This window comes from Rhodospirillaceae bacterium (genome assembly GCA_018662005.1).
Lineage (GTDB): Bacteria > Pseudomonadota > Alphaproteobacteria > Rhodospirillales > JABHCV01 > JACNJU01.
In genome coordinates, this window is record JABJHA010000039.1 from 1 (window position 1) to 55,041 (window position 55,041).

Here is a 55,041-nt window from a genome sequence, read left to right on the forward strand (position 1 = left end):
CTCAGCCTGCTTCAAAATAGCGATGATCTGGCTGTCAGAATAACGTGATTGTTTCATGTTGAATCTCCTCAAAAAACATTACGAGAAAATTCTACTCATTTGTACCGCTAAAAATTGGGAGCATTACCCATCACCGAACGCAAACAAGCGGAATATGAATTGGAGAGAATTTTTGATCTTTCTCCCGATATGATCGGTTCCGGTAATTTGGAGGGTTACTTCACAAAGATAAATTCCTCTTTTGAGAGGACACTAGGCTATGGAAATGATGAATTCTGCACAAAGTCTTTCCTTGAGTATGTCCACGAAGAAGACATTGAGAAAACAACCAAAGCGTTAACAGATGCTGCCAATGGAACAGCAACAGATAGATTTGTCGTTACGAACAGGTATAGGAAGAAAAACGGCTCGTACATCTGGATTGAGTGGCATGTACAGGCGTATGTGAAAGAGAACTCATTTTATGCCGTTGGATGGGATATTACAGAGGGCAAACAGGCTGCGGACGACCTCCGAAAACTGTCCCGTGCCGTCGAGCAAAGCTCTAATGCTGTTTTTATCACGGACACAGATGGCACCATCGAATATATCAATTCCAAATTCACCGCATTAACTGGTTACAAACGCGAAGAAGTGATTGGCCAGAACCCGCGCATCCTTAAATCCGGCGATACGCCTGAGAACGTATATGTCGAATTTTGGGATACGATTAAAAACAACGGGGAATGGAAGGGAGAAATGAAAGACAGGCACAAAAACGGTGAACTTTTTTGGGTCTACGAAACCGTCTCCCCGGTGATGAATGATAATAATAAAATTACCCACTATGTCGCAACACATGAGGATATTTCTGAACGTAAAGCTGCAGAGCTTGCCACTCAGAACGCATTGGAACAAGCGGAGGAAGCCAACCGTGCAAAATCCGACCTGATGGCCAATATGAGTCACGAATTACGCACCCCTCTAAACGCCATCATTGGATTTTCAAGGACAATTAAAGAGGAAATTTTCGGCCCCCTCAATAATGATAAATATCAAGAATATCTGAATGACATCCATAACTCCGGGCAGCACCTTTTGGGGCTCATTGATGACATTCTTGACGCTTCCGCAATTGAGGCCCGTGCTTTGGAATTACAGGAAGAAAGTGTCAACATCGTTGCTATTATTGAATCCACAATTCGCCTGATCGAACTTCGGGCGAAAGAGGGACTGGTGACAATAAAATTCTCCTTTGACCCCGAAATTCCACTTATTTACGTGGATTCCCGGAGGACAACGCAGATCATGCTCAATCTTCTTAGTAATGCGATCAAGTTCACACCTGAGGGAGGGGAAGTTTCCGTGCATTTGCGACTGAATGACGATGGCTCAGTTGCTATTTCCGTGAGCGATACGGGTGCTGGAATGAACGATAGGGAGATGGAAATCGCTTTAAGCAGATTTGGACAAGTTGACAGTGGCCTGGACCGAATGCACGAAGGCACCGGTTTGGGCCTGCCTCTAACCAAAGGTTTGATGGAACTTCACGGTGGCACTCTGGAAATAGAAAGTGAGAAGGGTAAAGGAACCCTGATAACGGCCACTTTCCCCAAAGAGCGCGTGGTCCAGAATATCCGTTAACGGTGGTGGTCTCAATTGATCGACGCAACACTTCAAAGCCTGTAATACCGTCCCGCCTTTTTCTTGATTTTCGCCTTGTCTTAAGTACCATCACACCATGAACGATCCCGTATTACGCAAAGCCATTCCCGCTGACGCCTTGGCCCTTGCCGAACTGATGGATCAGGCGGGTGAGGGGATTCCTTCGTGGCTGTGGGCCCAGGACGCAGAAGACGGGGAAACAGCACTCGACGTGGGTATGGCCCGGGCAAGGCGCTCAGAAGGCTCTTTCAGCTACCCTAACGCCTCTGTACTGGAAGACGCAGGACAGGTCGCAGGAATGTTGCTGGGCTACCTGCAACCTGCCGTCATGAATGTTGAGGAAGAACTGCAAGGGGTTCCGGATTTTCTGGTGCCTCTGGTCGAACTGGAATGCCTGGCGCCGGGATCATTTTATATTAATGCCCTTGCCGTCTATCCCCACCATCGCTCAAAGGGATACGGATCATTGCTGATAGGCGAAGCAGAGCGGCGCGCCTGGGAATTAGGAACCCGGAGCCTTAGCATCATGGTTTTTGAGGGTAACGAGGGAGCGGTGCGGCTGTATAAACGATTGGGATTTGAATGTGCCGCCGAACGCCAGGTTATAAAACATGTCAGCACCGTCCATAGCGGGCGCGAACTATTGCTGAGACGGACAATCAGCTAAAACTCCCCAGACATGCAAAAGCGCACCGCGGTTTCCCAGGGTGCGCATTAGCAGAATCGTCACGAAATCGTGACGTTCTAGAAGCCTTCGCGTTCGATACGCTTGCGTTCCAGCTTGCGGCCGCGGCGGATGGCTTCAGCCTTCTCGCGGGCTCTACGCTCGGACGGTTTTTCAAAGGCGCGGCGCAGCTTCATTTCACGGAAGACGCCTTCACGCTGCAATTTCTTTTTCAGGACTTTAAGGGCCTGATCGACGTTGTTGTCGCGGACAGTGACTTGCACGGGTTATCTATCCTCTATCAAAAAATAATATGTTTCCGGGAGAACGGTTAAAAGACTTCCGTTCCGAAGGTGCGCCTTCTAACATATCCTTATCGCAATGGGAAGGCCTGCATGCGTGTGGGTTGTAACTTTTTTTGTCCATCAAAACAAAGGAGTTCCAGGTAAAATGTCGATTTTGAAGATTGCCCGCATGGGCCACCCAATTCTCGGCATGAAATCGGTTCCCGTCGAAGACCCCAGCGCCCCGGAAATCGGGTATTTTGTTGATGATATGATCGACACCCTTGATGATGCAGGCGGCGTCGGGTTGGCCGCCCCGCAGGTGCATCTGCCCATTCGTCTGGTTATCTTCAAGGTTCCCGACGCCAGCGCTGCTGCAGAGCGCTACCGGGCGGCAGGGCTTGAAGTCGGAACCGAGGAAGTCCCCCTGACCGTTCTGATGAACCCGGTTATAAAAGCCATCGGCAACGAAACCCACGCTGCCTACGAGGGTTGCCTGTCTATCCCTGACATGAGCGGCGAGGTGCATCGCCCGGTTCATATCCGTTACACCGGTATCGGGCTGGACGGCGAGACCATTGAGCGCGAGGCAACAGGTTTCCATGCCCGTGTCGTACAACACGAATGTGATCATCTGGACGGGATTCTTTATCCGCATCGCATATCGGATATGCGAACTTTCGGTTATAATGATGAATTAAGGAAATCACTCGTTCCAAAAGAAGAAGCAGAAGAAGATACCCCATGAACCACCAAAACCAGGAATTGCGAGATCTGATCTTGCTGGCGACTTTGCCTCATGTTGTTTTTGAGGGTTGGTCACAGGACGCTGTCGCCGCCGGTATTGAAGATTTGCAGGACTTGCCGGGAATCGAGGCCGAAGGCGCAATCAAGGATATGAGCGATCTGGCGGCTCATTTCTCCGATTGGACCGACCGTCGCATGGTTGCCGAGATGGCAAAAATTGATATGCCATCCTTGAAGATACGCCAACGAATCGCCAGTGGCGTGCGCTGCCGCCTGGAGATTATGGAACCCCACCGTGAAGCCGTACGTCGCTGTCTGACGTATATGACCTTGCCCCATAACGCCGGGCTTTCACTTAAAAGCACCTACAACACGGTCAACGAAATCTGGTATGCAACGGGTGACGAAAGCGCCGACTTCAGTTTCTATTCAAAGCGCGCCCTACTGGCCCCGGTTTTGGCTTCAACAATCCTCTACTGGCTTGCCGATGAAGGCGACGGCGAGGGGGATTACCCCGAAACCTGGGAATTTCTCGACCGCCGAATCGCCGATGTCCTTAAACTGATCCAGACCCGTATCAAGATAACCGATCGCCTGGCCGCGATGTCATCGCCTGTCGATGTCTGCAAGCGATTCGCCGCCACCGTTCAGGTGCGACGGTAAATTTCTAATCGTCCGTTGGGACTTCCGGAACAGCCGCGGTCTGTTCAGCCCGGAAGTTGTCCAAGGCCTTGGCCGCGTCGTCGTCGGACAGGGCGATAATAGCCGCTGCCAGTAAGGCTGCATTGATAGCCCCCGCTTTGCCTAACCCCAGGGTGCCGACGGGAACGCCGCCAGGCATTTGGGTCATTGCCAGCATCGCGTCAAGGCCGCCCATCATCTTGCCTTCCATGGGAACGCCAAGCACCGGTAAGGGCGTCAGTGCTGCTGCCGAACCGGGCAGGGCGGCTGCCATGCCGGCACCGGCAATGATCACTTTAAGGCCGTTCGCGCGGGCGCCACGGGCATAGGCCTCAAGTCGTTCAGGCGTCCTGTGGGCGGACATGATCTTGCTTTCGTGGGCAATGCCCAGTGCTTCAAGCTTCTCGGCTGCAAATTTCATGACTTTCCAGTCGGATTGGCTGCCCATGATGATACCGACGGCGGGGGTTGAGGCGTTCATTAACTGACTCCATAGCGGATGGATTTTAGAAAGCCGCGCATTATAAGGGTTGAATTATCTTTATCAACGGGCAACCGGGATGTTAGCATTTTTAAAGCTGTAACGGGGGTACCCACCATGGCCGAAATTCCGGTTTCTTCGCCGATCAGAGCGCTTCTTCCTGCCGATAAACATGCGAAGGATCAGCCACGCAAACGCGACCAGACCAGTACTGATCACGATCAAGCCACCAACACGCCTGTTGATGTCGAACGGGACATCTTCACAGTGATGGACATTCCGGCAGAAGAGGTCACACCAAAAGTACAACAGACCCTAAGCCAGATCATGGCGGAATTTGACAAACTGCGCGATGAACTAAGCCATGCCCGCTCTCACATTCTGTATCTTGAAGAACTTTCCGAAACCCATACCTACCTTCCGCTGATCAACCGCCGTGGCTTGCATCGGGAGTTGTCCCGGGTGCTGGCGCTGGGTGAGCGGGCCGGGGTGGTTAACACGTTCGTTTGCTTCCATGTGCGAAATATTGAGAGCATTCGCCGCAAGTTTGGCCATGCAGCCGCCGAGGCTGGCCTGACCTGGGCTGCCGATTGTCTAAGCGCTGCCTGCAGGGATACAGATATCGTCGGCTCAATGGGTGGCCATGATTTTGGCCTTATACTGACCATGGCCGACAGTGAAAATGCCACCGAAAAGGCCGCAGCCATCGCTTTCGACCTTGAGGGCGGCTCGTTTCCTTGGGATGGGGAAAGACTTTCATTAAAGACCGCTTTCGGCCTGCATACCTTCATCCCTGGCGATAACGCCGAATCCGTTATGGGTAATGCCGATGAGGACTTGCTTGCCAAAGAACGCGAAATTGATGCCGGTTAAGCGATAATATCGGGCAGAATCTGGTTTTCCAGGCTGGAAATTTGGTCTTTGATCGACAGTTTACGCTTTTTCAGTCGCTGCACCTGAACTTGATTAAAGCCGCCATCTTCGGTTAGCCGGTCAATAACATCATCAAGATCGCGATGTTCGGTGCGCAATTCGGCCAATTTGCTGATTATGCCTTCGATATCATCCATTGCCGTTCATAATACCAGATATAGCCGGGCAAATCGCCAGTCAAAATTGCTTGCCGGGAGTGGCAGCGCTGGATTTGTCCTTTCAAATGTTATATCATGGATCCCATGTTAAATTTGAAGTCGGGAGGAAAGATGCCATGAGCCTTGACGACAGGTTGGATACCCTTAAGTCCAAGCACGAAACATTAGAACACGAAATTGAAAATGAAGAACGGCGGCCTTACCCGGACGAAATTCATTTACATGAACTTAAAAAACAGAAGCTCCTTCTCAAGGACGAGATCGTAGGAATAAGTAGCTAAGCAGCCCTTGACGGCTGCTTTTTTAATGCGCACCCCCGAACGAAAGAAAACGTTCGGGGTGGTTGCGTGTGTTCAGGTCTGTCCTTCATCCAGTTGCTTGCGCAATTTGAACTTCTGAATTTTGCCGGTCGATGTTTTGGGTATATCGCAGAAGATGACTGACTTCGGACATTTGTAGTGGGCCAGATTGTCGCGGCAGAAGGCGATCACGTCGGCCTCGCTGACTTGTTCCGCGCCTTCTTTTAGCTCAATAAACGCGCATGGCGTCTCGCCCCATTTTTCATCGGGCTTGGCGACGACAGCGCAAACCAGCACGGCCGGGTGCTTGTAAAGGGTGTCTTCGACCTCGATGGAGGAGATGTTTTCTCCGCCGGAGATAATCACGTCTTTTGAGCGATCCTGAATTTTAATGTAGCCGTCGGGTTGCATGACGGCCAGATCACCTGAATGGAACCAGCCACCAGCGAAGGCTTCATCGCTGGCGTCGGGGTTTTTCAGGTAGCCCTTCATGACGATGTTGCCACGGAACATAATCTCGCCCATGGTTTCGCCGTCCCGCGGCACCGGCTCCATGGTGTCGGGATTGATAACGTCAAGCCCCTCCAGAACATGATAACGGACCCCCTGGCGGCCCTTCAGACGGGTCTGTTCCTCGATTTCCAGGTCGTCCCAGTCCGGATCCCAAGCGCACATAACCGCAGGGCCATAGGTTTCGGTCAGGCCGTATACGTGGGTAACATCGAAGCCAATTTCCTGCATCCTTTGCAGGGTCGAGGCTGGCGGCGGCGCTGCCGCTGTCATCGCCTTGACGGTGTGTGGGAGGGGGCGGCGTTCATCTTCAGTGGCGTTAGCGATGAAGTTGAGGACGATAGGCGCACCGCAAAAATGCGTGACGCCGTGCTCGGCGATGGCGCTGTACATATTGGCTGCGTTGACCTGGCGCAGGCAGACCGAAGATCCGGCAACGGCGGCCAGGGTCCACGGAAAACACCAACCATTGCAATGGAACATCGGCAGCGTCCACAGATAGACCGGATGATGGCCCATATTCCAGCCGATGATATTGGATAGCGCGTTCAGGTAAGCGCCACGGTGATGGTAAACGACGCCCTTCGGGTTGCCGGTGGTGCCCGATGTGTAGTTCAGGGATATGGCGTTCCATTCATCATCTGGAAGTTGCCACTGATAGTCCGGATCGCCTTCACCCAGGAAACTCTCGTAATCGGTAAGCCCAAGCAATTCGCCATCGATTTCAGCTTCAGAATCGTCAATGTCGATGACCAGCAACGTGTCATCGCCGTATTCGTCAAGCGCCGCCCTGACGGTCTTTGAAAATTCCCTGTCAGTCAGTAAAACCCTGGCCTCGCCGTGGCCAAGACAAAAGGCGATGGCGGCGGCATCCAGGCGCACGTTCAGGGTGTTCAGAACAGCCCCGGTCATCGGCACACCGAAGGCGGCCTCGTACATTTCGGGTGTATTGGCGCCCATAATGGCGACGGTATCGCCGGTGCCAATGCCGCGCTTGCTTAAAGCCGATGCCAGCCTGCGACTGCGGGCGTATGTCTGCTCCCAGGTGAAGCGCTTGCTACCGTGGATCAGGGATATCTTGCCGGGGTAGACATCGGCGGCCCGGGCCAGCAAACTCAGCGGCGAAAGGGCTGCGTAGTTGGCCTGATGGGCATCCAGATGCTGCTCGTAAATATTAGCGGTCATGTATAGATGGTCCCCTGAAATCTGTGCAATGAAATGGTCACGCACAATGCCATAAAGGGCCCTGCCAAAAGAAGCGCTTTTACATTTTATCAAACCCGTCAGCTTGCATTAAGGCTACGCAGCTAATACTGGCTAAAGTTTTATGGTCTTTTGAACAAAAAGCTGATGAGTACGTAGCGGTATGAAAAAAAGAAATATTTTTGCGGCGACGATTATTTTTTTAACGATTGAAATGGCTTCTTTCGGGGCCCAGGCAACGTGCCAGAATTATCCTGAAGTGAGTTGGTGGGGCAGCTTGAGTCACGAGAGTATCAGACAATATGTGGCCGTCAGACACGACGGTGAATGGGAAAATTATAACAGCAAGTGGGAACAGCAATTAGGCCGGTTGAAAACTATCCATTTGCAAGGCGGCGCTGTTAAAACACCAGATGGAAACAAAATCAAAGGACCCCAACTGGAAACCTATATCGATAAAGTCCGTCTACGGATTGCAGTCAATTTATGCCTTGCCAAAGAACAGATAAATAAAGAAAAGGCGGGTCTGCGGATTGCCTTGGCCAAGCAAGCTGCAGAGCAAGAAGCAACTTTTGAAAACATCCGCACCGGCACACCTGTGGCAGGAAAGGCCGTGGCTCAAAAAGCCGGTTGCTTTAAGTGCCATGGCGTAACGGGACGCGCCACCCACCCCGATGCGCCCAATCTGGCCGGGCAGAAACCTAAATATCTGGTCAGGCAGCTCATTGCCTTTGCCGCAGCCGGTGAAGGCATGTTGCCGGTTGATGGAACGAATTTTCGCTTTCATTCGTTCATGTCGGAAATGGCTTTGGCCCTGAGTCGCACCCAAATGGAAGATATCGCCGCCTATTTTTCCGGTCTTTGATCTCTCTTATGTTTAAAGCCCCACCGCAGCGCCGTCGCTGCGCGGATCACTGGCGCCTTCAAAGGCGCCTGAATGGCTGACGCTGACGGCACCAGCATGGCCCATGGTGCTGGTGAAGGGTTCCATCAATTCCACATCATGGCCTGCCGCCATCAGTTTATCGACCAGCGCGCTATCGAAGCGGTTTTCAAGTTTCAGGCTCGCCGTGTCTTCTCCCCAGGTTCGTCCCAACAACCAGCGCGGTGCACTGATTGCTTCTTGCAAGGGAGCGCCAAACATCACGTGACGGCTGAATACGGCGGCCTGGGATTGCGGTTGGCCTTCCCCGCCCATGTTGCCATAGGCCATCGTGCGGCCATCCTTCAGACGTGCCAATGCCGGTATCAGGGTGTGGAAGGGGCGTTTGCCGGGCTCCAGGGCGTTGTGGTGGGACGGGTCGAGGGAGAAACTCATGCCCCGGTTTTGCCAGACAACACCGGTGTCGGGCACGACCACGCCCGATCCGTATTCCCAGTAGGTGCTTTGAATAAAGCTGACAACCCGGCCGCTTTTATCGGCAGCGCCCATCCAGATGGTGTCGCCCGGTTTTGCTACATGCGGCCAAGGCAAGGCATTGGCTTTGTCGATGTTGGCTGCCCGCCCGTCGAGAAAGTCCGCTTGCAGCCACGCAGCGGCATCGACGTTCATACAGGCTGGGTCAGTGACGTGGGCGTCACGCAGGATGAAGGCCTGCTTTGTCGCTTCGACCAGGCCGTGAATATGATCGAAGCTTTCTGCTTGCTTGACGCCCAGGCGTTCAAACAAGGCCAGGATCATCAGCGCTGAAACGCCCTGGGTTGGTGGCGGCATGTTGTAGATCTGCCCGCAATCAAGGCCCACCGATAATGGCGCGACGGGCAGGGCGTGATAACTTTCCAGATCGCTCAGCCGGAGAAAACTTCCGGTGTTTTCAAGGCCGCTGGCAAGCGCCCGGGCGACATCCCCGCGGTAGAAATCGTCCAGTCCGGCCTGACCAAGTCGCTCAAGGGTCGCCGCAAGCGCTGGTTGTTTAAGGATCGCGCCTTCTTCAAGGACTTTGCCTTCGTCAGAAAGGTAGGTTCGGGCAAAGCCGGGAACCGCTTTAACTTCAGCGAGTTTTTCTCCTGTCAGCTTTTCCTGACCCCGTGTCACCGACACACCGGCCCGGCCGTGGCCAACAGCATCCGCAAGAATGTCAGGTAGCGGTATCGCCGTTCCCCAACTGCTGGCGACGTCAAGGGCTGAAGCCCAACCGCTGAGGGTGCCGGCAACACTCAATGCGGCAAGCGGGCCACGCGCCGGTATGCTGTCGCAATTTGCGCGCTTGTAAGCATCCACAGTGGCCAAGGCAGCGGCTGGTCCACAGGCATCAATACCAATGGGCTCCTTGCCGGGTTCAGAAATGATCCAAAAGCCATCGCCACCGATAGAATTCATGTGGGGGTAGACCACGGCGATTGTTGCGGCAGCGGCAACCATCGCCTCGACCGCATTGCCACCGGCTCGCAAAATGTTGGCACCGGCTTCAGCCGCAAGGTGGTGAGGGGCGGACATCATGCCGCTTCGACCGTGTTTGGTGAAAATCATTTAAACAGGCTCCTATAGAATGATTTTTCAAACTATACTGTGGCTGATTTATTGAACAGTGTCAGGGGGGCGTTTTGCTTAAGGCCGTCGTTATTAAAATCGAAGATGTTTATGTGCCTGCCGAACGTCGCAAGGAACTGGATTCGTTAAAACTTGATCAGGTTGCCGAAGCGATCATGGAAGAGGCGGAGGAAGACCCCATCCAGGTGCGTCAGGGCAAGGGACGTTATGTCCTCGTCAAAGGCATTCACCGCCTGGAAGCCCGTAAGGCGCTCGGTGATGAAACCATTCAGGCATTTATCGTCGGGGCGCGTCTGCATTGACGTGGCAATGCCCTAAAGGGCACCATGGGGGCCGAAACTGTGTTGGCATTACAGTGGATTGTCCTTTAGCTTGTCGCTGGGGATAAGTACGAAGATGGAAAAACTCAGGATCTGTGTAGATGGATGATTATAATCTTGAGCGGCTGAATTTCCTGGTCGTAGATGACAACAGTCACATGTGTGCGTTGGTCAAGGGCATTTTGAATGCGCTTGGCGTTAAAAACGTTGTCGATGCGGCTGATGGCGCCGATGCGTTCAAGGAACTGCGTCACTATAACGCCGACATCATCATTTGCGACTGGAACATGGAACCCCTGGACGGCATCGACTTTACCAAGATGGTGCGCACCGCCAGTGACAGCCCCAATCCCTTTGTTCCGATCATCATGCTGACGGGACATACTGAAATGAACCGGGTTGTTGAAGCTCGCGACGCCGGTGTCCATGAATTTCTGGCCAAACCGATTTCGGTCAAGGGGCTTTATTCGCGCATTCGATCGATCATCGAACGTCCGCGTCCGTTTGTGCGTGCTGGTCTGTATTTTGGCCCCGACAGGCGTCGCCGGGATAACCCGGCCTATATGGGCGGTGAACGTCGCAAAGCTGTTGAGGGCGGCGAGGGTGGTGAAGATGCCGAACTGTCCCAGGAAGAGGTCGAAGCTCTCTTAAATGGCTGAATTGTCTTGACTTTGTCGCGCCCAGTAGGCATATCCGGGCCAGCGACACTCCTTTCCAGATCGAATTTCGATCCTCGCCGACTTAAAAATTCAAAGTTGGCTTAAAGTTTCTTTCCGATATCTCAAGTGGGCGTTTCGTTAGACAGACCTCTGTCACTGCATCAGCTTTGAACATGTCGTGTTCGTAATGCTTGCACTGTGCTTGCGCACCCGCCGTCCCTTAAACCAGGGAGAAGGGTATCTTGTTATATTGATTATTTAAGAAAGACAAAGAAACTATGACTGATTTTACGGGCTTCAACCTGGCCCAACCCATCCTTCGCGCTATTGCCGACGAAGGCTACACGACACCGAGTCCCATTCAGCAAAAGTCGATCCCGGCATTGCTTGAAGGACATGACCTTCTGGGCGTTGCCCAGACAGGCACTGGTAAAACCGCATCCTTTGCGTTGCCTCTTTTAAACCGCCTGGCTTCAAACGGAGCCAAGCCACAAAGCCGCAAACCGCGTGCCTTGATTATTGCCCCGACCCGCGAACTGGCCGGTCAGATCAATGACAGCATCAGGGCTTATGGCCGTCATATGCACTTACGCTCGACGGTGGTTTACGGCGGTGCTTCCATCCGTCCGCAAATCAAAACCCTGGCCCAGGGTGTACATATTCTGGTCGCAACGCCGGGTCGGTTGCTCGATCTTATGAACCAGCGTCACCTGTATCTTGATGAGGTGGAAGTCTTCATCCTTGATGAAGCCGATCGTATGCTCGATATGGGCTTCATTCCTGATGTTAAAAAAATCACCGCCGCCCTGCCAAATAAACGTCAGACGGTAATGTTCTCGGCAACCATGCCAAAAACCATTCAGGGGCTTGCGGATGGCCTGCTTCGTGATCCGGTTCAGGTGGAAGTGGCCCCGGCGGCCACCACTGTCGAGAAGATCGAGCAGAAGGTGATGTTTGTTCAAAAAGATAAGAAGCGCGCTTTGCTTGGCGAATTGCTGGATGACAGGGATATCGCCAGGGTGCTGATTTTTACCCGCACAAAACACGGAGCAGACCGGGTTTCAAGGCACTTGCATCAAAAAGGCATCCAGTCCGACGCCATTCATGGCAACAAGACCCAGAACGCCCGTCAGCGAGCCCTAAACAGTTTTCGTTCCGGTAAAATCCGGGCCCTTGTGGCAACCGATATCGCGGCCCGCGGCATTGATGTTGACGGCGTCACTCACGTTATCAACTTCGACCTGCCCAACGAGCCTGAAAGCTATGTCCACCGCATTGGCCGCACAGCCCGTGCAGGGGCGTCGGGTATTGCGATCTCGTTTTGTGACATCGAGGAGCGCGGCTATCTTCGGGACATTGAGAAAATCATCCGCCAAAGTGTGCCAATTTTCGAGGATCATTCCTTTCATGCGCCGGAAATTGCCAACCATAATGGCCCGTCCAAAGGCAGGCCACAGCGCAACAACCGTCCCCGTCAGCGTAATCGCAACCGACAGCGCTTCAACCGGTCAAATAAAAAAGCCGCTTAAAAGGCCCTTTCATATCGCCGTGATTTGCCTCACAATCTCCCCTGATCAAGACGTCAGGGGAGTGATATGACAGACAAATACAGCGAAGCCCATACCCGTTCACTCAACGACCCCGAGGGGTTTTGGGGCGAGGTCGCCGAAGGCATTTCCTGGAGCAAAAAGTGGGACAGGGTTCTCGACAGCTCAAATCCGCCGTTTTACCGCTGGTTTACGGGCGGTGAGCTGAACACCTGCTACAACGCCCTGGACCGTCATGTAGAAAGCGGCCGCGGCGATCAGGCGGCGCTGATTTATGACAGCCCGGTGACCGGCGGCGGCACGGTCAAAACCTACAGTTATTCCCAGTTGCGTGACGAAGTCGCGACCTTCGCAGGCATTCTTGCCGCCGCCGGAGTGAGCAAGGGCGACAGGGTTATCATCTATATGCCCATGGTCCCTGAAGCGGCCATCGCCATGCTTGCCTGCGCCCGCCTGGGTGCTGTTCATTCCGTCGTTTTTGGAGGCTTTGCCGCCAACGAGTTGGCGATCCGTATTGACGACGCCAAACCGAGGGCCATCGTCAGCGCCACCTGTGGTATCGAGATCAACCGGGTCATTGAATATTTGCCGCTTCTCAATGAAGCCATCGACCTGGCCAATCACAAGCCGGATGCCTGTATCATCCTGAAACGTCCCGAGGCCGATGGCAGCTTGAAGGAAGGGCGCGATATCGACTGGGCTGAGGCGATGAAAACCGCGACGCCCCACGACTGCGTCCCCGTTGCCGCCACCGACCCGCTGTATATTCTCTATACATCAGGCACAACCGGCGAGCCCAAGGGTGTGGTTCGCGACAATGGCGGCCATGCGGTTGCTCTGAACTGGACCATGAAGGCGGTCTACGGCATGGACCCCGGCGATGTTTTCTGGTCGGCCTCTGACGTGGGCTGGGTTGTTGGTCATTCCTATATCGTCTACGCGCCGCTTCTCAATGGCTGCACGACGATTTTGTATGAGGGTAAGCCCGTCGGGACGCCCGACCCGGGAGCCTTCTGGCGGGTTATCTCGCAACATAAAGTGCGGGCGATGTTTACCGCGCCGACGGCGTTTCGGGCCATCAAGCGTGACGATCCTGATGCCGAATTGCTCAAAAAATATGACCTGTCGGCCTTCGAGACACTGTTCCTGGCTGGCGAGCGCACCGACCCCGATACCTTGCACTGGGCCGAGGATCACCTGGGTGTTCCGGTTATCGATCACTGGTGGCAGACTGAAACCGGTTGGGCCATTGCATCGAACTGCATGGGGCTGACGCAATTCCCGATCAAACCGGGATCGCCAACCAAGGCGGTGCCGGGCTGGGATGTGCAGGTTCTTGATGATGGCTGCCATCCGGTTGCGGCCGGTGATATCGGCGCGATTTGTTGCAAGCTACCGCTGCCGCCGGGCACCCTGCCGACCCTGTGGAATGCCGATGAACGCTACAAGCAGGCGTACTTGGAGGAATACCCGGGCTTCTACAAAACCGCCGACGCCGGTTATATCGACGAAGACGGTTATCTGTACATCATGGCCCGCACCGACGACATCATCAATGTCGCCGGTCACAGGCTATCGACAGGCGGTATGGAAGAAGTGCTGGCGGCCCATCCGGATGTCGCCGAATGCGCCGTGCTTGGTGTTGCCGACCAGCTCAAGGGTCAACTGCCGGTTGGCTTTTTGGTCCTGAAGTCGGGTGTTGAACGCGATAACGCTGACATTGTCGGTGAGGTCGTCGCCATGGTGCGTGAAAAAATCGGCCCGGTCGCCGCCTTCAAGCTGGCCGCTGTTATCCAGCGTTTGCCGAAAACCCGCTCCGGTAAAATTCTCCGTGGCACCATACAGAAAATTGCCGACAACGAGGACTATAAGATGCCTGCGACCATCGACGATCCGACCATTCTGGCCGAGATCAAAGTGGCTTTGGAAAGCATTGGTTTGGCCAGCGCAAGAAAATAAGGAATAAAAAATGCGTCTGGAGGATAAAACCGCCATCATTACAGGCTCGGCTGGCGGTATCGGCCTTGCTTGCGCCAGGGCTTTCGCACATGAAGGGGCGCGGGTGGTTATTTCCGATATCAATGACGATCTTGGCGAAGCCGCAGCCGCCAGTATCCGCGAGGGCGGGGGACAGGCTCATTACCTGCACTGCGATGTGTCTGATAAATCCCAGGTCGATCAGTTGATTGCCGGTACGCTGGAACATTTCGGCGGCCTCGACATCATGCTGTCCAATGCCGCCGTGTTGTTTACCGGCGACTTCCTGGACATCAGCGAAGATGAACTTGACCAGACCCTGTCGATCAACCTGAAAGGTTTCTTCCTGACCGGACAGGCGGCGGCGCGCCATATGGCGGAAAATGGTGGCGGTGTGGTCATCAACATGTCCTCAATCAACGCCGTTACCGCCATCCCGAAAGCCTCGCCTTACGTAATCTGTAAGGGCGGGGTTAACCAGTTGACCAAGGTTATGGCTTTGTCACTGGCCGACAAGGGTATTCGCGTCAATGCGATTGGCCCGGGCACGATCCTCACGGACATGGCCAAAAAGGTGATGGCTGACGAGGCAGCGCGAAAAATGATCCTGTCACGCACCCCCATGGGACGATGCGGAGAGCCCGAAGAAATGGCCTCCGTTGCGGTTTTCCTGGCCAGCGACGAGTCAAGTTACATCACAGGCCAGACCATCTACGCCGATGGCGGCAGATTGGCGCTGGGCTATACGGTGCCTGTGGAGGAGTGAGGGTGTTCATTAAAGTTTAAGCCCCTCATTAGAGTTCAGGCCCCTCAAGCGCCGGGCGTTCGCTCCGCTCTCTTGGCTGGAGCCTCTGGAAGTCAAAATAAAAGTGGCAATAAGAGAATATCCTGTCGCCATTAATTCCTGGTTCCCCAAGCCCGCGTCTGCGGGCCGCCGCTTTTGCGGCGAGCCAAGGGTTCGGAGAACCCGCCCGGCGCTTGAGGGGCCTGAACACTTAAGCCCGCGTCTGCGGGCCGCCGCTTTTGCGGCGAGCCAAGGGTTCGGAGAACCCGCCCGGCGCTTGAGGGGCCTGAACACTTAAGCCCGTGACTGCGGGCCGCCGCCACTGCGGCGAGCCAAGGGTTCGGAGAACCCGCCCGGCAATTGAGGGGCTTAATTCATATTAAGCGTTATCTTTTTCCGGCGCGGGCATGGCGATGGGATCACTGTCCGTGTTCTGCTCGATGGCCAGAGTTTCTTCTTCCGGGGCCGGTAGCTGTTCGACGAATACGTTTTCCACGGTTGGCTCAGGCTTATTCTCGGGCTCAGGCTCAGGGGCCGGGGTGACCGGAATAGAAGGGGCCGGGCCGTCTTCTTTTGGTCCCCTGTTCGGGGCGTGGGTGGTGCCGGCGCGGGCCCGCGAAATGGCCACGGATTTTTCAAGATTATCAGCTGAACACAGGCCCAGGGCGACCGGATTTTGCGCCTTGATGTTAGCAATATTCCAATGCGTGCGCTCGCGAATCGAGTTGATCGTCGGCTTGGTCGTGCCGATCAGTTTGGAAATCTGCGCGTCGCTCATTTCCGGATAGTTCTTGATCAACCAGGAGATGGCGTCAGGGCGATCCTGGCGTTTTGATACCGGGGTGTAGCGGGCACCTTTTTTCTTGGCGACCGGGGTGCGGTTTTCGGCCGGGTTAAGGCGGGTTCCCGGATCAGCCTGGCAGCGCTCGATTTCTACCATCGTCAGCTCACCTGCGGTGATCGGGTCAAGGCCCTGCATACCGATGGCGACTTCGTCGTCGGCGATGGCCTGAACCTCTAGAGAATGCAGGCCACAAAAATCGGCAATCTGCTCAAATGAAAGAGCGGTGTTTTCAACCAGCCACACGGCAGTGGCTTTTGGCATCAGCGGATGCGTCATCGCTTGTTATCCTATTGTTGATGACTGGAATGAGCCTGTAAGGCAGGTGTTGGATGAACGTTTAGTGTATTTTTCCGGTCCCGTAAACCTTTCAAATTCATGTTAGCAGTACGATCTTGCCAATATGTTCGGAGCTTTCCATCAATGCGTGGGCTTCGGCGGCTTCATCCAGGGTAAATGTGGCGTGAATAAAGGGCTCGATCTCCCCGGATTCAATCAATGGCCAGACATGTTCCTTTAATTGTTCGGCAATGGCCGCCTTGAATTCAACGGAACGGGCGCGCAAGGTTGATCCGCTTAAGGTCAGGCGTTTTAACATCATTTGCATCAGATCAACCTCGACCTTGCTGCCATTAAGGAAAGCGATATTGACCAGCCGCCCATCTGCTGCCAGGGCCTTCAGGTTTCGCTGCACGTAGTCGCCGCCGACCATATCGAGAATGACATCGACACCCCGGCCATCGGTGAATTCCCTGACCGCTTCGAGGAAGTCCTGTTCCCGGTAGTTAATCGCCAAGTCCGCGCCGAGAACCTCGCAGGCGCCGCACTTTTCCTCGTTTCCGGCCGTCGCGATAACCGGTGATCCCAGCGCGTGGGCGATCTGGATGGCGGTGGTGCCGATGCCGCTGGAACCACCATGAACGAGAAAGGTCTCACCGGGTTTCAGGGCGGCGCGCTCGAAAACGTTCGACCAGACGGTGAAAAAGGTTTCCGGTATGGCTGCCGCGGCGTCCATTTCCAGATCGCCGGGGATATCGAGGCACTGGGGGACGGGGGCGGTGCAGTACTGGGCGTAGCCGCCACCCGTGACCAGCGCCAGAACATCATCACCAATAGCCCGGTCGCTAACCCCTTCGCCAAGGCCTATGACGGTTCCGGCAATCTCCAGGCCCGGAATATCCGATGCACCCGGTGGCGGCGGATAACCGCCCTGGCGTTGCAGGACATCGGGTCGATTGACACCGGCTGCGGCGACGTCGATAAGCACTTCACCGGCAGCCGGCCGGGGCAGGGCGCGACTGGCGGTAACCAGGCCACCTTCGGGGGTGATTTCGACACAGGTCATGGTATCGGGCAATTGCGAGCTCATTGATCGTCTCCGGCTTTTAAGGACGTGCACTATCCAGTAATATGTTGTTATCCAACTGACAAGAGACAAACGAAGGGAAGCGCCATGGATACGGATGATCTGGAGCCGGAAAAGAAAAAGGCCGAACAAAAGGACCTTGAGGTGATGTCGATTGAAGCGCTTGGCGAATACATCGAGGAACTGGAGGCGGAAATTAGCCGTGTCCGGGCTGCTATTGCTCTTAAAAACGACGCCAAAAGCGGCGCCGAAAGCGCCTTTAAAAGCTAATACCAAGTTGCACTAATAATGACTCATAGAGACGGCTTCACAAGACTTTTGGCTAGGAGCGCCCGGCGCGGCGATCCGGTGTATCGCAAGATGTGCGGGACGCCGTCCAAAAGTCTTGTGAAGACGCCTTCCGGTCGTGTATGCAGCCCGTCGGAGGGCGTCGAAAAGTCTTGATGATGCGAGGCATCGACGGCGACTTCTCTCCTACCCGACGGACTGCATACACGATCTCTATGGGTCATTATTAGTGCAATTTGGTATTGGTTAACCTGATGTTAAGGATAAATTGACTATGCTTTATTGTCGGATGGATGTGGGTCTTTATCAGACCTATCCTAAAACATTCATCCTGACGCCTCCCTGTAAAACTCGCCGCCCCTTTTTGGGGGCGGCTCTTTTTTTTGCAATCGGGCATTATCAGAATTCGTGTCAAGAAAATTGATCGTTGAAAGTCAAAAAATGCCCCTTGACCAAAGCCCCCCAGCTTGGCTAGAGTCCCTGCCAGCCAATAAAAAAATCAATGGCGAGTTTGACAGGTTGAGGCTAAAAGGGCTGCCGGATTATCGGTGGCCCTTTTCCTTTTTCGTACTTTTGTTTATCCGGTAACAGACACGCCAATGAGCACCGAACAATCCCTTGCCCGGGCCGATTACCCCCACATCGCAACCATCCCTACACGCTGGGCCGACAACGATATTTACGGGCACGTCAACAACGTCACCTACTACGCCTATTTCGATACGGTGGTGAATAATTATCTGATCGAACACGGCGGGCTTGATATTGTTAATGCGCCGGTGATCGGTGTTGCGGTCGAAACCATGTGCCGCTTTAGCGAGTCTGTTGCTTACCCTGAAACCATCGAACTGGGACTAGGGGTCGCCAAACTGGGCAAGACCAGCGTGCGTTACGAACTGGCGGTGTTCCGCCTGGGCGGCGAAGAGGCCGTCGCCAGTGGCCACTTCGTGCATGTCTTCGTTGATCGCACCTCGAACAAACCGGTGCCGATCCCGGCCCCCATCCGCACCGCCCTTGAACGCCTGATGGAAAATGAACAATGAGCGAAATTGCCGATATCACCTGCCGCGAAGATTTCACGTTTTGGTATGCTATGGCGACCCGTTGGAATGACAATGACCAACTCGGCCATGTGAACAATGTGGTCTATTATTCATATTTTGAAGCGTGCGTTGTCAATTTCGTGCAAACCGAATGCGACAACGATTGGATGAAATCGCCATGCCTACCCTACGCAGCAGAAACAAGTTGTCGGTTCTTACGCCCTGTTGCGTTTCCGTCGCACTTGGATGTGGGGTTGACGATCACACACATAGGGCGCTCTAGCGTGAAATATTCTTTAGCCCTGTTTGCACAAGGCGACGAAGAACCAAGCGCAACAAGTGAATGGGTTCATGTTTGGGTTGACCGCAATGATGAGCGCCCGGTGCCGATACCGGAAACGGCAATGAATGCGTACACTCGCCATAAGAAATAGACAATAAGTGTCCTTGATTTTCCGGGGTGATTTTTTCTTGGCTTGTGTTGGTTCCTGAGGAACTTGAGAATATATAATAATCAATAATAACAAATCCTTCCTTCGTTAAGTGAACCAAAATCCACCTTCATACGGCGTTCAATAACGTCATGTACTACAGTTATTTTGGAGCCATCGTCGTGTGCTTTTTGATGAAAGAAGGGGGCCTAGACTGGACCGCCAATCCCGGATTCTATTTTGGAAATGTTCAAGCGTTATAGCTGAGTGAAGATCAGTTGCCGGTGCCCGGATGCCAGGCGTTTTCTTTCTGGTTTTGATCGGGTTCTCTCATGCAGGCGGTGCAGCCCTTGCAGAAAACCAGGGCCAGCGGGATAAAGCCGAGGACCGCGAGCCAGCGCAGGTTGCCCTCGAATGAGAGAAATAACGTGAAAATGACGACCGCCGGAAGCAGTTTCATGACGAACATGAAAGCCGTGCCGAGCTTCTCCATCGCGTTTTCTCTCCTTAAACCGTTAATAGTCGAATTACCCTAACATCATTGTGTGTAAAAGCAAAAGGGGTGCGCCACATGCACGTAGGCGCACCCCTGATGATCAAAGTGCCTAAGGTTTTCAGGCAGCCTTGTCTTCAATTCCTTTGACTTTGCTTGCGGGTTCAATGCTAATCCGGCGCGGTTTCTTTTCTTCCGGCACCTCGCGGACAAGTTCGATATGCAACATGCCGTTTTCCAGGCTTGCGGAAAGAACCTTGATGTGTTCGGCGAGTTCAAAGCGGCGCTCGAACGCTCGACCGGCAATGCCGTGATGCAGGTATTGAACTTCCTGCTCTGGCTTGTCGGCCTTGCCTGAAACGAACAGGGTGTCTTCCTTAAGTTCAATGTCCAGATCTTCTTCGCTAAAACCGGCGACCGCCATGGTGATGCGATATTTATCGGCGCCATCTTCGGCACTTAAAGCCTCGATGTTGTAGGGCGGATAAGATGGCTGGGCGCCATCCACTTGCATGGCGTTGTCGAATTGGCGCTGCATGCGATCAAAGCCGACGGCGAAACGGTGAAGGGGGGTGAAATCAATAGTACGCATAACGTTTTCTCCTTTTAAAAAGCGAGACAGGTTTAGCAGGGCCCACCATCATGGTCGGACCCCTGATATGGTCTTACGGCGGACCCTTAACTGTCGGCATCCGTCGCTAAAGTGGATATATGGTGGTCAAACGTTGGCCGCAAGGGGCAGGCGTTATTCTTCGCTGGTCCAAACAACTTCATAGAGAATCGGGTCATCCTCGAAGCCCTTCATGGCGAAGGGGCCACGGTTTTTAAACGTGGTTTCCTTGCCCGCGCAGATGCCGCGAATGACTTCGGAAACAAAAATTTCGTCGGCCTTGGCCTTGTCAACGATGCGCGCGGCCATCTGCACTGTTGAGCCGAACAGGTCGTTGTCTTCGGATATGGGTTCCCCGGCGTTGAGGCCAATCTTGATGTGCAGGGGAAGGTCCGGGTTGTTTTCGTTGTGTTTGGCTGTATCGATCTGGATTTTGATAGAGCCTTCGACGCCGTTTGATGTGGTCGAAAACGATGCCATGATGCCATCGCCGGTATGCTTGATTTCCTTGCCGTTATATTGGGTGAGCGCTTCGCGGACAATACGGTTGTGGGCGCGCACAACCTGTTGTGCGACCGCGTCACCCAGGTTCTGGGTCATGGCCGTGGAACCGGCAATGTCGGTGAACAGGACAGTGACCGGGCCCGTGCTTTCTTCCTTTTGCGTCGGCTTGTTCCAATCGTCCAAAGCCTGGCCCAGATACTTCATGGCTTCGGGGTTTTTATCCATGTAGGTATTCATGGCGTTGCGGCCTGCCTGGAACATCTGCATGTAACGGGCATCGGCGAGTAGGTAGTCCTCATACTTTTCAGAAAACTTGGCGGCATCTGCTTCTTTAAAGCCCATCAGTGAGACGGTCTCGGCGAGAATCTTGGTCAGGGAATAATGATCAAGGTTGCGCGATTGTCCCATAATTTCGCTGGCACCGGCCAAAAACAGGTTGAGGCCGAACTTGTTGTAGCTGTCGAGTTTTTTGGTGTCGGCTTTACATTTTTCCAAACCCTCGCTTAAGAACGTCATCAGGTAGACACGCTGCTTCTCGGCGTGGGCAGACAGGTTTGTTGGCTGTTCAGGTTCCGCTTCCGGTGTTTCTTCCTCCTCCTGCTCTTCTTCGGGGTCAGGGGTGGCTTCTTTCTTCTTGGCTTCTTCCTGCTTAAGTTCCTCTTTCAATGCTTCCCCGGCCATCGAGGCGAGACCTTCTTCGCTGGGATCCAGATCTTCGTCTTTTTCGATTTTCTTTTTGGTCGGTTTCTTCTCTTTCTCCTTCTTGGGTTTCTCAGGTTTAGAAGCTTGTTTTGGCGTTTTTGCAGGGCGTTGTCGCCTCCTGGGGGCTCTTACTTCGGGGACGCTGATTTCATCTTTTTTCATGAAATTAAGGGACATGACAACGGCACTGACTAGGAAAATGATGATAAAGATGACAAAGACGATGTTCGTCTGCACGTTGCTGCTAAGGGAGGTATCACGCAGGAACATGATCGCGCCGCCAGCCATCAGGGCGGCGATGGTTACAGAAAAAAGAATAATCAGAAGGATTTTAACGAGGACGCCAACGAAGGTGGTTTTTTTACGAGCGCCGGGGCGCCCTCTCCGCGCCGGTTTCTTTGCCCGGGGTGACGAATAGTCATCATTAAAAAAATCATCGTCATCATCATCATCATCAAAAAACGATGAACCCGATGATGCGGCTGACGAGGCGCCCGCAGATTTGCCCGATTTTTTCCCCCCCCTGACCTGGCTTGCTATGGAGACAGGGCCACCTTCGCTATCTTCCATGCCGGCCGAACGGTAGACAATATTTTCTGTGGTGTGGCCGGTTTCGTCGTCATACTCTTCGAGGATGACCTTGACCATTTCGATGTTGGGGAGTTGGTCGAGGCCCTTGGCGTCGGCAATGGCGGCATTCATTTCAGAAGATTCATGACGGCCCTGGATTTCCCAGCGACCGTTCTGAGAGACATGAACCTCAAAAATTACCTGCTTAGCCATTGCATTCCCTACAGCAGAATTATTCTTGTCTCTGAAGACACTTATGAAAATTATAATTCAAGCTGGCCGGTTTTGACATCCTGAATGGGATTGTTGAAAAGGCTTAATTAATCGTCGTCGCCTTTACCAAGGAAAACGATCGCCATGGGGATGGCGGCGATCACGAAGACCGACAGGAAAACAATAAACAGGATGTTTGTCTGGGCGTTGCCACTGACGCCTGTATCGGCCAGGAACATTCCGGTAAACCAGGTAAACAGTGCGCCAACAATAGTCGAAAACCCTGAAATCAGGGCGATGCTCATAAGGATGCTGACAAGGGAACGACCTTTTACCGGTTTCTTTAATCTTTTGGCCACCGTTTTCGTTTCTTCCTCGGCCTCTTCTTTTTCGATGTCTTTTTTGGTTTTCTTCCGCGGCGGCTGGTATTTCTTCTGACCGGGAGCGTAGACGTTATACTCCTTGGAGGAGCCGTCTTCAGGGTCGTAAATTTCCTGGATCACCTTGACCGCCTGGATGTGCTTTTGCCCGTCCAGGGATTTGGCTTCCTCGATGGCCTGCTCTTTTTCCGCCTGCGTATGGCGGCCGTGGATTTCCCAACGGCCGTTCTGCTTGACGTGTACTTCGTAATGGGTCTGGTGAGCCATCAGTTACTCCCACCCCCAGGGAGAATTTATCCAGGCAGGTTGACTTAGTCGTGCTTCAACCCGAAATCTTTGAATTTCTTGTTGAACTTGGCCAACTGTCCGCCACTGTCGAGCAGGCGATGTACGCCGGTCCAGGCAGGGTGTGTTTTCGGGTCAATGTCCAGCTTGATGGTATCACCGGCGCTGCCCCACGTGGAGCGGGTCGCGTAGGTGCTGCCGTCAGTCATCTGAACGGTGATTTCATGGTAGTCTGGATGCGTATCTTTCTTCACTGTCTGTGCTCCTGAAAATAAGCCGCCCTGTATACTCTGACATCCTAGTGTGTTCAAGTGGTCATATTGAAATACGGTTGACGACTCATTATGTGCACGTTTGATCTGCGAATCAGTATGTAAGCATAACGCTGAAAATATTAACCGAAAATGAATAAGAACAATACCTTATACGGTGAAATAATTTCTAAAGTGCGCCCACCCGAAGTGATTCGGTAATTTATATAAAGCCGGAAAAAGAGTCCTGAACATGCCGCTCGACAGCAAAGCCTTTGAAATTCAAGCCGAAAAAACCCTGCATGACATATTTGAGCAAATTGATGACGCCCTGGGCGATGTCATGGATGTGGACCTTGAAGCGGGGATTCTTACTATCGAGTTGGAAAATGGCAGCCAGTACGTCATCAACAAACAGGCGCCAAATCAGGAAATCTGGCTGTCCTCACCCCTTAGTGGCGCCAAGCACTTTTATTTTGATGAACACCAGGACACCTGGATCGACACCCGGGCCGGGGAAAAGCTCAATGATTTGTTGTCAAACGAGATGACCACGGCTTCGGGAACTGCTTTTTCGTTTAAGTTTTCTTAGGAACGCGGATTGACTTCAAACCGCGAAGGCCAAGCAAGACAACCACTGTCATCACCACGGCCCCACCGAAGTAAGGCCAGTCCATACCCAGCATTGAGAACATGAGCCCGGCCCAAGCCGGCCCTATGACCCGGGCCATGGTCGTTGCCGAACGCCCAACCCCCATGACCCCGCCTTGCTCGCTTGAGGCAACCTGCAGGGAAATGAGACTGTTCAGTGATGGCGTGATGATGCTGAACCCGTAAGCGACGATAACCATGGCGCCCAGCAAGGTGGCAAGGGAATTGGTGAACGGGATTAATAACATGCCAAGGGCCAGTGCGGAAGCGCCCTGGATTACCAGATTGGTTTCGCCAAAACGTTTGGCCAACCTTCCGACAAGACCGCCCTGCACCAGTGCTGCGAGAATGCCGACAAAGGCGAACAGGTAGCCGTTTTGTTGTGGTCCCCAACCCATGCGCCGTTCAGACCACATGGCGAAGGTTGTTTCCATGCCGGCAAAAACAAAGGTCGCCAGGAAGGACAGGCCGATCAACAGACCGACGCCGGGTTTGGCAAGGGCGCTTTTAAATTGCTGGCGGCGGTTTTTGGCAGGCATCTCGGCAATCCGTTTACGGATCTCATCTGACAGGGATTCTTTAAGCAGGAAAAAGGCCATGGTCAGGGCAATGGCGGACAAGCCCGCAGCGGCCAGTGATGGCGTTCGGTAATCCGCGTTCAGCGGATCGGGGCCAGCAAGAATCCCGCCGATGGCAGGACCTGCGATAAAGCCAAGGCCAAAGGCGGCGCCGATGACGCCCATGCCCTTGGTGCGGTTTTCAGGTGTTGTGATATCGGCGACGTAGGCGAAGGCGGTTGAAATGTTGCCTGCCATGAAGCCGCCCAGGGCACGCGCCAGAAATAACATCCATAATGAATTGGAAAATCCCAACAGCACATAGGATGCGGAAGCCCCGGCCAACGTGATCAATAAAACCGGGCGGCGACCAATACGATCACTGGCGCGACCCCAAAAAGGGGCGGCGATAAACTGGGTCAGCGAATAGGACGCCATCAAAAGGCCGATCACGGCCGGACTGGCATCGAAATGCTCGCCAAAGAACGGCAGCAGCGGAATGATGATTCCGAAACCGACAAGATCAATAAAGACAATAAGAAACAAGGTCAGCATATGGATAAAGCAATCCTGGGAACTTCAGCGGAGGGCTAAATGAAAGGATAGAAGGGGGGTTGTCAATGATCAGATTTTAACGCTGCGTCATTTTCATTTCGATGCGGCGGTTACGGCGGTTGGCGACTTCGTCAGTGGCATGGTCAAGCGGGCGGAATTCGCCAAAGCCGGCTGCGGCCAGGCGGTCGGCAGAAATCCCCTCGGCGATCAGGAATTTGACCACCGATATGGCGCGAGCCGCAGAAAGCTCCCAGTTGGACGGGAATTTCCAGTTTGATATGGGAACGTTGTCCGTATGCCCGTCGATGCGCAGTATCCAGTCAATGTCGTCCGGAATGCGGGTCATGATATCGCGCAACGTTGCTGCCAGCTGGCGTAGCTGGTCTTGCCCTTCTTCACCAAGTTCAGCTGATGCAGAGGCGAACAGAACCTCCGACTGGAAAACAAAACGGTCACCGACAACTCTGATTCCGGGCTGGTTACCCAGCACCTCGCGCAAACGACCAAAGAATTCAGAACGATATCGCGACAGTTCCTGAACCTTGGTGGCCAGCGCCGAATTTAGGCGTTTGCCAAGAGACGAAATCTGTACGCCACGGTCCTCGGCCTTTTGTTCGGCGACTTCCAGGGCTTCGGAAATACGCGCCAATTGTTCGCGTAGAGCGGCCATTTGACGATTGGCCAGGGCAACCTGGGCACGGGCGCTTTCGGCAATGTTGCGTTCCTTGGCGACATCCTTGTCCTTGTCCCCCAACTTCGTGGACATGTCCGTAATCTTGGTTTCCATCTCTTCGCGCAAAGCTTTCAGCGCGGCGATGTCGTTTGTCAGTTTAACCAGTTCCTGAATTTTGGTTTCGATGGTTTCCTTGTCGGCTTCAATGACGGCAAAGGAGTCGGTCAGTTTTGCCGACAGGCTTTCGGCCTGCTGGGTTATCGCCGACAGGGATGTTTTGAGATTGTCGCGGCTAATAAGGGACGCCTGCAAGTCGTCGGTCATGGTTGCGATATTCAGGCGCATGTTTTCATTGGCCTTGCGTTCAAGCGACAGAAGATCACTCATATCGGTAATTTGGATCTGCAATTTACGCAAGGCCGCGTCACGGCCTGATAGCGCCTCACCAAGGAAGAACTGGGCCAGCACGAAGATCATCAGCAGGAAAATGATGACCATCAGCAAGGTTGCCAGGGCATCGACAAAACCGGGCCAGATGTTGGTGCTTCGTTGGGCGCGGCGGGCGAGGGTGGTCATGTCACGCTACCCGTTACCCGTCCTTGGTCGCGGCGATGGTGCGGGCGAGCAGTTTGATTTCGCTGCGTAGCTGCGAAATGATGTCTTCGCGTCCGCTGCCTAATTCTTCCACAAGGCGCGCCATGTAGACATCAAGATTGCGGATATGACTGCGGGTCGCTTCATCCAGACCGCCGCTTGAACCACCCAACGAACCGCTGTTTTCAGCCAATCTGGCCAGGATCGGTTTCATCTCAAGCTGGCTTTCGGCCAGTTTCATCATCAACGCCTGTTCAGTGCGCATGTGATCGCTAAGGGTGCCCATTTTCTCACCGACCGCCATCAGGGTGTTGTTCGCCGAAATCCGGCTTTCCTCGCCCCTGCTGATGGTCCGTTGCAGGCTTTCAAGACTTTCGGCCGTCTGTTCGAGAAGCGCCTGAACATAAGCCGGAACGGACTGGTCGCCTTCGCCGCTGGCAGAGAGCGCACCACTGGACAGGCGGGTCAGGCTGGATAGCCATTCTTCAAGGTCATTATAGAAGCGGTTCAGGGCTTGTCCGGCTTGAAGATCAAGAAACCCCAGCACCAGTGACCCGGCCAAACCGAACAGGGATGATGAAAATGCCGTGCCCATGCCGGTCATGGGAGCTTGCAGACCATCTTTCAAATCCGCAAAGACGGCTGAAGTATCGGCATTGATGCTCAGGTTGGCAATAACGTTACCAATGGAAGCAACGGTGCCCAGCAATCCCCAGAAGGTGCCTAGAAGGCCCAGGAAGATAAGCAACCCGATTGTATAGCGTGACAGGTCGCGGGATTCATCGAGCCTGGAATAAATACCATCCAGCAGGGAGCGCATGGAAAGCGCGGACAGACTTAAATGATCGCGATTGCGCTCGCCCAGCATTGTCGCCATCGAGGCCAGCAGACGCGGTTGGCTGCTTTGCGATGTGGCCTGACCGTTCTGACGGAACGTTTCAATCCACGAAACTTCCGGATAGAGCATGATGACCTGACGGAAATTATAGATCACGCCAAGGACAAGAACCCCGATGATTAACCCGTTTAAGGGGGCGTTGGCCATGAAAGCGCCTTGCAGGGGCTCAAACAGAAAAGCCGCGACAGCCATGACGGCTATCAGGAACAAAACCATTCTAAGAAGAAAGCGCCGCGGGTTGGTCATGGTCGGAGAACTCTCCTTAACTTATGTACCAGATGTATTTGGAGATAAAAATCGTGACGATTTTAAGGCGTTCATCGCTCCGCTACGTTCAGATCGACACGGTTGATGGGTTCTTCAGTTGTTTTATTGCCCAGTGCCCGTACATCGATGCGGGTGCTTCTGACACCGCTTTCAATCAGGAAAGAACGAACCGCAAGCGCCCTGGAAAGTGACATTCTGCGGGCCAGACTCGATGACAGAGACGGGCCGCCAGCATAGGCCATCAATTGCAGGCGTACGCTTTCCTGTCCCTTCATCTTATTGGCCAACGCGACCAATCCGTCTTTTGCGGCTGCCGGAAGTTTTGTCTGATCGCCGGTAAAGGTGACTCGCAAGGCCTGTCCCGGGCCCATTGCCGATGTTGCCGCTGGCACTGCCGCTTGCTCTGTGGCGACAACCTTTTCCGCTTTCGGTTCTGGCGGCGGGGCCGGTGCTTTTGGTGCCTCAACCTTGGCGACTTTCGGGGCTGGTTCGACAACGGGTGCTGGCGGCGGCGCTTTTTTGACTTCCGGTGCGGCTGCTGGCGTTATTGCCGGTTTCGCCGGGGCGGCAAGTTTGACAGGTGCCGGTTCTGGTGCTGTTTTAACAACCGGGGCAGGGGCTTGTTTCTTGGCGGCACTTTGAACAGCTTTTTGTTTCTTCGGCAAGACCAGAGTTTTTCCGCTGACTGTCGGAACATGAAGCATGGACGTTGGCGCCTGACTGCCCGGCATGATCAACTTGATACCAGACCCACCACCAAAAACGGTGGCCTCTGCACCGGTTGCCGGCTTGTAGCCGCCATTATCGATGACACTCAGGTCTACCGTTACATTTGGATGGGAGAAATCCATGTAGGTATCTTGCTGAGCCGTGGCGATGGCTGAACTTGCAAGAACCAGTGAAAAAGCCGTCAGCGCGCCCGTGATGACAGGACGTGCGCTGGTAAATTGAGAATTGTTTTGAAATAAGTCCATGATGCGTCTGATATACCGCCCGTTGCTGGCTTTGCCCAAATTATATTCTGTCAAGATAACCAAGCGTGGCTCGTGGCACAACCATTTTACCGGGTAAGCTCAACGCCTTGCGGGTTTTTTAAGTGGCGTTCTTAATCAGTTTGCCCAAGGGCACGTGAAGTTGGTCGTTGGCGGCCAGAATAGAGCCGCTCTCCAGCATCTTGCCCTTGCCGTCAATCTCGGTGACGTATCCACCCGCCTCGCGGACAATGACGATACCTGCGGCTATGTCCCAGGGGCTTAAGCCGGTTTCCCAAAACCCTTCATAGCGCCCGGCGGCAACGTATGCCAGGTCGAGCGCTGCCGATCCAAACCGGCGCACCCCGCAGGAGACGGCCATCACCGCTTCAAGTTGTTTAAGGAACAACGGATGGTCGCGTGCGCCCATGAAAGGAATGCCGGTGGCGAACAGGGCCTCATCCATGGCGTTGCGTCCCGAAACCCGGATGCGCCTGTCATTGAGGTGCGCCCCCTGGCCCTTTTCGGCCCAGAACATTTCATCATGGACGGGTTCATAAATGACCCCGGCGAAGGGTTCGTTATCACGCTGCAAGCCAATGGAGATGGCGAAGTGCGGCAATCCGTGCAGGAAGTTGGTGGTCCCGTCCAGGGGATCGATGATCCAGCAGTTGGAACTGTCGGAGCCAACAATCTCGCCGGATTCTTCCATCAGGAAGGAATAATTAGGCCGCGCCTTCTTCAACGCGTAGTGCAGGGTGTCTTCGGCGGTTTTATCGGCCGAACTGACGAAATCTGCAGGGCCCTTACGCGCCACTTGCAGGTTTTCAACTTCGCCAAAATCGCGCAGAAGTTTGCGCGACGCCTTCTGGGCCGCGGCGATCATCACATTTACCAGGGCGGAACGGTGGGCCATCAGTTGTTAATCTTTCGCTCGCTCGACATATGAAGCATCAGCGGTGTTGACGACGATGCGGGTGCCTGTCCCGATATGGGGCGGAACCAGTGTTTTGACACCGTTTTCAAGAACCGCCGGTTTGTATGATGAAGACGCCGTCTGTCCTTTGACGACGGCATCGGCCTCCGTTACTTCAAGGGTGACATGGTCGGGCAACTGAACGCCAATGGGATCGTCTTCATGACTTTCAACAGCGACGATCATGCTTTCTTGCAGGAAAGCGATCTGTTCTTCACCGATCAGCTCGCGGTTTAAGGTGATCTGTTCGTACGTTTCGTTATCCATGAATGTGTACATGTCGCCATCGGCGAAAAGGTACTGGTAGTCCTTCTGGTCAAGGCGTGCCCGCTCGACTGTTTCCGAAGAACGGAAACGTTCGTTAAGCTTGGTTCCATCGCGTACGCCGCGCAATTCCACCTGCAGGTAAGCCCCGCCTTTACCTGGCTGTGTGTGCTGGATTTTCACTGCCCGCCACAGGCGTCCCTGATGTTCAATCACCATACCGGGACGAACGGCATTTCCATTAATTTTCATAATTTCGGACCATCTTTTGACTGTAAGGCGCGGAAGCTATCAGGTTGCCCTGTATGAAGCAATGGCACAGGTTTTTTAAGGATCGACGGGCGTTTTCTTAAACAGCCTGTTGAAGGCGACGACGGCTTGTTCCGGTCCTTCCGGGTAATCCCAAACCCCGGCGACGACGGCCAGGAAATCTGCCCCGGCGCTAATCAGGGGCTGGCAGTTTTCAACACTGATGCCACCAATGGCGACGACCGGCACGGTCATGTCTTTGCTCCACCAGTTGAGGATTTGCGGATCCGGGTGGGCTTTCGGTGTTTTTGTTGCGGTCGGGAAAAAGGCGCCGAAGGCGACGTAATCGGCGCCTGCTTCAGCGGCCTCCATGGCCAGATGTCTGGAATCATGGCAGGTGACACCGATGGTGGCGTTATTCCCGATGGCCTCACGGGCTTCTTCGTAGGTGGCGTCCTGCTGGCCCACATGAACCCCGTCGCAACCGGTCTTGGCGGCAAGGGCCGGGTCATCATTGAGCAAAAATGCGACACCGCGTTCCTGGGCGATCGGCTTTAAGGCATCGATGGCGCGGATGATGTCTTCTTCTACCATGTCTTTGAGGCGCAGTTGCAGGCAGGCGACACGACCGGCGTCCAGAGTGCGTGCCAGAATGTCGGGAAAGACGGACAGGTCGAGTTTTGGTGGCGTGATCAGGTATAACTGTGTGCGGTTGAAATCAGTCATTGCGGCAGTTCCTTGAGCCATGCGCGACAGGCGGCGGCGGGGTTGTTCATGTCGTACAGATCAAGTTCATCACCAGTTTCGGTATAGACCGTGGCCCCGCGCTGACCTGCGATATCGGCAAGTTTTTCAGACAATTCCCGGCCGTTGGATATGCGCACCACTTTAATGCCGTGCCTGAGTGCCCCCAATGCCAGTCCCGGATCGTCTCCACAATCGAGAACGGCCTGGAAATCGGCGTCCGGGAAACTTTCTGCGGCTTGCGCGACAATGTCCCGAAAGACAGTTGCACCAAGGGTTGCCGCCGCCCCGGCAGGGCTGATCAGGGTGACCCGGGCACCAACGTCAACAGCCGCCTCTAGGGCCGCCTGGGCGTGTTCCAGTGAGTGAATAATGATGGCGTTGCTCATGATGGCGTAGACATAGGATGGTTGTGTGAAAATGCCAAGGGGGGACTAGCTGATTTTCTGGCGCACACCGGCGGAAATAAATTCACTAATCACCACGACGAAGAAAACTGAAACCAGCATCAGCGAGACTTCCCGCCAGGCGAACAGGTTGATGGAAGAATAGAGCTGGATGCCGATGCCGCCAGCGCCGACGAAACCCAGAACCGTGGACTCCCGTATGTTGATGTCCCAGCGATAGATGGTGGTGCCGTAAATCACCGGCAGAACCTGGGGCAGGATACCGATCCACAACACCTGCAGGCGCGAAGCGCCGGTGGCTTTGATGGCTTCCACCGTTCCCTGATCAATTTCCTCGATGGCTTCGGCCGTAAGCTTGCCCATGAAACCAATGGAGCGGAAGGCGATTGCCCAGATGCCGGCCATCGGACCGGGACCGAAAATGGCGACGAACAATAATCCCCAGACCACGGTATTAACCGAGCGCGAGGTGACCAGGATCAGGCGACCGATAAACCATGTCACGGAGTTGAAAGTCGTGTTGCGGGCCGCCAGGAACGCCACAGGAAAGGCGATCGCGATGGTCGCCACGGTGCCCAGGGTGGCGATGTGGATGGTCTCAATCAGCGGTTCGTAGAGTTTGTCCAGAAAATCCAGATCGGGCGGCCACATGCGAACCCCCAGATCCAACGCCTGCACATGGGCGTCGAGAAAATAAATCCACGGGATATCCAGGTTGCTAACCGACCACACGGCGACGAAGATGATGCTGACATACCAAATGTAGCGGATCAGTGTTTGACGTGGATTAAAGCGTTGCCAGACTTCCGGATATTTCCGCACATGTTCTTCCAGGGTCATCGCAGGCCGCTCCGTACCCAGTTTGAGAAAATCTCACCAAGGAAAACGATGCTGACGATGACAATCAAGATGGCCAGACTGAAATCATAGTCGTAACGGCTGAAGGTGGCGGCCAGGACCTGCCCGATGCCGCCGGCCCCGACGATGCCGACGACCGTGGAATGGCGAATATTGGCGTCGAGGCGATAAATGGAGACACCCATATAGCGCGGCAGGGCTTGTGGCGAAATGCAGTAAATCAACAGCTTGGGAAAGCTGGCTCCGGTGGCGCGCACCGCCTCAATCTGACCCGGAGGCATGTTCTCGATGTCTTCGGCCAGCATTTTCGAAATGAAACTGGCCGATGCCACGACCAGGGTCAGCACACCGGCCAGCGGGCCGAAACCGAATATCTTGACGAAGAAAATTGCGATGATGATCTCGTGGAAAGTGCGCGATAGAACGATAATCGCGCGCGCCACAAGGTAGACTGGCCGGGGCACCAGATTGGAAGCGCCGCATAAACCCAGCGGAATAGCGATGATCATGCCGAAGAAGCTGGCGGCGAAGGCCATCTGGACGCTTTCTATCATTCCCTTGACCAGCAACTCCCAGCGGGTGAAATCGGGCGGCACCATGCGCGAGAACATGTTGGCGGCCCGTGTCAGGCCACTGGACATGCGATGCCAGTTGAAGTCCAGGGTGCTCATGGAGAAAAAAAGGTAGGCCACGGCTATGACCACAAGTCCGTAACGCCAATAAGGATTTTCAACCAGTTTTATGGTGTGCCACTCGCCCGGCGCAGTATCCTGATTTTCAGTTCCGCTCGTCATCCCGACGAGGACTCCCGGATCAAACCCTTATCTTTCTTGGGTTTTTCTTTGCTTTGCGTTTCACCGCCGCCCTCGTCTTCGTCGTCAACCTTGCGGATGGTGGTGCTCCAATCTTCCTCGCCATAGATTTGAGTCAGCACATCGGCGGTGACCTGTTCGGCGGTGCCGTCAAAGACAATTCGCCCATCGGCCAGTCCGATGATGCGATCCGAAAAAGTTTGAGCCAGGGCCACGTCATGGATATTTATCAGGGCCGGCGTGTTGTTTTCACGGGCCAATTCGACCAGCAACCGCATGATCTGGCGCGATGTCTTGGGATCCAGGCTGGCTGTCGGTTCGTCAACCAACAGCAGGTCGGGGCGTTGCATCAGGGCCCGGGCGATGCCGACACGCTGGCGCTGGCCCCCCGACAGGGCGTCGGCGCGGGTGTTTTGGTAACCGTCCAGGCCGACCCTGTCCAAAAGCTTAAAGGCGGCGCTGACGTCTTCGGGCGGGTACTTGCGCCGGTAGGCCCGCCAGAATCCGATGTAGCCCAGGCGTCCCGACAACACATTTTCCATCACCGTCAGGCGTTCGACAAGATTGTATTCCTGGAAGATCATGCCCATGCGCCGACGCGCCTTGCGTAAGCCGTGGCTGCCCAATCCGGCGATATCCATCCCGTCCAGCAGAATTTGCCCGGAAGTGGGGTCGACAAGCCGGTTGATGCAGCGGATCAGGGTACTCTTGCCCGCGCCGGAAGGGCCAATGATTGTTATCACCTTGGGATCGTCGACGCTAAAGCTGACGCCGTTCAGCGCCTTGGCACCGGTGGGGTAGATTTTTACAAGATTTTGAATGGTCAGCATTGCCGTCCTTTCACTTAAAAAACCGCCGCCCCGATACTGGCGGGGACGGCGATTTTTAGCGTAGGCTCAAGATACAACTGCTTTCTACTTCTTTTTCTTGACCTTCATACCTTGCAATGCAGCCTCGTTATAAACGGTGCCGTTCATCTTCTGGATGGTGCGAATGTCCGACCAGTGGTCCTTGAAGCTGATCGAAATAAAGCGATCGGATTTTGAGCCGAACTCTTTATGCAGCGCCGTTCCCGCCCAGTCGAAGGAAAGGAATGCGTAGGTGACTTGGCGCTGAAGATCAGGATGCAAGTTGTGGGCAAAGCCATATGATGTGGTCGGGAACAACTTGGATTCCCAGATGACGCGCAGGTCATCCCTGTTGACGACGCCCTTTTCGACCATGCGGTCCAGTACGCTGGAGGCGATGGGAGCGGCGTCGTAGTCCATGTTGGCGACACCCATGATCGAGTTGTCGTGCTTGCCCGAGTACTTGACCTCATAGTCCTTGTCAGGTTCCACGCCAAGTGACTTGAACAGGGCTCTGGGCGCTTGATTGCCAGAGTTTGACGAAGGTGTCACATGGGCGATATTGCGCCCCTTCATATCGGAAACTTTGGTGATGTCGCTGCTTTTGTGGGTGATCAACTGCAGTTTATAGCCGAACCTGCCGTCGTGCTTGCCCATGATGGCGATCGGCACGTAACCGGCCAGATTGACGCCGAACACCGTCGGGCCAGTCGAGATGCCGGCGACGTGCAGACGGCCCGAACGCATGGCCTCGACCTGAGCGGCGTAGGATTCAGCGCCATACCATTTGACCTTCTTTCCCGTAGCCTTGGAAAGATAGTCCATGAATTCAGTAAACACGTTCTCATAAACGGAAGGATCTTCAACCGGGGTGTACGAGAAAATGAGGGTATCAGGGTCCAGCCACTTGCTTGCATCGGTCGGCATATCGGCGACCAGATCTCCATCGGCATCGCAGAAGCGCGAATCAAGATCGCCCCGGTTTTTGCATTCATCGGCGGATACAGGAGCCGATAGTCCAAACACGAAGGCGACGGAAACAATACTCATGGCGCAGACCCGTATAGCCTGCCGCAGCGTTAATTTGAAATCCATTTTTGATACTCCCTTAATCTGCTGTTTGCAGGGATTTGCAGTCCACCTACGTTCCCCGTCCTAAATTAAGGCGTCACTGTGACTCCACAGAAACGTGAAGTAAAACGTTTGTTGATATTTATTGCCGATGAAAGTTATTGCGTTTACCCAATCTTGCGCCCCGATCAGAGACTTGGTCAACGCGACGGAACAGTCACGCGATTATTTAGATAATCGCTTTTAGTGTTCAAGTCCCTCAGGCGCCGGGCGTTCGCTCCGCTCTCTTGGCTGGGCCTCTGGAAGTCAAAATAAAAGTGGCGACAGGAGAATATCCTGCCGCCATTTTTCATTTATTTCTTAAGCCCGCGACTGCAGGCCGCCGCTCCTGCGGCGAGCCAAGGGTTCGGAGAACCCGCCCGGCGCTTGAGGGAACCTAAGAAGCCTTCATCATCGCCACAGCGGTATCCGACATGCGGTTGGAGAAGCCCCATTCGTTGTCGTACCAGGTGAGGATGCGGACGAAGTCGCCATCCATGACTTTGGTTTCAGGTGCCGCGAAGAACGAGCTGTATGAGCTGTGGTTGTAGTCACTCGATACCAGCGGCAGTTCGGTGTAACCCAGAATGCCTGTTAGACGATCTGATTGGCTGGCGGCTTTGATGGCTTCGTTGATTTCTTCAACCGACGTTTTGCGATTGGCGTTGAAGCACAGATCAACAACGGAAACATTCGGGGTTGGTACACGCATGGAAGTGCCATCCAGCTTGCCATTCAGTTCCGGCAAGACCAGGCCAACGGCCTTAGCCGCACCGGTGGTCGCCGGAATGATGTTCAACGACGCTGCACGGGCACGGCCCAGATCTGAATGCAGGGTATCAACCGTGCGCTGATCACCGGTGAAGGAGTGGACTGTGGTCATGAAACCCTTATCGATACCAACCAGCTTGTTCAGGATGTCGGCGACAGGCGCCAGGCAGTTGGTCGTGCACGAGGCGTTGGAAACAACCGTGTGACCAGCTTCCAGCTTGTCGTCATTGACGCCGTAAACAACGGTCAGGTCGGCGCCGGAAGCGGGGGCGGATACCAGAACCTTCTTGGAACCTGCATCAAGGTGAACGGAGGCTTTTTCCTTGGAGGCGAAAATGCCAGTGCATTCGTAAACCACATCGACGCCAAGATCACCCCAGGGCAGGGCCGAAGGATCACGCTCGGATGTGACTTTGATGTCTCCGCGACCGGCGTTCATGGTGTCACCGGAAACTGTCACATCGGTGGGAAGGACGCCGTGAACCGAATCATATTTCAACAGATGAGCATTGGCTTCCGCTGATCCCAAATCGTTGATGCCGACGACTTCAACATCGTCACGACCGGATTCAACCAGTGCCCGAAACGTCAACCGACCGATACGGCCAAAACCATTAATTGCTACGCGAATCGCCATCTTTATCCTCCCAATGGCCGAATATCCGGCCTGTAAATTAAAAACCTTTGAGTAAGTTCACTTAAAATCAGAATTCAATGCGCCTGTGATAGCACGGACACCAGTGTGGGCTAACACCCCTGCCGGGGGGTAGGGGCTCACCCCATCGGGTGGGCGCAAGATTGATCGGATTTTCCTGCCCGTCAATGGACATATTGTCCCTATTTTACAATTAACATCTGCGTGCCGGTTGACGGGCTTGAGTTGCAGGGCATATTGTTCTTCAGTTAGAACATGCGTTTATTGTTTTAAGCATCGGTTTTCAAAAGGATTTCTCACGTGGCGCTCGTCGGTAAAAAAGGCAACAAGCCCAAGCGGTTAAAAACCGCCAGCCAGCGTCTCGACGCGGCAATGGAGCGCCTGGAAAAAGCCCTGGAGGCAAAAAATAGCGGTGATGACGGGGCCGAAGTCGCAGCCCTTAAAAGTGAAGTCGAGAAACTGACAGGCGTCAATAAAGCCACTGGCGAGCGCCTTGATGGTGCGATCAAACGTCTGAAAACTGTCCTTAAAGAGGTCTGAAAAAGTCATGCCGCAAGTCTCGATCACCATTAACGGCCGCAAATATCAGGTCGCTTGCGATGACGGTCAGGAAGCCCACCTGACCCGGCTGGGTGATTATGTCGACAAGCGCCTCAATGAATTGGTCGCCGCCGTCGGTCAGGTCGGCGATTCGCGTCTGCTGGTCATGGTTTGCCTTTTGCTGGCCGATGAACTTTCCGACCTGTATAGCGAAAATGAATCTCTTAAAGGCAAGGGTGATGGCGGCGCCTCGACTGCCAGGGGCGAGGAGGAACTTGCCGTGGCCGTGGAAAAAATTGCCGAACGCATCGAAAATATTGCCGCCGGCCTCGAACAGGCTTAGATAAGTATAAGGAACGGGTGCTGCGGGCCTCGTCAGGCAACGTTATCCCTGGGGCCAATATCTACCCTTAGGGAGCTGTCCCTGCCGGACTCCTGGGTCCGGTATATGGCGCCCACCTGCAACCGCAGGCCACGGTGGATGCTTCGCCAACGACCCCGCGGCCCCGTTCTGTTTTATTTCTTGAAAAATGGCCAAGGTTATTGAATGTCCGCCGATCAAGACAAAAACAAGATGCGCGAGAGCGCGCGGACAAGGCGGTTAAAAGCCCATAGTCAGGACGGGAAGGGCGCAGCAGTGAGTCTTGCCTCCCATGTGTTGGCTCTTCTTAAGGACAAGCCACCCACCATCATTGCCGCATACTGGGCCATCGGCAGCGAAATTGATGTTGGTCCGCTTATGAACACGCTGATCGATGATGGCTGGCGGGTGGCCTTGCCTGTCGTTGTCGAAAGCGCCAGTCCGCTTATTTTTCGCAGTTGGTCGCCTGGCATGGAACTGGTTGAAGGCCCGCTGAAAACAGTGCAACCGGATCAACAACATGCCCAAGTGATCCCGGACGTCATCATAACACCACTACTGGCTTTTGATGATCAGGGTTACCGTCTGGGTCAGGGCGGCGGCTTCTATGACCGAACCCTGGCGGGGTTGAATGTTCTTTCTATCGGTGTCGCCTTTGCCGCCCAGCGGGTCGATCTGATTCCCCGTGACGGGTTTGACCAGCGGCTTGATTTTATCGTCACCGAGCAGGGAAAGATTTAAAATGGATGGTTACACAATCAGGCATATCGGTCTGGATATCGATTATTATCATGATGAAAGCGATCAGTTAAAACTGCCACGCGAGACCGAAGATCTGTACGCAATCGATAAGGAGAAGGCGGCCCTCTTCACCGAAACCGCCAGTGGTCTGGATTTCAGTTCCGAAGAAATGCTGGAGTGGTATTTTACCCACTCAAAGAAAACATTGGCGGAACATTTACCAAAACGCGGCAGCAGTGATGCCCAGCCACCGCGCCAGGTAATCATTTTCCCCATTCAATTTCCGCCGGGTATATTCCATATAATGACGGAACAGGGCGCAGTCGATATAAAGGGCTTGCGTCTGGCTATCGAAGTGTCCGTTTAAAAATTAAAAGGTTTGTGATGCGAATTCTCATGTGCGGTGACGTCGTCGGTAAAAGCGGTCGTCAGGCGATCCTTTATAATATAGAAGACCTGCGGGCCCGTCTGGCCCTGGATTTCGTCCTCGTTAACGGCGAGAACGCGGCTCACGGCTTTGGTATTTCCGAGAAAATCTGCGCCACTTTTTATCAGGTCGGCGTCGATGTCATCACCACCGGCAATCATGTCTGGGACCAGCGCGAAATCATGAACTATATCGATAGCGACCCCAGGCTGCTGCGCCCGATCAATTACCCGGCCCGCACGCCGGGTGCAGGTTCCGGCGTGTTCGAGACGCAAGCCGGTAAAAAGGTGCTGGTTATCCATCCCATGGGGCGCTTGTTCATGGACCCGCTCGATGATCCATTTCTGGCTGTCGAAAATGTTCTGGAAAAATACACTCTTGGTCAGGGCGTTGACGCCATTATCGTCGACATGCACGCCGAGGCGACCAGCGAAAAAATGGCCATGGGCCATCATTGTGACGGCCGGGCCTCGGTCGTCGTCGGCTCTCACTCACATATTCCGACCGCCGACGCCCAGATTTTGCCCGGCGGCACCGCCTATCAGACTGACATGGGCATGTGTGGGGATTACAATTCAGTGATTGGTATGATCAAGGAGACGGCGGTCGCCCGCTTCACCTCCAAATTGCCTGCCGGGCGGCTGGAACCGGCAAGCGAGGAGGCAACCCTGTGTGCGGTGCTGGTCGAAACGGACGACACCACCGGACTCGCCAAATCCGTAGAACCTGTACGGCTGGGTGGCAGACTGGCCGAAACCGTGCCAGGCTGAAATTATCCCGCCAGCCCTCCCTTTACCGAGCCGCCCAAATGCTGCCATATTGCGTTGCTACTTATCGTCAGGCGACGGGGTGTTGTTATGCGCGCCTTTTTGTACGTCTTGTCGCTATATGTGGTATAAGCGCACGTCGTTATCCACATGATTTTGCTTAAATGAGGGAATTGTTTAGAGACCATGGCTGGCCATTCAAAGTTCAAAAACATCATGCACCGCAAGGGTGCCCAGGACGCAAAGCGTGCCAAAGTCTTCGCCAAGCATATCCGCGAATTGACCGTCGCCGCCAAAACCGGCTTGCCGGACCCGGCCATGAATCCGCGTTTACGCACCGCCATTGCGGCGGCCAAGGCGGTCAATATGCCCAAGGACAATATGGACCGGGCCATCAAAAAAGGCGCCGGTGGTGGCGATGACACCAACTTCGACGAGGTCCGCTATGAAGGCTACGGCCCCGGCGGCGTCGCCATCATTGTCGAAACACTGACCGATAACCGCAACCGCACCGCCGCCGAAGTGCGTTCCGCCTTTACCAAGTACGGTGGCAATCTTGGCGAGACGGGCAGCGTTGGTTTTATGTTCGATCAACTGGGTTTTATCGAGTATCTGCCAGCTGCGGCCAATGCCGACGATATGTTTGAAGCGGCCCTGGAGGCAGGGGCCAGTGATGTTGAGACGACGGACGATGGTCACGAAATCATTTGCGCTGTGGAAGATCTGGGTGTCGTTCGCGACGCCCTGGAGGAAAAATTCGGCGCGCCCGAAGACGCCCGCCTTGACTGGAAACCACAGACGACGACGGAACTGGATGAAGACAAGGCGACAACGTTGCTCAAATTGCTCGACGTTCTGGAAGATAACGACGACGTTCAGCGGGTGGCGTCAAACTTTGAAGTCTCCGACGAGGTTATGGAACGTTTGAGCGCTTAAATGCTTAAATATAGAGGCTGAAAAACATGAGATTGATCGGGTTCGATCCGGGCCTTAGACAGACCGGGTGGGGTGTCATTGAAAGCGATGGCAACCACCTGACCCATGTCGCCAATGGTGCTGTCAAAACGACGGCCAGCGCCGATTTGGCGGTGCGGCTGGTTCAACTGCACGATGGCTTGCTTGAAATCGTCGAACGCTACGCACCCCTTGAGGCCGCCGTCGAGGAAACCTTCGTTAACAAGAATCCGACTTCAACCCTGAAACTGGGACAGGCCCGTGGGGTCGTCATGCTGGTGCCTGCCCGGGCCGGACTGGTGGTCAGTGAATACACTCCGAACCTGATTAAAAAATCCGTGGTCGGGGCCGGTCATGCGGCCAAGGAGCAAGTGCAGATGATGGTGGGGACCCTGCTTCCGGGAACCGACATCGCCAGCGCCGACGCCGCCGATGCCCTTGCCGTGGCGATCTGTCATGCCCACCACCGCGCCAGTGCCGAGATCATCCTCAAGGCCGCGGGAGGCACGGGATGATCGCCAAGCTGACAGGATTGATTGATCAGTGTGGAAGCGACTGGGCCGTCATTGATGTGTCGGGTGTTGGCTATCTTGTCTTTTGCTCTGCCCGCACCCTGGGCCGTCTGGTGCCCGGTGAAGCGGCTTCACTGGTTATCGAAACCCATGTCCGTGAGGATCACATTCATCTCTATGGCTTTTTGGATGAATCCGAACGCTCATGGTTCAAGCTGCTGACGACAGTCCAGGGAGTCGGTGCAAAAGTCGGGCTGGCCATCCTTTCGGTATTAAGCGGTGATGAACTGCTTCAGGCCATTGCGGCAGCTGACAAGGCGACGATTACCCGGGCACCGGGCGTCGGGCCTAAACTGGCGGTTCGGTTGCTTTCTGAACTTAAAGACAAGGTGGCGACCATGGCCTTGGGCCCGGTTGCTGTTCTTGACGGCGAGGCGTCACCTGGAAGCAGCGCCAGCGGTGTGATCTCCGAAGCCGTTTCGGCTCTGGTTAATCTTGGTTATTCGGCTTCCGACGCTTTAAGTGCCGTCAGCCGCGCGGCGACAAAGATGGGTGAAGATGCCAGCCTTGAAGAATTGATCCGCGGCGGCCTTGGTGAACTTGCCCCCAGTCAGCGGGGGGTCAGTTGATGAGTGAAGACAGATTGGTCGACACCCAATCTTCCGGCGAGGAAATAGCCGACGCGGCCATGCGTCCGCAGCAGCTAAGCGATTTTGTCGGTCAGCGTCAGGTGCGCGAAAATTTATCAGTCTTTGTGGCGGCGGCCCGCAAACGCGGCGAGGCGCTGGATCATGTTCTGTTTCACGGTCCCCCGGGCCTTGGCAAAACGACGCTGGCGCAAATTGTCGCCCGCGAACTGGGCGTCGGATTTCGCGCCACCTCCGGCCCGGTTATCGCCAAGGCGGGAGACCTGGCGGCGATTCTGACTAACCTGCAACCCAATGATGTTTTGTTCATTGATGAAATTCACAGGCTCAGCCCGGTCGTTGAGGAAATCCTTTATCCGGCCATGGAGGACTTCCAGCTCGACCTGATCATCGGCGAGGGGCCTGCGGCGCGCTCTGTCCGTATTGATCTGCCGAAGTTCACGCTGGTCGGTGCGACAACCCGTTCGGGCCTGATCACCACACCGCTTCGCGAACGCTTCGGCATTCCCATGCGGGTGGTTTTTTATGAGCCTGAAGAACTGGAATCGATTGTTCGGCGTGGTGCTTCTTTACTGGGACTTGAGCTGACCACCGACGGTGCTATGGAAATCGCCCGCCGTTCGCGTGGCACACCCAGGGTCGCCGGAAGGCTGCTGCGTAGGGTCCGTGATTTTGCTTCCGTCGACGGCACTGCGGAAGTGACAAAAGAAAGCGCTGATGCGGCTTTGAACCGGCTTGATGTTGATCATCGCGGTCTCGACGCCATGGACCGGCGTTATCTGACCTGCATCGCCGAAAATTATGCGGGTGGTCCGGTCGGCGTTGAAACCATGGCCGCCGCCTTGTCTGAACAACGCGATACGATTGAAGAAGTTATCGAGCCTTACCTGATCCAGCAGGGGCTGTTGATGCGCACGCCGCGCGGTCGCACTCTGACGGCCCAGGCCTTCACCCATCTTGACCTGCCGGTACCGGCGACGGTCGGGCAGTTGGAGTTGGTGGTGGAGGCCGGAGATGAATAATCCACATGTTTTCCCACTCAGGGTATATTTCGAGGACACGGATGCCGGTGGCATCGTCTATTACGCCAATTATCTGAAATATGCGGAGCGCGCCCGGACCGAGATGCTGCGTACCGTCGGCATTGAAAGTTCAAAATTGATGGACGAGGACAACATCGCCCTGACCGTCAAGACGTGCTCGCTGGATTATCTGAAACCGGCTCGGCTGGATGAGGCGCTGGAAGTTCATACCTGTATCGAAAAAGTCGGTGGCGCTTCCTTAAGTGGCGAGCAGACGATTAAACGCGGCGAGGATGATCTTGTCGTTATCCAGATCAAACTCGCCTGTATGGCGATGGACGGAAAACCGGCGCGACTGCCCGGTCCGGTACGCTCAACTCTCGATAAATTTTGTCAACAAAATGAGTAAACGATGGAAAACTCTGTAATTAGTGCTGTTACCCTTGGTGGCTCAGTCGGTGAGCTGGATTTCTCGATGCTGTCGCTGTTTCTGCGCGCCGACCTGATCGTCAAGTCGGTCATTATTATCCTGCTGCTGGCTTCGATCTGGTGTTGGGCGATCATTGTCGAGAAAGTCCTGGGTTTGAAAAAACTGAACGCCGGGGCGGCCAAGTTTGAACAGGCGTTCTGGTCGGGGGTGTCGCTGGATGAACTTTATAATCGTACTGGTGCCCAGCCGAAGGATCCCATGTCGGCGGTGTTCATTGCCGCCATGCGTGAATGGAACCGCGCCGTATCAAGTAGCGCGGGCGATCCAACAGCCAGTGTCAGCCTGTCCGAGCGCATTGAGCGGGTCATGCAAATCACCCTGGCCCGGGAAATGGACCGGGCCGAACGCTACATGACGTTTTTGGCGACGACCGGTTCGACGGCCCCGTTTATTGGCCTGTTCGGCACCGTCTGGGGGATCATGAATTCTTTCCAGTCTATCGCCGTTTCAAAGAACACCTCGCTGGCGGTCGTCGCCCCCGGCATTGCTGAGGCCCTGTTCGCCACCGCCCTTGGCCTGCTGGCGGCAATCCCGGCGGTTATCGCCTACAACAAGTTGAGCCGCGATCTTGATCGTTACGCCGGACGGCTGGACAGTTTCGCCGGGGAGTTTTCGGCCATTTTGTCGCGCCAGCTTGATGAACGGGCCAAGAAGGAAGACAACTGACCATGGCCCAAATCCTGTCCAAATCAGGCCGTGGGACTCGCATCCGCAGCCGCCCGATGAGCGAAATCAACGTCACGCCCATGGTCGACGTGATGTTGGTGCTGCTGGTTATCTTTATGGTCACCGCACCGCTATTGACCGTTGGCGTTTCTGTTGATTTGCCCAAGACCAAGGCTTCCGCCATTGCCGGGGATGACGAACCGCTGGCTGTTTCCATCGACGACAAAGGTCAGGTTTTCATTCAGGACACCCCGGTGGAACTGGCCGGGCTGGTGCCGCGCTTGCTGGCGATTACCGGTAATAATCCTGATGTCCGTATCTTCGTGCGCGGCGACAAGGCGATAAGCTATGGGCGGGTGATGGAAGTCATGGGCACGGTCAACGCCGCAGGCTTTCGTAAAGTAGCCTTGATCACCGAACGCATGAACCTGCCAAAAATTAAAAACTAATGGGAATCGGTGTCGCCATATCCGTTTTTTTGCATGTGGTGATGGTTGTTGTCGCCTACGTGGGGCTGCCCAATTTGCGCCGTGACGTGATGATGGAAGCGCCGATCATGGTCGAACTGGTCACCGTCGCCGAAATCACCAACGCCCCGCAACCGGACGTCAAACCCGAAGAAAAGAAAAAGCTGGAAGAACCCAAACCCGAACCGAAGCCCGAACCCAAGCCGGAACCGCCCAAGCCGGAAGTGAAAGCGGCCCCGCCACCACCAGCGCCCGAACCAGAACCCGCTCCCCCACCGGAGCCAGAGGAAGTCGCCATCGTTCCGCCGCCACCCGAAGCCAAGCCCAAGGCCAAGGAAAAACCCAAACCGAAGCCCGAGCCCAAACCGGTGGTCAAGGAAAAGCCGAAACCGAAACCGAAAGCGCCTACAGCCCTGGCCAAGGTCAAGCTGAAGCGCAAGCCCAAACCGCCTGACGCTTTTGCCGGGGTCTTGAAAACGCTTAAAGACCTGAAAAGCCAGCCGGCCCCGATCCCGGAAGATAAGAAGGAAGAGGAAAAGAAAGACAGTAAAACCTCATTCGAGGATCAGATCGCCAAGGCGCTGGGATCGAAAAAGCGTAACTTCGATCAATCACGCCCGTTGTCGATCAGTGAGATTGATCTGGTCCGACAGCAGATCGCCAAGTGCTGGAACCTGCCGGCGGGGGCCAAGGACGCCGAAAACATGGTCATCGAAATTGCCGTCGCCATGAATACCGATGGCACCGTACGCACCGCCAATATCAAAAATACCGGCTTGCAATCCGATCCGTTCTTGCGGGCGATGGCGGAAAGTGCTTTACGTGCGGTCTTGAACAGGCGCTGCCAACCGTTCAAATTACCGCGTGATAAATATGACCGCTGGAAAACAATGACGCTTATATTCAATCCCAAGGAGATGTTCGGATCATGACGACTATAGTGCGGACACTACTTGCGACAATTCTTTGCGCCGCTTTTGCCTTTCAGGCCCAGGCGGAACTGCGTATCGACATTACCCGCGGCACGGTCGAGCCGTTGCCCATCGCGGTGACAGATTTTGTTGGCGGCACGACGGTTGAGCAGGAATACGGACGTGGCATTAGCCGCGTGATCGCAGCTGACCTTGAACGTTCGGGCCTGTTCAAGCCCTTGGACAGCCGCGCTTTTATTCAAAACAGTCAGGGCCCGGGTACCTTACCCCGCTTTGGTGACTGGCGGGTTATCAACGCCCAGGCGCTGGTTCAGGGTCGCACCCAGGTCGTTCCCGATGGCCGCCTGAAGGTTGAATTCCGCCTGTGGGATGTCTACGCCGAACAGCAAATGGTCGGGCTCGCCTATTTTACGGTTCCCGATAACTGGCGGCGCGTCGCCCATATTGTTTCGGATGCTATCTACAAACGGATCACCGGGGAAAGTGGCTACTTCGATACCCGTATCGTTTACATTTCGGAAACCGGTCCGCAGAATCGCCGGATCAAACGCCTGGCCATTATGGACCAGGATGGAGACAATCACCGGTTTCTGACCGATGGTGGAACACTGGTTCTGACGCCACGCTTCTCGCCGACATTGCAGGAAATTACCTACCTGTCCTATTACGGCAACCAGCCGCGGGTTTATATTTTCAATATCGATTCCGGTCGCCAGGAAGTGCTCGGCGATTTCCCGGGCATGACCTTCGCGCCGCGTTTTTCAGCTGATGGTAACAAGGTCATCATGAGCATGGCCAAGGATGGTAATTCCGAAATCTACACCATGGACTTGAGAACCCGAACGGTTAAACGCCTGACCAACCATTCGGCTATCGATACATCGCCCAGTTATTCCCCAGACGGCAAGTACATTACCTTTAACTCCGACAGGGGGGGCTCCCAGCAGCTATACGTCATGGAAGCAAGCGGTGCCGGCGTTAAACGGATTTCACATGGCAAAGGTCGTTATGCGACGCCAGTATGGTCGCCGCGCGGCGATCTGATCGCCTTTACCAAATTTACGGGCGGCCGTTTTTTCATCGGCGTCATGCGCCCCGATGGTAAAGGCGAGCGCTTGTTGGCCGAAGATTTTCTTGTTGAGGCGCCAACATGGGCGCCCAACGGCAGGGTGCTCATGTTCTTCCGTCAGGAACGCACCAAAGAAGATGGTAGCGGCGGGAAATCCCGATTGTATTCCATAGACTTAACGGGCCATAACGAGCGTCAGGTGATAACCCCGCTGGATGCCTCTGACCCGGCATGGTCACCCTTGATTCCTTGAGGCGCAACGGGTTATATTTTAGATACACACAAGGTTTTATAAAAAAAGCCTTGGATTTCGACTTTTTACTCTTTAAGACAAAGGCTTAGAGTAGTAATCAACGATATTCACACAGTTGCGCTTTGTTTTTAAGGCGATTCGTAACTGGTATTTTTATAAACGCTCCGACGAGGGAGAATTTAAATGCGCTTTAACATCCTGGGCATGATTGCGGCAGTAGCCCTTGTTGCGGCTTGCGAAACCGCGCCGAAAGAAGAAGCTGCGAGCGGCGGATCGGGCGGTACAACTGCCAGTTCCAGTAGCAGCAGCGCCGCCGCCCCTGCGGCCCCCATGGGACCGAAAATGGGTAGCCAGGAAGATCTGGTTGTCAACGTCGGTGACCGCGTATTCTTTGATTTTGACAAATACAGCCTTGGCTCCGAATCACGTCGTGTACTTGAAAAGCAAGCCGTTTGGCTGAAGAAGTATCGTCTTGTTACGGTTGCCATTGAAGGTCATGCCGACGAACGCGGCACCCGCGAGTACAACCTGGCATTGGGTGAACGCCGTGCGAACTCTGCAAAAGACTATCTGGTTGCGTTGGGCGTTGCCGCCGATCGTATCCGTACCATTTCATACGGCAAAGAGCGTCCGGTTGCCTTGGGCTCCAACGAAGCCGCCTGGGCTCAAAACCGCCGTTCGGTTACGATAATCAGGTAACCTTAAGCTAAAGCTATCTGGCTTTCGTTTGCCGGTATTTTTTGATAGGGCGCTTACCGTATGGTAAGCGCCCTATTTTCGCCTAATATGTCTTGCAAGCTGCTCAACCCTGAATAAAGCGGTCGTATATTGAAAATGGAAATGTTTATTCTTATCAACAAAAGACCATCAGCACTGGCGTCTGTGGTTTTGCTGGGATTCGTATTTTGCCTCGCCTTCGCGACCCCGGTGCTCGCTCAAAGCAAAGACCTGAGCCCGATCCTGGATCGCTTGCAGCGGTTGGAACGTGATATCAGGACACTTAATATCCAGGTTGCCGGTGGCGGTACTGGCGCCGGTGGTGGCGCTGAATCCGGAACAACCGCGGCTGCTCGCATCGCTGTCAGATTATCTGAACTGGAAGATGAACTGCGCACAACCACCGGCAAGGTGGAAACCATCGCTAATCAGATTGAACAGGTGGGCCTCAGGCTTGATAAGTTGATTGCTGACCTTGATTACCGCCTTAGCGCCATTGAAGGTGGCTCAGGACAGGGAATAAACCCGCAAGTCAACGCAGCACCGTCTCCGCCGGGGGTGCAGAAAGTCGTTCCTGGCGCAAGCCAGCCCGGCGTTTTGGGAACGATCTCGCAAAGTGAAGTTCCTGCCGATTCGGGTCAGGATGAGGAGCAGCAGAGCGCTGCTCCCGCGCCTGTTAGCAGTGCTGTAACATCCAACGTGCTTCCCGAAAAAAAGAATGTCCTTCCCGAAGGCACGCCCAAGCAGCGCTATACCTTCGCATTCGGCTTGCTGCGAGAGGCTAATTATGACGAGGCCGAAGTCGCCCTGACCGAGTTCCTGAACGCCCATCCCAATGATCCGCTTGCCGGTAATGCCCGCTATTGGCTGGCCGAGAGCTACTATGTTCGCGGCCAGTATGTGCAGGCGGCGGAAGCCTTTGTCACCGGTTATCAGGCGGCTGCTACCGGACCTAAGGCCCCGGACATGTTGTTGAAGCTGGGAATGTCCATGTCCAATCTGGATAAAAAGCAGGAAGCCTGTGCGTCGTTTGGGAAATTGCTTAAGGATTTCCCGGATGCGCCGGAACGGATTGTTTCAAAAGTCACTTTTGAGAGCAAAAAAGTCGGCTGCGAATAGGTTCCAACAGATGACCGAACCGCTCAGTGATTTGGAAATGAGCAACCTGATGGCGTCGGTAGGCCCCTTCGAGGACAGTCCTCATATTGCTGTTGCGGTCTCCGGCGGTGCCGATTCCATGGCCTTGACCATACTCGCCGCAAAATGGGTTCATGACAACGGCGGCACTTTGAGCGCCTTAAGTGTTGATCACGGTTTACGGCCAGACTCTGAGACAGAAACCAGACAGGTGGCAAACTGGCTTGGCAGGCGCGGCATCAATCATCACTGCCTGAGTTGGACCGGTGCGAAACCCCATACCGCCCTCCAGGCTCGCGCGCGCGCCGCCCGATATGATCTTTTGAATGACTGGTGCCGCCGTAATCGGGTCCTGCACTTGCTTCTTGCCCATCATCAGGAAGATCAGGCCGAAACATTCCTACTGCGCCTGGGCAGTGGTAGCGGCATGGATGGACTGGCTGCGATGGCGGCGATTGTCGAAAAACCGGCCATGCGGCTGTTGCGCCCGTTGCTGGGAATTCCCAAGGCACGGCTTCGGGCAACCCTTAAGGTGGCCTCCCAGCCGTGGCTGGAAGACCCGTCGAACGAGAACACCGCCTTTGAGCGTATCCGTATTCGCAAATCACTGCCTGATTTGATGGCTGCCGGAATGACCGTGCAAGGATTAACCGAGACAGCATCGCGGATGGCCCGGGCCCGAGTCGCCCTTGAAGCCGGGGCGTCGCATTTGCTGGCCGGAAGTTGTTCTTTGCATCCGGCGGGGTACGCCTGTGTTCGTGGGAAGGTGCTTTTTTCAGCGGCTGATGAAATTTCCCTGCGGGCGCTTTCCCGGATGCTGATGTGTGTTGGCGGCGGGCAATATGGGCCGCGACTGAGAAAACTGGAACATCTTCACGAAAAAATGAAAGCAGCCTTTAGGGATGGCCATGTCGGATGGAAAGGGGCAACTCTTTCCGGCTGCCGGGTGATGCCCTTAAAGGAAGCCGTCGGGGCAGGTGAGTTCCTGGTCTGTCGCGAGGGGCGGGCACTGCCCGATGCCCAACAGGTGATAAGACCCCTTGAAATGGATTGGGACAACCGCTTCCGGCTTCGTCTTCGGGGGTCAAAAAGTCCATTATTTCAGGACACTATGCTGCAACCACTGGGTCGCGATGGTTGGGGCAGTCTGGTAAGTCAGGCACCCGAAATGCGTTCCGTGACAATGCCTGTCCCGGCCAGGGTGACCCTGCCGGCGCTGGTTGACGGGCAGGGGGTTGTCGCCGTGCCACACCTGAACTATCAACGCGAAGGACTTTCCGAAGGGACCCCGGGTTTTAGCAAGGCGGTTTTTTACCCCCGACAAACCTTGTCAGGAACGGGCTTTCTTGTTGCGCATTGAATTTCGATCATTATGTTATGTCTACATATGACGTTTAAGTTTTTCACCGAGAGGAAGCGATTGTGAATTTTTCCAGGAATCTGGCTCTGTGGGTTGTTATTGGCCTGTTGGTGTTCGCCCTGTTCAACCTGTTTCAGGGTTCTTCGACCCAGCGTGGACCGCAGACGACTCTGGCCTTTTCTGACTTCCTCGTTTCCGTCGAAAGTGGCGAGGTCCGCGATATTACCATCAAGGGCAATAACATCAGCGGTCATTACCGTGATGGCCGCAACTTTGGCACCTACGCACCCAACGATCCTTCCTTGATTGAAAAGCTCAATAAAAAGGGCGTGCGCATTACCGCCCAGCCTTCCGAAGATGGATCGCCGACACTGTGGGGTATTTTGATTTCCTGGTTCCCGATGCTGCTCTTGATCGGCGTCTGGATCTTTTTCATGCGGCAAATGCAGGGCGGTACCGGCAAGGCTATGGGCTTTGGCAAGTCGAAGGCTCGATTGCTGACTGAAACCGCAGGCCGCGTCACATTTGACGATGTCGCCGGTATTGAAGAAGCTAAACAGGAAGTAGAAGAGGTCGTCGACTTTTTGAGGGATCCGCAGCGCTACCAGCGTCTGGGTGGAAAAATTCCCAAAGGCTGTCTGCTGATCGGCCCTCCGGGCACCGGTAAAACCTTGCTGGCCCGCGCTATCGCTGGCGAGGCCAATGTGCCGTTTTTCACCATTTCGGGTTCTGACTTCGTTGAAATGTTTGTGGGCGTCGGCGCATCACGTGTGCGCGACATGTTTGAACAGGGCAAGAAGAACGCCCCCTGCATCATTTTCATCGACGAACTTGACGCCGTTGGCCGCCATCGTGGCGCTGGTCTTGGTGGTGGTAACGATGAACGCGAGCAAACGTTGAACCAGTTGCTGGTTGAAATGGATGGTTTTGAATCCACCGAAGGCGTCATTCTTGTCGCCGCGACAAACCGCCCGGATGTTCTGGACCCTGCCTTGCTGCGCCCCGGTCGCTTTGACCGTCAGGTTACCGTGCCCAATCCGGATATCATTGGCCGCGAGAAAATTCTTAAAGTTCACATGCAGAAGGTGCCGCTGGCTCCCGATGTGGATGCCCGCGTCATTGCCCGTGGCACACCCGGTTTTTCCGGTGCTGATCTTGCCAACCTGGTTAACGAGGCTGCTTTACATGCCGCCCGTGCATCGAAGCGGGTTGTCACCATGGCCGAATTTGAAGCCGCCAAAGACAAGGTGATGATGGGGACCGAGCGTCGCTCCATGGTGATGAGTGCTGACGAGAAAAAACTGACGGCCTATCACGAAGCCGGACACGCCCTTGTTGGCATTCATGTGCCTAAACATGATCCGCTGCACAAGGTCACCATCATTCCACGTGGCCGTGCGTTGGGCGTTACCATGTCACTGCCGGAGCGGGACCGTTACAGCTACTCCAAGCTGGAACTGGAATCCAAATTGGCGATGATGTTTGGTGGCCGGGTTGCCGAAGAACTGACTTTTGGTGCTGAAAATATCACCACCGGCGCCGGTAATGACATTCAACAGGCCACCGAAATGGCTCGCCGCATGGTGACCGAATACGGTTTCAGTGAAAAGCTGGGACCGCAGCGTTACAGCGAAAACGAAGAGGAAATCTTTCTTGGTCGTTCTGTAACCCAGCACAAGAATGTCTCTGATCATACGCACCAGATTATCGATTCCGAGGTCAGCCGCCTGATTGAAGAAGCCGAAATTCAGGCTCGCAAAATTCTTACCGATCATGATGATGAACTGGATATGATTGCCAAGGCATTGCTTGAATACGAAACCCTCAGCGGTGATGAGGTCAACGCGCTTTTGAAGGGTGAGAAAATCCTCCGCCCCGATGTCGATGATGAGCCGACCGATGGCGGCAAAACATCTTCGGTTCCGTCCAGTGGACCGGCGGGCAAAGACAAGCCGAAGGGCGATATTGGCGGCGTTGAACCGCAGCCCGGAAGCTGACGCCCGGTAACCTTGTCCAGATATTCCTTTGCCGGGTTGACCCTTGAGCGCCCCCTGATTATGGGCGTCGTTAATGTGACGCCCGACAGTTTCTCTGATGGTGGCAAGACAGCGAGCGCCGCACTGGCTATTGAAGCCGCGCGCGGCCTTATCACAGACGGTGCAGATATTCTCGACATTGGCGGCGAGTCGAGCAGGCCCGGTGCCGTACCGGTTTCCCTTGATGAAGAGCTCAGCCGTGTCATTCCGGTTATCGAAGCACTGGCCGGGGAGGGCGCTTGCGTCAGCGTCGATACCCGCCATGCACCGGTCATGGTCGCCGCCATGGCCGCTGGTGCCACCATCATAAATGACATCACAGCCCTGGAAGGTGATCCGCAATCCCTTGAGATCGTTGCGCCGTCAAAGGCGTCGGTGGTGTTGATGCACATGCAAGGCGACCCCCGGACCATGCAGGAAGCACCCGTCTATACGGATGTCGTCGCCGAGACGGGGGCTTACTTGCTGACCCGGATCAGGGCTTGCCAACAGGCAGGAATAGCAACGGAACGCATCGCCATCGATCCCGGCATCGGCTTTGGGAAATCCCAAGAACACAATCTTGACCTGTTGCGGGGGTTAAGCGCTTTCACAGGATTGGAATGCCCCGTGGTTCTGGGCGTTTCACGCAAAAGCTTTATCGGTCGTTTGTCGGGTGAAGATGTCCCGGACCGGCGTCTGGCCGGGTCGCTGGCGGCGGGTCTTGCGGGTGTGGCGCGCGGCGCAAGCATCCTGCGCGTCCACGATGTTTTAGAAACCCGTCAGGCACTTGATGTGTGGGTGGCGCTGAAATAGCCGAAGGGTGTCCCCTGCAACGAACTGAAACGAAAAGTTAATTCCCACACTTCATAATCTGCCTTACAAGGAATGCGCATATTTGGGGACGGGCGATTCGCATAAGGTCCCCTGTTACTGGAAGACATGATGATGAGAAAGCTGTTTGGAACCGACGGCATTCGTGGCACCGCCAATACGGAGCCTATGACAGCCGAGACGGCGCTTAAAGTCGGCATGGCAGCGGCTGCCCAGTTCACCCGTGGCGATCATCGCCACCGGGTCGTTATCGGCAAGGACACGCGTTTGTCCGGTTACATGATCGAACCGGCGCTGACCTCTGGATTTGTCTCCATGGGCATGGACGTGATTCTGGTCGGGCCTATGCCGACCCCTGCCGTGGCCATGCTAACCCGCTCCCTTCGGGCCGATTTGGGGGTGATGATTTCAGCTTCCCACAATCCCTTTGGCGATAATGGCATCAAATTGTTCGGGCCGGACGGTTTTAAGTTGTCCGACGCTGTCGAGGCGAAAATCGAGGAACGCATCAACGGCGATATGAGCAATTCTCTTGCCGATCCGGCGAAGCTGGGCAAAGCCAAACGCCTGGACGATGCACAAGGTCGTTATTCTGAACACGTCAAGCGTACCTTTCCCAAGGGCCTGACCCTGGATGGTCTGAAGATTGTCGTCGATTGCGCCAACGGTGCCGCCTACAAAGTTGCGCCGGAAGTGTTGTGGGAACTGGGCGCGGAGGTTGTTTCGATTGGCGTTGATCCGGACGGCTTCAACATCAACAAGGGTTGTGGCTCTACCCACCCTGAAGCCTTATGCAGTGCCGTGGTTTCTCATGGCGCCGATATTGGTATCGCCCTGGACGGCGATGCCGACAGGGTTCTTGTTGTTGATGAAGCCGGGGCGCTTGTTGACGGTGACCAGTTAATGGCCCTGATCGCCGCCAAATGGGCTGAAGATGGACGCCTGAAGGGCGGTGGCATTGTTGCGACCGTGATGTCCAATCTGGGCCTTGAACAGTATTTGTCGAGCATCGATTTGTCCTTAACCCGAACCCAGGTCGGTGACCGCTATGTTGTCGAGCATATGCTCGAGCATGGTTTCAACATCGGCGGAGAGCAGTCAGGACATATCGTGCTTTCTGATTACGGCTCAACCGGTGACGGTCTGGTTGCCGCCTTGCAGGTGCTGGCAGTGGTGGTCAGTGATAAACGCCCGGCCAGTTTTTCGTGTCGCCCGTTCATCCCCTTGCCACAATTACTGCGCAACGTTCGTTATAGCGAAGGCCAACCACTGGAAGACGCGGCTGTCATACAATCTATCGCTACGGGTGAGGAAAAACTTTCCGGCAGCGGCCGTTTGCTGATCCGTAAGTCAGGTACCGAACCCTTGATCCGGGTTATGGCCGAAGGCAAGGATGAAGATCTGGTTGGCGCTGTTGTCGGCGATATTGTCAACGCCGTTGAACGGGCAGCCGGATAATCATGCAGGGCAGGGTTTTGATCATTGCCGGTTCGGATTCCGGCGGCGGTGCCGGCATTCAGGCCGATATCAAAACCGTGACCGCGCTGGGTGGTTACGCCATGACGGCGCTAAGCGCGCTGACCGCGCAGAACACCAAAGGTGTCACCGCCATCCATGAAGTGCCGACGGATTTCATTGCCGAACAGATGAACGTTGTGCTGTCGGATTTGGGGGCCGACGCCATCAAGACCGGCATGTTGCATTCAGCGGCTGTTATCGAAACCGTCGCTGATATTCTGGAGCCCCTGGATATTCCCGTTGTCGTTGACCCGGTGATGGTCGCCAAGGGCGGGGCGACTTTGTTGCAGGAAGAAGCCATCGCCACCATGAAAGAGCGATTGATCCCGTTGGCTCGTGTGCTGACTCCCAACGTTCCTGAAGCCTGCGCCCTGACCGGCATATCCATAACCGACCGCGACAGCGCCGAACAGGCGGCACGGATGCTATCGGACCTGGGTCCTCATGCGGTGTTGATGAAGGGTGGCCATATGAGCGATGGCGATAGCGCGGACACCGTCACCGACCTGTTGTTTGAAGGCGGTTCGCTGGTTGAGGCATTTTCATCGCCGCGCCTTGATACCCGTCACACCCACGGCACCGGTTGCACGCTGGCCTCGGCCATCGCCACCGGGCTGGCCCAGGAATTTAGCGTCCGCGACAGCGTCGAGCGGGCCCGCGCATATGTATGGGAAGCAATCCGCACCGCTCCCGGCTACGGCCAGGGCCACGGCCCGCTTAATCACGGCCATACTCTTTAATCAGGAATTTCAGTGAAGGCCTGATCCAGGATGTCTATTGCCTGATCGATTTCCTTTTTTGTAATCGTAAGGGGTGGGGCGAACCGCCATACGCAATGCAGACCACCGACCCGATTAATGTTGAGACCAAGCTCAAAGCATCGCTCCGTGAGGGACTTGATCAGTTCATGTCCCGGCTCTTTGGTTGTTCGATCGGCAACAATCTCCACGCCCAGAAGTAATCCGTGGCCGCGAACGTCTCCTATCGCTTCATGTCGTTGCTGTAGTTCACAAAGACGCTCCTTCAGGTATTGGCCGATTTTGGCTGAGCGTTCGGTCAGTTTTTCCGAAATGATCACATCCACGACGGCAAGCCCAACGGTTGCTGTCAACGGGTCGGAGGCATGTGAGGTGTAGTGGGAAAAACCGTTCTCCCTTGCCGCCGTCGCCACGGCCTTTGAAGCGATCACAGCCGATAGCGGCAGGCCGCCGCCAAGGGTTTTGGATAGCGTTAGGATATCGGGGACAATCCCTTCGCGTTCAAAGCCAAAGAGATTCCCGGTACGGCCCAACCCTGTTTGGGCCTCATCGTAAATGAGAAGGATGCCACGTTGATCGCACAGCTCCCTTAAACGGCCAAGGTAACCCTGTGGTGGAACGATGATGCCTCCGGC

General features: G+C 54.8%; 64 protein-coding genes and 1 other RNA gene (1 of these 65 only partly in view). 39 read left to right on the forward strand and 26 right to left on the reverse strand.

What is annotated here, in order from left to right:
* Positions 1-114 precede the first annotated feature (114 nt).
* Positions 115-1,623 carry a PAS domain S-box protein gene (locus HOL66_15175; protein ID MBT5245579.1) on the forward strand — a complete coding sequence of 503 codons (1,509 nt, stop codon included), beginning with the start codon at positions 115-117 and terminating at the stop codon, positions 1,621-1,623.
* 97 nt (positions 1,624-1,720) lie between these two features.
* Positions 1,721-2,311 carry a GNAT family N-acetyltransferase gene (locus HOL66_15180; GenBank protein ID MBT5245580.1) on the forward strand — a complete coding sequence of 197 codons (591 nt, stop codon included), beginning with the start codon at positions 1,721-1,723 and terminating at the stop codon, positions 2,309-2,311.
* 77 nt (positions 2,312-2,388) lie between these two features.
* Here the strand turns inward: HOL66_15180 and HOL66_15185 are convergent, their stop codons facing one another.
* Positions 2,389-2,592 (reverse strand): 30S ribosomal protein S21, encoded by a 204-nt coding sequence (locus HOL66_15185; protein ID MBT5245581.1) that lies wholly within the window; start codon positions 2,590-2,592, stop codon positions 2,389-2,391.
* 166 nt (positions 2,593-2,758) lie between these two features.
* Here HOL66_15185 and def point away from each other — a divergent pair, with 166 nt between their 5' ends.
* Both def and HOL66_15195 read left to right on the forward strand, forming a co-directional pair.
* Entirely contained in the window at positions 2,759-3,340 is a 582-nt protein-coding gene (def, locus tag HOL66_15190) for a peptide deformylase (GenBank protein MBT5245582.1), read from the forward strand.
* Positions 3,337-4,002, forward strand: coding sequence for a COQ9 family protein (locus HOL66_15195; GenBank protein MBT5245583.1), 666 nt, complete (start codon positions 3,337-3,339; stop codon positions 4,000-4,002). Before def ends, HOL66_15195 begins: the two co-directional genes overlap by 4 nt.
* Positions 4,003-4,006: 4 nt before the next feature.
* Here the strand turns inward: HOL66_15195 and purE are convergent, their stop codons facing one another.
* On the reverse strand, positions 4,007-4,501 hold the full coding sequence (purE, locus tag HOL66_15200) for a 5-(carboxyamino)imidazole ribonucleotide mutase (protein MBT5245584.1): 495 nt from the start codon (positions 4,499-4,501) through the stop codon (positions 4,007-4,009).
* A 117-nt stretch (positions 4,502-4,618) separates the two neighbouring features.
* On the opposite strand from purE, the gene HOL66_15205 reads away from it, so the two are divergent.
* The gene (locus HOL66_15205; GenBank protein ID MBT5245585.1) at positions 4,619-5,374 is read left to right on the forward strand and encodes a GGDEF domain-containing protein; all 756 of its coding nucleotides are present in this window, start codon (positions 4,619-4,621) and stop codon (positions 5,372-5,374) included.
* On the opposite strand, the gene HOL66_15210 is transcribed toward HOL66_15205, so the two are convergent.
* Entirely contained in the window at positions 5,371-5,571 is a 201-nt protein-coding gene (locus tag HOL66_15210) for a DUF465 domain-containing protein (GenBank protein MBT5245586.1), read from the reverse strand. The two genes, HOL66_15205 and HOL66_15210, sit on opposite strands and share 4 nt — an antisense overlap.
* 137 nt (positions 5,572-5,708) lie before the next feature.
* Between HOL66_15210 and HOL66_15215 the strand changes: the two genes are divergently transcribed.
* Positions 5,709-5,873 (forward strand): DUF465 domain-containing protein, encoded by a 165-nt coding sequence (locus HOL66_15215; protein ID MBT5245587.1) that lies wholly within the window; start codon positions 5,709-5,711, stop codon positions 5,871-5,873.
* A 72-nt stretch (positions 5,874-5,945) separates the two neighbouring features.
* Here the strand turns inward: HOL66_15215 and HOL66_15220 are convergent, their stop codons facing one another.
* Complete coding sequence (locus HOL66_15220; protein MBT5245588.1) at positions 5,946-7,586, reverse strand: acyl-CoA synthetase; 1,641 nt, start codon at positions 7,584-7,586, stop codon at positions 5,946-5,948.
* 181 nt (positions 7,587-7,767) lie between these two features.
* On the opposite strand from HOL66_15220, the gene HOL66_15225 reads away from it, so the two are divergent.
* The gene (locus HOL66_15225) at positions 7,768-8,469 is read left to right on the forward strand and encodes a c-type cytochrome (protein MBT5245589.1); all 702 of its coding nucleotides are present in this window, start codon (positions 7,768-7,770) and stop codon (positions 8,467-8,469) included.
* 12 nt (positions 8,470-8,481) lie between these two features.
* Here the strand turns inward: HOL66_15225 and HOL66_15230 are convergent, their stop codons facing one another.
* Complete coding sequence (locus tag HOL66_15230) at positions 8,482-10,074, reverse strand: gamma-glutamyltransferase family protein (protein MBT5245590.1); 1,593 nt, start codon at positions 10,072-10,074, stop codon at positions 8,482-8,484.
* 50 nt (positions 10,075-10,124) lie between these two features.
* Here HOL66_15230 and HOL66_15235 point away from each other — a divergent pair, with 50 nt between their 5' ends.
* The 6 genes from HOL66_15235 (at position 10,125) to HOL66_15260 (ending at position 15,680) form a co-directional block, all read left to right on the forward strand.
* Complete coding sequence (locus HOL66_15235) at positions 10,125-10,397, forward strand: ParB N-terminal domain-containing protein (protein ID MBT5245591.1); 273 nt, start codon at positions 10,125-10,127, stop codon at positions 10,395-10,397.
* A 119-nt stretch (positions 10,398-10,516) separates the two neighbouring features.
* Entirely contained in the window at positions 10,517-11,074 is a 558-nt protein-coding gene (locus HOL66_15240; protein ID MBT5245592.1) for a response regulator, read from the forward strand.
* Positions 11,075-11,352: 278 nt separating this feature from the next.
* Positions 11,353-12,603 carry a DEAD/DEAH box helicase gene (locus HOL66_15245; GenBank protein ID MBT5245593.1) on the forward strand — a complete coding sequence of 417 codons (1,251 nt, stop codon included), beginning with the start codon at positions 11,353-11,355 and terminating at the stop codon, positions 12,601-12,603.
* A 66-nt stretch (positions 12,604-12,669) separates the two neighbouring features.
* Positions 12,670-14,580: a propionyl-CoA synthetase gene (locus tag HOL66_15250; GenBank protein ID MBT5245594.1), complete on the forward strand. Its 1,911-nt coding sequence runs from the start codon at positions 12,670-12,672 to the stop codon at positions 14,578-14,580.
* A 10-nt stretch (positions 14,581-14,590) separates the two neighbouring features.
* Positions 14,591-15,364: an SDR family oxidoreductase gene (locus HOL66_15255; protein MBT5245595.1), complete on the forward strand. Its 774-nt coding sequence runs from the start codon at positions 14,591-14,593 to the stop codon at positions 15,362-15,364.
* Positions 15,365-15,467: 103 nt separating this feature from the next.
* Positions 15,468-15,680: a hypothetical protein gene (locus HOL66_15260; GenBank protein MBT5245596.1), complete on the forward strand. Its 213-nt coding sequence runs from the start codon at positions 15,468-15,470 to the stop codon at positions 15,678-15,680.
* Between the two features lie 81 nt (positions 15,681-15,761).
* Here the strand turns inward: HOL66_15260 and HOL66_15265 are convergent, their stop codons facing one another.
* A complete protein-coding gene (locus tag HOL66_15265; protein ID MBT5245597.1) occupies positions 15,762-16,502 on the reverse strand; it encodes a DUF1013 domain-containing protein in 741 nt (246 codons plus the stop codon).
* A gap of 97 nt (positions 16,503-16,599) precedes the next feature.
* Positions 16,600-17,592 (reverse strand): NAD(P)H-quinone oxidoreductase, encoded by a 993-nt coding sequence (locus HOL66_15270; GenBank protein MBT5245598.1) that lies wholly within the window; start codon positions 17,590-17,592, stop codon positions 16,600-16,602.
* 84 nt (positions 17,593-17,676) lie between these two features.
* Between HOL66_15270 and HOL66_15275 the strand changes: the two genes are divergently transcribed.
* From HOL66_15275 to HOL66_15285, 3 genes are all read left to right on the forward strand, one after another.
* Entirely contained in the window at positions 17,677-17,859 is a 183-nt protein-coding gene (locus HOL66_15275) for a DUF1192 domain-containing protein (protein MBT5245599.1), read from the forward strand.
* 617 nt (positions 17,860-18,476) lie between these two features.
* Entirely contained in the window at positions 18,477-18,920 is a 444-nt protein-coding gene (locus HOL66_15280; protein MBT5245600.1) for an acyl-CoA thioesterase, read from the forward strand.
* A complete protein-coding gene (locus HOL66_15285; protein ID MBT5245601.1) occupies positions 18,917-19,354 on the forward strand; it encodes an acyl-CoA thioesterase in 438 nt (145 codons plus the stop codon). The genes HOL66_15280 and HOL66_15285 overlap by 4 nt, the downstream gene beginning before the upstream one ends.
* 271 nt (positions 19,355-19,625) lie before the next feature.
* Here HOL66_15285 and HOL66_15290 read toward each other — a convergent pair whose 3' ends face one another.
* The 5 genes from HOL66_15290 to rpmE form a co-directional block, all read right to left on the reverse strand.
* A complete protein-coding gene (locus HOL66_15290) occupies positions 19,626-19,844 on the reverse strand; it encodes a hypothetical protein (protein ID MBT5245602.1) in 219 nt (72 codons plus the stop codon).
* A gap of 121 nt (positions 19,845-19,965) precedes the next feature.
* A complete protein-coding gene (locus tag HOL66_15295; protein ID MBT5245603.1) occupies positions 19,966-20,436 on the reverse strand; it encodes an Hsp20 family protein in 471 nt (156 codons plus the stop codon).
* Between the two features lie 153 nt (positions 20,437-20,589).
* A complete protein-coding gene (locus HOL66_15300) occupies positions 20,590-22,443 on the reverse strand; it encodes an adenylate/guanylate cyclase domain-containing protein (GenBank protein MBT5245604.1) in 1,854 nt (617 codons plus the stop codon).
* A gap of 107 nt (positions 22,444-22,550) precedes the next feature.
* On the reverse strand, positions 22,551-23,090 hold the full coding sequence (locus HOL66_15305; protein ID MBT5245605.1) for a hypothetical protein: 540 nt from the start codon (positions 23,088-23,090) through the stop codon (positions 22,551-22,553).
* A 44-nt stretch (positions 23,091-23,134) separates the two neighbouring features.
* Positions 23,135-23,362 (reverse strand): 50S ribosomal protein L31, encoded by a 228-nt coding sequence (gene rpmE / locus HOL66_15310; GenBank protein ID MBT5245606.1) that lies wholly within the window; start codon positions 23,360-23,362, stop codon positions 23,135-23,137.
* A 250-nt stretch (positions 23,363-23,612) separates the two neighbouring features.
* Here rpmE and cyaY point away from each other — a divergent pair, with 250 nt between their 5' ends.
* The gene (gene cyaY / locus HOL66_15315) at positions 23,613-23,951 is read left to right on the forward strand and encodes an iron donor protein CyaY (GenBank protein MBT5245607.1); all 339 of its coding nucleotides are present in this window, start codon (positions 23,613-23,615) and stop codon (positions 23,949-23,951) included.
* On the opposite strand, the gene HOL66_15320 is transcribed toward cyaY, so the two are convergent.
* The 13 genes from HOL66_15320 to gap form a co-directional block, all read right to left on the reverse strand.
* Positions 23,938-25,122, reverse strand: coding sequence for an MFS transporter (locus HOL66_15320; GenBank protein MBT5245608.1), 1,185 nt, complete (start codon positions 25,120-25,122; stop codon positions 23,938-23,940). The genes cyaY and HOL66_15320 overlap by 14 nt on opposite strands.
* A 76-nt stretch (positions 25,123-25,198) precedes the next feature.
* On the reverse strand, positions 25,199-26,371 hold the full coding sequence (locus HOL66_15325) for a peptidoglycan -binding protein (protein ID MBT5245609.1): 1,173 nt from the start codon (positions 26,369-26,371) through the stop codon (positions 25,199-25,201).
* 13 nt (positions 26,372-26,384) lie between these two features.
* Positions 26,385-27,533 carry a flagellar motor protein MotA gene (locus tag HOL66_15330; protein ID MBT5245610.1) on the reverse strand — a complete coding sequence of 383 codons (1,149 nt, stop codon included), beginning with the start codon at positions 27,531-27,533 and terminating at the stop codon, positions 26,385-26,387.
* A 71-nt stretch (positions 27,534-27,604) separates the two neighbouring features.
* Entirely contained in the window at positions 27,605-27,925 is a 321-nt protein-coding gene (locus tag HOL66_15335) for an OmpA family protein (protein MBT5245611.1), read from the reverse strand.
* A gap of 721 nt (positions 27,926-28,646) precedes the next feature.
* Complete coding sequence (locus tag HOL66_15340) at positions 28,647-29,441, reverse strand: inositol monophosphatase (GenBank protein ID MBT5245612.1); 795 nt, start codon at positions 29,439-29,441, stop codon at positions 28,647-28,649.
* Positions 29,442-29,447: 6 nt separating this feature from the next.
* Positions 29,448-30,017 carry an elongation factor P gene (gene efp, locus HOL66_15345; GenBank protein ID MBT5245613.1) on the reverse strand — a complete coding sequence of 190 codons (570 nt, stop codon included), beginning with the start codon at positions 30,015-30,017 and terminating at the stop codon, positions 29,448-29,450.
* A gap of 75 nt (positions 30,018-30,092) precedes the next feature.
* Positions 30,093-30,740: a thiamine phosphate synthase gene (thiE, locus tag HOL66_15350; protein MBT5245614.1), complete on the reverse strand. Its 648-nt coding sequence runs from the start codon at positions 30,738-30,740 to the stop codon at positions 30,093-30,095.
* Positions 30,737-31,147, reverse strand: a complete 411-nt coding sequence (locus HOL66_15355) for a hypothetical protein (GenBank protein ID MBT5245615.1) — start codon at positions 31,145-31,147, stop codon at positions 30,737-30,739. The genes thiE and HOL66_15355 overlap by 4 nt, the downstream gene beginning before the upstream one ends.
* Before the next feature lie 45 nt (positions 31,148-31,192).
* Positions 31,193-32,005 carry a phosphonate ABC transporter, permease protein PhnE gene (phnE, locus tag HOL66_15360; protein ID MBT5245616.1) on the reverse strand — a complete coding sequence of 271 codons (813 nt, stop codon included), beginning with the start codon at positions 32,003-32,005 and terminating at the stop codon, positions 31,193-31,195.
* The gene (phnE, locus tag HOL66_15365; protein ID MBT5245617.1) at positions 32,002-32,817 is read right to left on the reverse strand and encodes a phosphonate ABC transporter, permease protein PhnE; all 816 of its coding nucleotides are present in this window, start codon (positions 32,815-32,817) and stop codon (positions 32,002-32,004) included. The genes phnE (HOL66_15360) and phnE (HOL66_15365) overlap by 4 nt, the downstream gene beginning before the upstream one ends.
* Complete coding sequence (gene phnC, locus HOL66_15370) at positions 32,814-33,665, reverse strand: phosphonate ABC transporter ATP-binding protein (protein ID MBT5245618.1); 852 nt, start codon at positions 33,663-33,665, stop codon at positions 32,814-32,816. The genes phnE (HOL66_15365) and phnC overlap by 4 nt, the downstream gene beginning before the upstream one ends.
* 84 nt (positions 33,666-33,749) lie before the next feature.
* Complete coding sequence (gene phnD, locus HOL66_15375; protein ID MBT5245619.1) at positions 33,750-34,778, reverse strand: phosphate/phosphite/phosphonate ABC transporter substrate-binding protein; 1,029 nt, start codon at positions 34,776-34,778, stop codon at positions 33,750-33,752.
* 412 nt (positions 34,779-35,190) lie between these two features.
* Positions 35,191-36,201 carry a type I glyceraldehyde-3-phosphate dehydrogenase gene (gene gap, locus HOL66_15380; GenBank protein MBT5245620.1) on the reverse strand — a complete coding sequence of 337 codons (1,011 nt, stop codon included), beginning with the start codon at positions 36,199-36,201 and terminating at the stop codon, positions 35,191-35,193.
* A 318-nt stretch (positions 36,202-36,519) separates the two neighbouring features.
* On the opposite strand from gap, the gene HOL66_15385 reads away from it, so the two are divergent.
* The 22 genes from HOL66_15385 (at position 36,520) to thiD (ending at position 54,388) form a co-directional block, all read left to right on the forward strand.
* Complete coding sequence (locus HOL66_15385; protein ID MBT5245621.1) at positions 36,520-36,759, forward strand: hypothetical protein; 240 nt, start codon at positions 36,520-36,522, stop codon at positions 36,757-36,759.
* A 7-nt stretch (positions 36,760-36,766) separates the two neighbouring features.
* Positions 36,767-37,102 (forward strand): cell division protein ZapA, encoded by a 336-nt coding sequence (locus HOL66_15390; protein ID MBT5245622.1) that lies wholly within the window; start codon positions 36,767-36,769, stop codon positions 37,100-37,102.
* Positions 37,103-37,116: 14 nt separating this feature from the next.
* Positions 37,117-37,270, forward strand: a non-coding RNA gene (ssrS, locus tag HOL66_15395) — 6S RNA.
* Positions 37,271-37,306: 36 nt separating this feature from the next.
* The gene (locus tag HOL66_15400; protein ID MBT5245623.1) at positions 37,307-37,861 is read left to right on the forward strand and encodes a 5-formyltetrahydrofolate cyclo-ligase; all 555 of its coding nucleotides are present in this window, start codon (positions 37,307-37,309) and stop codon (positions 37,859-37,861) included.
* A gap of 1 nt (position 37,862) precedes the next feature.
* A complete protein-coding gene (locus HOL66_15405) occupies positions 37,863-38,228 on the forward strand; it encodes a hypothetical protein (GenBank protein MBT5245624.1) in 366 nt (121 codons plus the stop codon).
* 17 nt (positions 38,229-38,245) lie between these two features.
* Positions 38,246-39,058 (forward strand): YmdB family metallophosphoesterase, encoded by an 813-nt coding sequence (locus HOL66_15410; protein ID MBT5245625.1) that lies wholly within the window; start codon positions 38,246-38,248, stop codon positions 39,056-39,058.
* Positions 39,059-39,241: 183 nt separating this feature from the next.
* Positions 39,242-39,991 (forward strand): YebC/PmpR family DNA-binding transcriptional regulator, encoded by a 750-nt coding sequence (locus tag HOL66_15415; GenBank protein MBT5245626.1) that lies wholly within the window; start codon positions 39,242-39,244, stop codon positions 39,989-39,991.
* Positions 39,992-40,017: 26 nt separating this feature from the next.
* Positions 40,018-40,524, forward strand: coding sequence for a crossover junction endodeoxyribonuclease RuvC (gene ruvC / locus HOL66_15420; protein MBT5245627.1), 507 nt, complete (start codon positions 40,018-40,020; stop codon positions 40,522-40,524).
* The gene (gene ruvA / locus HOL66_15425) at positions 40,521-41,150 is read left to right on the forward strand and encodes a Holliday junction branch migration protein RuvA (protein MBT5245628.1); all 630 of its coding nucleotides are present in this window, start codon (positions 40,521-40,523) and stop codon (positions 41,148-41,150) included. The genes ruvC and ruvA overlap by 4 nt, the downstream gene beginning before the upstream one ends.
* Complete coding sequence (ruvB, locus tag HOL66_15430) at positions 41,150-42,190, forward strand: Holliday junction branch migration DNA helicase RuvB (protein ID MBT5245629.1); 1,041 nt, start codon at positions 41,150-41,152, stop codon at positions 42,188-42,190. The genes ruvA and ruvB overlap by 1 nt, the downstream gene beginning before the upstream one ends.
* Positions 42,183-42,599 (forward strand): tol-pal system-associated acyl-CoA thioesterase, encoded by a 417-nt coding sequence (ybgC, locus tag HOL66_15435; protein MBT5245630.1) that lies wholly within the window; start codon positions 42,183-42,185, stop codon positions 42,597-42,599. The genes ruvB and ybgC overlap by 8 nt, the downstream gene beginning before the upstream one ends.
* A gap of 3 nt (positions 42,600-42,602) precedes the next feature.
* The gene (gene tolQ, locus HOL66_15440; protein ID MBT5245631.1) at positions 42,603-43,346 is read left to right on the forward strand and encodes a protein TolQ; all 744 of its coding nucleotides are present in this window, start codon (positions 42,603-42,605) and stop codon (positions 43,344-43,346) included.
* 2 nt (positions 43,347-43,348) lie between these two features.
* The gene (gene tolR / locus HOL66_15445) at positions 43,349-43,795 is read left to right on the forward strand and encodes a protein TolR (protein MBT5245632.1); all 447 of its coding nucleotides are present in this window, start codon (positions 43,349-43,351) and stop codon (positions 43,793-43,795) included.
* Positions 43,795-44,745: an energy transducer TonB gene (locus HOL66_15450; protein MBT5245633.1), complete on the forward strand. Its 951-nt coding sequence runs from the start codon at positions 43,795-43,797 to the stop codon at positions 44,743-44,745. The genes tolR and HOL66_15450 overlap by 1 nt, the downstream gene beginning before the upstream one ends.
* Positions 44,742-46,067 (forward strand): Tol-Pal system protein TolB, encoded by a 1,326-nt coding sequence (gene tolB, locus HOL66_15455; GenBank protein MBT5245634.1) that lies wholly within the window; start codon positions 44,742-44,744, stop codon positions 46,065-46,067. The genes HOL66_15450 and tolB overlap by 4 nt, the downstream gene beginning before the upstream one ends.
* A 183-nt stretch (positions 46,068-46,250) precedes the next feature.
* Positions 46,251-46,766 carry a peptidoglycan-associated lipoprotein Pal gene (gene pal, locus HOL66_15460; protein MBT5245635.1) on the forward strand — a complete coding sequence of 172 codons (516 nt, stop codon included), beginning with the start codon at positions 46,251-46,253 and terminating at the stop codon, positions 46,764-46,766.
* Between the two features lie 141 nt (positions 46,767-46,907).
* Complete coding sequence (ybgF, locus tag HOL66_15465) at positions 46,908-47,903, forward strand: tol-pal system protein YbgF (protein ID MBT5245636.1); 996 nt, start codon at positions 46,908-46,910, stop codon at positions 47,901-47,903.
* 10 nt (positions 47,904-47,913) lie between these two features.
* Positions 47,914-49,281 (forward strand): tRNA lysidine(34) synthetase TilS, encoded by a 1,368-nt coding sequence (tilS, locus tag HOL66_15470; protein MBT5245637.1) that lies wholly within the window; start codon positions 47,914-47,916, stop codon positions 49,279-49,281.
* Positions 49,282-49,343: 62 nt separating this feature from the next.
* Positions 49,344-51,278, forward strand: coding sequence for an ATP-dependent metallopeptidase FtsH/Yme1/Tma family protein (locus HOL66_15475; GenBank protein ID MBT5245638.1), 1,935 nt, complete (start codon positions 49,344-49,346; stop codon positions 51,276-51,278).
* 60 nt (positions 51,279-51,338) lie between these two features.
* The gene (gene folP / locus HOL66_15480; GenBank protein ID MBT5245639.1) at positions 51,339-52,112 is read left to right on the forward strand and encodes a dihydropteroate synthase; all 774 of its coding nucleotides are present in this window, start codon (positions 51,339-51,341) and stop codon (positions 52,110-52,112) included.
* 129 nt (positions 52,113-52,241) lie between these two features.
* Positions 52,242-53,588 carry a phosphoglucosamine mutase gene (locus tag HOL66_15485; protein ID MBT5245640.1) on the forward strand — a complete coding sequence of 449 codons (1,347 nt, stop codon included), beginning with the start codon at positions 52,242-52,244 and terminating at the stop codon, positions 53,586-53,588.
* A gap of 2 nt (positions 53,589-53,590) precedes the next feature.
* Positions 53,591-54,388, forward strand: coding sequence for a bifunctional hydroxymethylpyrimidine kinase/phosphomethylpyrimidine kinase (gene thiD, locus HOL66_15490; protein MBT5245641.1), 798 nt, complete (start codon positions 53,591-53,593; stop codon positions 54,386-54,388).
* Here the strand turns inward: thiD and HOL66_15495 are convergent.
* Positions 54,385-55,041: the 3' portion of an aspartate aminotransferase family protein gene (locus HOL66_15495; protein ID MBT5245642.1), read on the reverse strand. The gene runs 645 nt beyond the window's last position; 657 of the gene's 1,302 nt are visible here — the last part of the coding sequence; the start codon falls outside the window, past its right edge; it ends in the stop codon at positions 54,385-54,387. The two genes, thiD and HOL66_15495, sit on opposite strands and share 4 nt — an antisense overlap.

What these genes read in the sequence shown, in the direction of transcription:
- HOL66_15180 (MBT5245580.1), top strand. Translation starts at nt 1,721, where the DNA reads ATGAACGATCCCGTATTACGCAAAGCCATTCCCGCTGACGCCTTGGCC.
- def (MBT5245582.1), top strand. Translation starts at nt 2,759, where the DNA reads ATGTCGATTTTGAAGATTGCCCGCATGGGCCACCCAATTCTCGGCATG.
- HOL66_15195 (MBT5245583.1), top strand. Translation starts at nt 3,337, where the DNA reads ATGAACCACCAAAACCAGGAATTGCGAGATCTGATCTTGCTGGCGACT.
- purE (MBT5245584.1), bottom strand. Translation starts at nt 4,501, where the DNA reads ATGAACGCCTCAACCCCCGCCGTCGGTATCATCATGGGCAGCCAATCC.
- HOL66_15205 (MBT5245585.1), top strand. Translation starts at nt 4,619, where the DNA reads ATGGCCGAAATTCCGGTTTCTTCGCCGATCAGAGCGCTTCTTCCTGCC.
- HOL66_15210 (MBT5245586.1), bottom strand. Translation starts at nt 5,571, where the DNA reads ATGGATGATATCGAAGGCATAATCAGCAAATTGGCCGAATTGCGCACC.
- HOL66_15215 (MBT5245587.1), top strand. Translation starts at nt 5,709, where the DNA reads ATGAGCCTTGACGACAGGTTGGATACCCTTAAGTCCAAGCACGAAACA.
- HOL66_15220 (MBT5245588.1), bottom strand. Translation starts at nt 7,586, where the DNA reads ATGACCGCTAATATTTACGAGCAGCATCTGGATGCCCATCAGGCCAAC.
- HOL66_15225 (MBT5245589.1), top strand. Translation starts at nt 7,768, where the DNA reads ATGAAAAAAAGAAATATTTTTGCGGCGACGATTATTTTTTTAACGATT.
- HOL66_15230 (MBT5245590.1), bottom strand. Translation starts at nt 10,074, where the DNA reads ATGATTTTCACCAAACACGGTCGAAGCGGCATGATGTCCGCCCCTCAC.
- HOL66_15240 (MBT5245592.1), top strand. Translation starts at nt 10,517, where the DNA reads ATGGATGATTATAATCTTGAGCGGCTGAATTTCCTGGTCGTAGATGAC.
- HOL66_15245 (MBT5245593.1), top strand. Translation starts at nt 11,353, where the DNA reads ATGACTGATTTTACGGGCTTCAACCTGGCCCAACCCATCCTTCGCGCT.
- HOL66_15250 (MBT5245594.1), top strand. Translation starts at nt 12,670, where the DNA reads ATGACAGACAAATACAGCGAAGCCCATACCCGTTCACTCAACGACCCC.
- HOL66_15255 (MBT5245595.1), top strand. Translation starts at nt 14,591, where the DNA reads ATGCGTCTGGAGGATAAAACCGCCATCATTACAGGCTCGGCTGGCGGT.
- HOL66_15265 (MBT5245597.1), bottom strand. Translation starts at nt 16,502, where the DNA reads ATGACGCATCCGCTGATGCCAAAAGCCACTGCCGTGTGGCTGGTTGAA.
- HOL66_15270 (MBT5245598.1), bottom strand. Translation starts at nt 17,592, where the DNA reads ATGAGCTCGCAATTGCCCGATACCATGACCTGTGTCGAAATCACCCCC.
- HOL66_15275 (MBT5245599.1), top strand. Translation starts at nt 17,677, where the DNA reads ATGGATACGGATGATCTGGAGCCGGAAAAGAAAAAGGCCGAACAAAAG.
- HOL66_15280 (MBT5245600.1), top strand. Translation starts at nt 18,477, where the DNA reads ATGAGCACCGAACAATCCCTTGCCCGGGCCGATTACCCCCACATCGCA.
- HOL66_15285 (MBT5245601.1), top strand. Translation starts at nt 18,917, where the DNA reads ATGAGCGAAATTGCCGATATCACCTGCCGCGAAGATTTCACGTTTTGG.
- HOL66_15290 (MBT5245602.1), bottom strand. Translation starts at nt 19,844, where the DNA reads ATGGAGAAGCTCGGCACGGCTTTCATGTTCGTCATGAAACTGCTTCCG.
- HOL66_15295 (MBT5245603.1), bottom strand. Translation starts at nt 20,436, where the DNA reads ATGCGTACTATTGATTTCACCCCCCTTCACCGTTTCGCCGTCGGCTTT.
- HOL66_15300 (MBT5245604.1), bottom strand. Translation starts at nt 22,443, where the DNA reads ATGGCTAAGCAGGTAATTTTTGAGGTTCATGTCTCTCAGAACGGTCGC.
- HOL66_15305 (MBT5245605.1), bottom strand. Translation starts at nt 23,090, where the DNA reads ATGGCTCACCAGACCCATTACGAAGTACACGTCAAGCAGAACGGCCGT.
- cyaY (MBT5245607.1), top strand. Translation starts at nt 23,613, where the DNA reads ATGCCGCTCGACAGCAAAGCCTTTGAAATTCAAGCCGAAAAAACCCTG.
- HOL66_15320 (MBT5245608.1), bottom strand. Translation starts at nt 25,122, where the DNA reads ATGCTGACCTTGTTTCTTATTGTCTTTATTGATCTTGTCGGTTTCGGA.
- HOL66_15325 (MBT5245609.1), bottom strand. Translation starts at nt 26,371, where the DNA reads ATGACCACCCTCGCCCGCCGCGCCCAACGAAGCACCAACATCTGGCCC.
- HOL66_15330 (MBT5245610.1), bottom strand. Translation starts at nt 27,533, where the DNA reads ATGACCAACCCGCGGCGCTTTCTTCTTAGAATGGTTTTGTTCCTGATA.
- HOL66_15335 (MBT5245611.1), bottom strand. Translation starts at nt 27,925, where the DNA reads ATGGGCCCGGGACAGGCCTTGCGAGTCACCTTTACCGGCGATCAGACA.
- HOL66_15340 (MBT5245612.1), bottom strand. Translation starts at nt 29,441, where the DNA reads ATGGCCCACCGTTCCGCCCTGGTAAATGTGATGATCGCCGCGGCCCAG.
- efp (MBT5245613.1), bottom strand. Translation starts at nt 30,017, where the DNA reads ATGAAAATTAATGGAAATGCCGTTCGTCCCGGTATGGTGATTGAACAT.
- thiE (MBT5245614.1), bottom strand. Translation starts at nt 30,740, where the DNA reads ATGACTGATTTCAACCGCACACAGTTATACCTGATCACGCCACCAAAA.
- HOL66_15355 (MBT5245615.1), bottom strand. Translation starts at nt 31,147, where the DNA reads ATGAGCAACGCCATCATTATTCACTCACTGGAACACGCCCAGGCGGCC.
- phnE (MBT5245616.1), bottom strand. Translation starts at nt 32,005, where the DNA reads ATGACCCTGGAAGAACATGTGCGGAAATATCCGGAAGTCTGGCAACGC.
- phnE (MBT5245617.1), bottom strand. Translation starts at nt 32,817, where the DNA reads ATGACGAGCGGAACTGAAAATCAGGATACTGCGCCGGGCGAGTGGCAC.
- phnC (MBT5245618.1), bottom strand. Translation starts at nt 33,665, where the DNA reads ATGCTGACCATTCAAAATCTTGTAAAAATCTACCCCACCGGTGCCAAG.
- phnD (MBT5245619.1), bottom strand. Translation starts at nt 34,778, where the DNA reads ATGGATTTCAAATTAACGCTGCGGCAGGCTATACGGGTCTGCGCCATG.
- gap (MBT5245620.1), bottom strand. Translation starts at nt 36,201, where the DNA reads ATGGCGATTCGCGTAGCAATTAATGGTTTTGGCCGTATCGGTCGGTTG.
- HOL66_15390 (MBT5245622.1), top strand. Translation starts at nt 36,767, where the DNA reads ATGCCGCAAGTCTCGATCACCATTAACGGCCGCAAATATCAGGTCGCT.
- HOL66_15400 (MBT5245623.1), top strand. Translation starts at nt 37,307, where the DNA reads ATGTCCGCCGATCAAGACAAAAACAAGATGCGCGAGAGCGCGCGGACA.
- HOL66_15405 (MBT5245624.1), top strand. Translation starts at nt 37,863, where the DNA reads ATGGATGGTTACACAATCAGGCATATCGGTCTGGATATCGATTATTAT.
- HOL66_15410 (MBT5245625.1), top strand. Translation starts at nt 38,246, where the DNA reads ATGCGAATTCTCATGTGCGGTGACGTCGTCGGTAAAAGCGGTCGTCAG.
- HOL66_15415 (MBT5245626.1), top strand. Translation starts at nt 39,242, where the DNA reads ATGGCTGGCCATTCAAAGTTCAAAAACATCATGCACCGCAAGGGTGCC.
- ruvC (MBT5245627.1), top strand. Translation starts at nt 40,018, where the DNA reads ATGAGATTGATCGGGTTCGATCCGGGCCTTAGACAGACCGGGTGGGGT.
- ruvA (MBT5245628.1), top strand. Translation starts at nt 40,521, where the DNA reads ATGATCGCCAAGCTGACAGGATTGATTGATCAGTGTGGAAGCGACTGG.
- ruvB (MBT5245629.1), top strand. Translation starts at nt 41,150, where the DNA reads ATGAGTGAAGACAGATTGGTCGACACCCAATCTTCCGGCGAGGAAATA.
- ybgC (MBT5245630.1), top strand. Translation starts at nt 42,183, where the DNA reads ATGAATAATCCACATGTTTTCCCACTCAGGGTATATTTCGAGGACACG.
- tolQ (MBT5245631.1), top strand. Translation starts at nt 42,603, where the DNA reads ATGGAAAACTCTGTAATTAGTGCTGTTACCCTTGGTGGCTCAGTCGGT.
- tolR (MBT5245632.1), top strand. Translation starts at nt 43,349, where the DNA reads ATGGCCCAAATCCTGTCCAAATCAGGCCGTGGGACTCGCATCCGCAGC.
- HOL66_15450 (MBT5245633.1), top strand. Translation starts at nt 43,795, where the DNA reads ATGGGAATCGGTGTCGCCATATCCGTTTTTTTGCATGTGGTGATGGTT.
- tolB (MBT5245634.1), top strand. Translation starts at nt 44,742, where the DNA reads ATGACGACTATAGTGCGGACACTACTTGCGACAATTCTTTGCGCCGCT.
- pal (MBT5245635.1), top strand. Translation starts at nt 46,251, where the DNA reads ATGCGCTTTAACATCCTGGGCATGATTGCGGCAGTAGCCCTTGTTGCG.
- ybgF (MBT5245636.1), top strand. Translation starts at nt 46,908, where the DNA reads ATGTTTATTCTTATCAACAAAAGACCATCAGCACTGGCGTCTGTGGTT.
- tilS (MBT5245637.1), top strand. Translation starts at nt 47,914, where the DNA reads ATGACCGAACCGCTCAGTGATTTGGAAATGAGCAACCTGATGGCGTCG.
- folP (MBT5245639.1), top strand. Translation starts at nt 51,339, where the DNA reads ATGGGCGTCGTTAATGTGACGCCCGACAGTTTCTCTGATGGTGGCAAG.
- HOL66_15485 (MBT5245640.1), top strand. Translation starts at nt 52,242, where the DNA reads ATGATGAGAAAGCTGTTTGGAACCGACGGCATTCGTGGCACCGCCAAT.
- thiD (MBT5245641.1), top strand. Translation starts at nt 53,591, where the DNA reads ATGCAGGGCAGGGTTTTGATCATTGCCGGTTCGGATTCCGGCGGCGGT.